The organism is Maritimibacter harenae (assembly GCF_009882975.1).
In the GTDB taxonomy this organism is placed as follows: Bacteria; Pseudomonadota; Alphaproteobacteria; order Rhodobacterales; family Rhodobacteraceae; genus Maritimibacter; species Maritimibacter harenae.
The window spans coordinates 166333-220897 of record NZ_WTUX01000011.1 but is presented as its reverse complement, the minus strand read 5'-3'; the positions used below and the strand labels follow the sequence as shown (position 1 = coordinate 220897).

Sequence of the window (54565 nt, the reverse complement as noted above, 5' to 3'; positions counted from 1 at the left end):
ACTCGGCGAGCTTCTGTGCGACCTTGACCTCGGCCTCGTCCGAAAGCACGGGCGTGCCGGGTTCCACCCCCATATCGGCGGCCTTGCGCAGCACGGAATGGACCCGCGCATTGGCGTACTGGACGTAGAAGACCGGGTTGTCCTTGGACTGCTCCAGCGCCTTGTCGAAGTCGAAGTCGAGCGGCGCGTCGTTCTTGCGGGTGAGCATGATGAAACGGGTCACGCCCGGCCCCACCTCGTCCACCACGTCGCGCAGGGTCACGAAGGTGCCCGCGCGCTTGGACATCTTGAAGGGTTCGCCGTTCTTGTAGAGCTTGACGAGCTGCGTGAGCTTGATGTCGAGCGGCACGCGGTTCTCGGACAGCGCCGCGACGGCCGCCTTCATGCGCTTCACGTAGCCGCCGTGGTCGGCGCCGAAGACGTCGATCAACTGGTCGAAGCCGCGCGTCACCTTGTCGTAGTGGTAGGCGATGTCGGGCGCGAAATAGGTCCAGGCGCCGTCCGACTTCATGATCGGCCGGTCCACGTCATCGCCGTAGTCGGTCGACTTGAACAGGGTCTGCTCGCGCGGTTCCCAGTCCTCCGGCAGCTTGCCCTTGGGCGGCTCGAGCGTGCCCTTGTAGATCAGGCCCTTGCCGCGCAGATCCTCGATCGCGGCCTCGATCCGGCCGGTGCCGTAGAGGCTCTTTTCCGAGAAGAAGACGTCCATCTCGACGCCGAGCGCCTTCAGATCGTCGCGGATCAGGTCCATCATCTTCTCGGTGGCGAAGTCGCGCACCTGTTCCAGCCACTCGGACTCGGGCTTGCCGACGTAGGCATCGCCCACCTCGGCCTTGAGCGCCTCGCCCACCCCGATCAGGTAATCGCCGGGATAGGTGCCGTCCTCGAAGGCAACCTCCTGCCCGTGCGCTTCGAGATACCGCAGGTAGACCGAGCGGGCGAGCACGTCGACCTGCGCGCCGCCGTCGTTGATATAGTATTCACGCGTCACGTCGTGGCCGGAGAATTCCAGGAGGCTCGCCAGCGCGTCGCCGAAGACCGCGCCCCGGGTGTGGCCCACGTGGAGCGGGCCGGTGGGGTTGGCCGAGACGTACTCGACGTTGACCTTGGCCCCCTGCCCCATGTCCGACCGGCCATAGGCGTTGTCGCCAAGGATGCCCTCGACCAGCCCGGCCCAGACGCCCGGCTCCAGCCGAAGGTTGAGAAAGCCCGGCCCGGCCACCTCGGCCGACGCGATCCGGTCGTCGGCCGCGAGCTTGACCGAGAGCGCGTCCGCGATGTCGCGCGGCTTCATGCCGGCGGGCTTGGCCAGCACCATCGCCGCGTTGGTCGCCATGTCCCCGTGGGCCGGGTCGCGCGGCGGCTCCACGGCGACGTTCGCACGGTCGAGCCCCTCGGGCAGGACGCCCTCGCTCACCAGCGCGTCGAGCGACGCGAGCACAAGTCCACGGATGTCGGCAAAGAGGTTCATGTCACACCTTCTCGAGAAATCTTGCGCGGTCTACCACGCCGGAGGCGAAGGTCAACGCCCGCCCTACTTGGCAAAGAGCCGCGGGCGCGTGTCGGTCCCGCCGATGAAGCGGCCGTGCGTCTCGATCGCGAAACGGTCGGTCATGCCCGCGATGTAGTCGGCCACGATCCGCGCTAGCGCCCGCTCGTCCCCGGCCCGCGCCAGGTCATCGCGCCATTCGGCCGGGAGGTAGTCGGGGTTCTCCATGAAGAGCGGGAAAAGCTCGTTCACGATGGTCGTGACCTCTTCGCGCATCTTCACCACCGACGGCGCGCGGTAGACCTTGCGGAACAGGAACCCGCGCAGCTGGTTCATCTCTTCCCAGATCTCGTCCGAGAACCGCACGATCTGGCGGCCCGCGTGGCGCACGTCGGTGGCGCTGTGCGGGTCCACCTCGGCGATCGCCGCGCGCGAGGCGGTAAGCACGTCCTCGACCATCACGCCGAACACCCGGCGAAGCGCCTCGTGCCGCCGGCGCTTCATGTCGAGCGAGGGATAGGACTGGTCGACCGCCGCGTAGGAGCGTTCGATCATCGGCACCGCCGCGATCTCTTCCTCGGTGATGAGCCTGGCCCGGATCGCGTCGTGCAGGTCGTGGTTGTTGTAGGCGATATCGTCGGAGAGCGCCGCCACCTGCGCCTCCGCGCTCGCATGCGTGTCGAGCTCCAAGTCGTGCAGCGCGTTGTACTCCGCCAGCGCCACCGGCAGCTCGCCCGTGACCGGGCCGTTGTGCTTGGCGATCCCCTCGAGCGTCTCCCAGGTCAGGTTCAGCCCGTCGAATTCGGCATAATGCCGCTCCAGCGACGTGACGATCCTGAGCGCCTGCGCGTTATGGTCGAACCCGCCGTAAGGCTGCATCAGCGCGTCGAGCGCATCTTCGCCGGTGTGGCCGAAGGGCGTGTGGCCCAGGTCGTGGGCCAGCGCCACCGCCTCGGTCAATTGCTCGTTCAGCCCCAGGACGCCCGAAATCGTGCGCGCCACCTGCGCCACCTCGATCGAATGGGTCAGGCGCGTGCGGTAGTAATCGCCCTCGTGTTCGAGGAAGACCTGCGTCTTGTGTTTGAGCCGGCGGAAGGCCGACGAATGGATGATCCGGTCCCGGTCGCGCTGGAACGGCGAGCGAAACAGGCTCTCTTCTTCCGGATACAAGCGCCCCCGGCTTTCCTCGGGGTTACACGCGAATGTGGCTGCCATGCCGTCCTCGGTCTCTTGCTGCCCTGTCCCGTCGCCCATATATTCCAGTTCTCAAGGACTTGAAACATCGGGTGACCCATGGACCTCAACCTGCCACCGAAAGTGACCGACCGCGCCTTCGCCCGGCTGGGCGAAATCGGCGCTGGCAAAGACGGCAAAGCTCTGCGCGTCGCCGTCGAGGGCGGCGGCTGCTCGGGCTTCCAATACGACATCGCGCTGGATGAACCCGGCGACGGCGACCTCGTGCTCGAGGGTTCCGGCGAACGCGTCGTGATCGACGAGGTGTCGCTGCCGTTCCTGACCGGCGCCGTGATCGACTTCACCGAGGAACTGATCGGCGCGCGCTTCGTGATCGACAATCCGAACGCGACCAGCTCCTGCGGCTGCGGCACGTCCTTCGCGATGTGACTCGCGCGCCCGGAAATGCGTTTCCGGACAATGGCTTGCAGGCCGAAGCTGAACCTCCACTTCAAGCCGGCGCGTGGGGCGACCGGCCTCTGCGGGCACGCGTGGGCCGCAAACCATTGGCGCCGACCAGCCTGCCCGGCCAGACGCGCGATGCCGCATCCACGACGCGACAGGTCGCTACCCGTCTTGTAGTGGCGCCGCCCACGGGTACAAACACGGGGACAACAGGAGCGCGTCATGGCACAAGATCCCCTCGTCATCTTCACCCCGTCGGGCAAGCGCGGCCGCGTACCGGCCGGAACGCCGGTGCTCGATGCCGCCCGTCAGTTGGGCGTGGACCTCGACTCGGTCTGCGGCGGGCGCGGGAAATGCTCCAAGTGCCAGGTGGCGCCGGGCTACGGCCAATTCTCCAAGCACGGCGTCACCGTCGCCCCCGACGCGCTGTCAGCCTGGAACGAGGTCGAGGCGCGCTACGACCGGATTCGCGGGCTGAAGGAGGGCCGGCGGCTGGGCTGCCAGGCGCAGATTCTAAAGGACGTGGTCATCGACGTGCCGGCCGAAAGCCAGGTTCACAAGCAGGTGGTGCGCAAACGCGCGGAGGTCCGCGACATCGTCCTCTCCCCCACCCTGAGCCTCGCCTATGTCGAAGTGGCCGAGCCCGACATGCACCACCCGTCGAGCGATCTCGACCGCCTGCTGGGCGCGCTCAAGGCGCAGCTCGACCTCGAGACGCTGGAGATCGACCGCCACCTCCTGCCCGGCCTGCAGAAGGTTCTGCGCAAGGGGAACTGGGCGGTGACGGCCGCGATCCATGACGATGACACGCCCACCATCGTCGCGCTCTGGCCCGACTTCTTCGAGGGTCCGCTCTACGGCGTGGCCGTCGATCTGGGCTCCACCACCATCGCCGGCCACCTCGTGAACCTCGTCACCGGCGAGGTGCTCGCTTCCTCCGGCCTCATGAACCCGCAAATCCGCTTCGGCGAGGACCTGATGAGCCGCGTGTCCTATGCCATGATGAACGAGGGCGGCGCGGACGAGATGACCCGCGTCGTGCGCGAAGGCGTGGACCGCTTGATCGGCGAACTCGTGGCCGAGGCCGGGATCGACGGCGACAGCCTGCTCGACCTCAGCTTCGTCATGAACCCGGTGATGCATCACCTCTTCCTGGGTCTCGACCCCTACGAGCTGGGCCAGGCGCCCTTCGCGTTGGCCGTGGGCTCGGCGCAGCGGATGATGGCGCGCGAGCTCGCCCTCTCCGTCGCCCCCGGCGCGCGCGCCTATGTTCTGCCGCTCATCGCCGGGCACGTGGGCGCGGATGCCGCCGCCGTCGCCCTGTCAGAGGCCCCGCACCGCTCCGACGACCTCGTGCTCGTCGTGGACGTGGGCACCAACGCGGAGATCCTGCTGGGCGACACGCAGGGCGTGATGGCCTGCTCCTCGCCCACCGGCCCCGCCTTCGAAGGGGCGCAGATCTCCTCCGGCCAGCGCGCGGCCCCCGGGGCGATCGAACGCGTGGAGATCGACCCGGAAACCAAGGAGCCCCGCTTCAAGGTCATCGGCTGCGACCTCTGGTCGACCGAGGAGGGCTTCACCGAGGCCGTCGCGCAGACCGGCATCACCGGTATCTGCGGCTCCGGCATCATCGAGGTCGTCGCCGAGATGCGCATGGCGGGTATCGTCGACGCGGGCGGTCTGATCGGCTCGGCGGAGGCGGTGGGCACGCCGCGGTGCATCCCCGAGGGGCGTACACATTCCTACCTGCTGTGGGAGGATCCGGACGGCCGCAAGATCACCGTCACCAACGGCGACGTGCGCGCGATCCAGATGGCCAAGGCCGCGCTCTACGCCGGCGCACGGCTCCTCATGGACAAGCGCGGGGTCGACACGGTGGACCGCGTGGTGCTTGCGGGCGCCTTCGGCGCGCATATCTCGCCCAAGCACGCGATGGTGCTGGGCATGATCCCCGACTGCCCGCTGGAGAAGGTGACGAGCGCTGGCAACGCGGCCGGCACCGGCGCGCGCATCGCGCTCTTGAACCGCGAGGCCCGGCGCGAGGTCGAGGGGCTGGTGCGCGGCATCGAGAAGATCGAAACCGCCGTCGAGCCGCGCTTCCAGGAGCATTTCGTCGCCGCCACGGCCATGCCCAACGCCGCCGACCCCTTCCCTCTCCTGCGCGCCGTCGTGCCGCTCCCGGACGTGGAATTCAACGCGGGCACCCCCGAGGGCGGCCGCCGCCGACGCCGGCGCGGCTGACCCCCGCGAACGCACTTGACGCGACGCGGCGCGGGTCGTATCTGACACTCCGTTGCGGGTGTAGCTCAATGGTAGAGCAGCAGCTTCCCAAGCTGACGACGAGGGTTCGATTCCCTTCACCCGCTCCAGTTCCGCACTTCCAGACACCAAGGCACAGGCCGCGGCCTCGCGTTTGCGACGCATGGGATATGCGGCTCGGGCGGCTGACCGGCCGGCGGCCTAGACCCACGCTTCCAGCAGGCTGCGGATCGGGACACGCGCGCGCAGGCGGGCGGCCAGGCTGTAGATGCCGCCCAGTTTGCGCTGGATGAACAGCACCTGCATCGGGACCTGCGGCGGGGCGAGCCCGTCTTCGGCAAGCGCCATGCCCTCGGCCTGAAGACGCTGCGGCAGGGACGGGTCGGCACATTCGTACATGTCGGTCTCGCGCACGGACCGCATGACCTCTTCGATCATCGACAAGAGCTTCGCGCGGTGCCGCTCGGCCATGTCTGGCGAGAGAAGACCAAGCCCCGATGCGGCCGCTTCGAGCGCGTCGCTGTCATCGCGCAACCCGGCGCGCAGGAGCCGACGGTAGAGTGCCGTGATCTCCGGGGCGATGTCCATCGTGGCCCCGAAGTCGAGCAGGACGATCCGCCCTGTCTCTGGCTGGTAGCGGTAGTTGGCGTAGTTCGGATCCGTCTGCATCACGCCGAACTCGAAAAGCTCGCGCAGCGTCAGGGACACGAGCCGGCGCGCGATGCGGTCGCGTTCCTCCTGCGGGGCCGTCTGCGCGTCTTCGACCGGCACCGAGTCCATGAAGCTCATCGCGAGGATCGAGGGGCCGGACCATTCCGCCGCCAGCTCCGGCACGGCGAAGGCGCTCTCCCCGTCCAATAGCTGCGCGAACCGGACGAGCGCCCGCGCCTCCCGGTCGTAGTCCGTCTCATCGCGCAATTGGGCGCGCGCTTCCTCGAGATAGGGGGCCAGATCGAACGACTTGGGCAGAAGCCCCGAGGCCCGGACGAGAAGGCCCAGGTTGGCCACGTCGCTCTCGATGCTGTCGGCGACGCCCGGGTACTGGACCTTCACCGCAAGATCGCGCCCTTCACGGGTGCGCACCCTGTGCACCTGGCCGATCGAGGCGGCCGCGATGGGGCGGGTATCGAACGGCTCGAACTGCTGGATCCACCCCTTCGGCCAGTTCGCGTCGAGCACCTTCTTCAGCTGCGCCGGCGGCATGAAATGCGCGTCCGCGCGCAAGCGCGCGAAGACATCGGCCAGCTCCTTCGGCATCACGTCGCCCGCGTCCATCGAAATCAGCTGACCCAGCTTCATCGCAGCGCCCCGCATGTGGGCCAGTTCATCCGCGACGCGGCGCATGTTGCCCGGGGTCATCAGGAGGTCGTTGAAACGCGGCCGCCGCCCGCGCGACAGCTCGGCCGCGCCGTTCCACGCGATGTTGCCGAGCAGGCCACCCGCAAGGCCGCCGATCCGGCGCGCGCGGCTCAGGCGGCGCGCCGGGACGGCGAGCGGGCGGACCGGGGGCGGATCATCCGTCATGCGGTGCCCTGCCCCCGTGGCCTGCCTCGCTGTTCATGGGCTTGGCCCCCAGCAGGCGCGCGAGACGCGACAGGAGCGGCCTGACGGGCAGGAAGGCGCGGTAGGCCAGCTCGAGAACCGGCATGACGCCCGGAAGGCGCGCGAGGTGGGCCGCCCAGCGCCAGCTCGGCAGCGCCTCCCATACCGCGACGAACCCGGCCGCGCCGGCGCGCAGCGTGCCGTCCCCGGTGCGCACGTGGAACCGTTTCATTGCCGCCTCGCGCGACACGTCCCCGGCCAAGGCCACATCCGGGTCGGATACGTCGACGAACGCCACGTCGGTCCCGGACGCGGCCTTCTCGTACTGGCCGATCTCCCACGAACACAGCGCGCAGGATCCGTCGAAGTAGATGGTCGTCTCCGCCGCGCCCGCATCGTGCCGCGCGTCGCCGGTGCGCGCGGAGGGGGCGACAGCAGTTTGGGGTTTCGCATGCGTCATGATGGTCATCATACGCATCCGGGCTTCGCGTGGATCTGGCACGGGCCGAACCGCTCCCCCTCGGGCGCCCCGGGGGCAGACGCCGCGGCCCGGAGCAGTATGCTGGGGCCGACATGAACAGATTCGCAAGCAGGACAGGGCCGATCCGGCTGGGCATGATCGGCGGCGGCCAGGGCGCCATGATCGGCGGGGTGCACCGCGTGGCCGCGCGGCTCGATGGTCATTTCGAACTCGTCGCGGGCGCGCTTTCCTCGACCGAGGAGAAGGCCCGCGCCTCGGCCGCCGAGGTGGGGATCGCGCCCGACCGGACCTATGCCGACTACGCCGAGATGGCCGCGCGCGAGGCGGCACGCACCGACGGGATCGAGGCCGTCGCGGTCGTGGTGCCCAACCACATGCACCTGCCGGTGGCCCGCGCCTTCCTCGCGCAAGGCATCCACGTGATCTGCGACAAGCCACTGACGGGCACGCTGGCGGATGCGCAGGCGTTGAAGGCGGCGGCGGAGGCCTCCGAAGCGCTGTTCATCCTCACCCACAATTATTCCGGCTACCCGATGGTGCGCGAGGCGCAGGCCCGCGTCGCGCGCGGCGACCTGGGCGACATCCGCGTGGTGCAGGTGCAATACGCGCAGGACTGGCTGGCCGAGGACCCCGGCGACGGCAACAAGCAGGCCGCCTGGCGCACCGATCCGGCGCGCTCCGGCGCGGGCGGGGCCACGGGCGACATCGGCACCCATGCCTGGCAACTGATGCGCTTCGTCACCGGGCTCTCGCCTACGGCGCTCGCGGCGGACCTGCAGGCCTTCGTGCCGGGGCGGACGCTCGACGACAATGCCCACGTGATGATGCGCTTCGATGGCGGCGCGCGCGGCATGCTGTGGTGCAGCCAGGTCGCGGCGGGCGAGGAGAACGCGCTGTCGCTGCGGGTCTACGGCACGAAAGCCGGGATCGAGTGGCGGCAGGAAGAGCCGAACGTGCTGCGCGTCACGCCCTTGGGGGGCACGCGCCAGTTCGTCACCCGTGCCTCGCGTGCCACCACGGAGGGCTCGCGCCGCCTCACACGCATTCCGCCGGGCCATCCCGAGGGCTTTCTCGAAGCCTTCGCGAACATCTACGGCGAAGCTGCACAGGCGATCCGGGCCGCCCGCACGGGCGCACCGTGGCCCGAGGGCGTCACCTTCCCGACCGTCGCGGACGGGGTCGAGGGCGTCGCGTTCGTGGAGGCCTGCGTGCGCTCCTCCCGAGGCGATGCGGCCTGGGTGGCCCTCTAACGCGCTGCGCTCACAGGAGCGCCATCAGCCGTGCCTTGTCGCCCGCGTCGTCGGGCCTGGACAACGCCTGCGCGAGGGCCGCGAGCGAGGCGATGTTATGGCCCGCCCGGAAACTGTCGACATGGGGCAACATGGCGCGGATGCCCGCGGCCTTGGGCGCGAAGCCTTCCCAGCGCAGGAGCGGGTTGAGCCAGATCACCCGACGCGCAGAGAGGTGCAGCCGCTCCATCTCGCGCGCGAGCCGGTCGGGGTCGTCCCGGTCGAGCCCGTCGGTGATGATCAGGACCACCGCCCCCTGCCCCATCACCCGGCGCGACCAGTCGCGATTGAAGGCGTGGAGGCATTCGCCGATCCGTGTGCCGCCCTCCCAATCCTGCGCCTCGGCCCCGGCGGCGGCGAGCGCCGCGTCCACGTCGCGCGTGGCGAGGTGGCGCGTGATGTTGGTCAGCCGCGTGCCAAAGGTGAAACCATGCACCTTCGCCCAGCCCGCGCCCTTCTGGTTGGCCACGGAATGAAGGAAATGCAGCACCATCCGGCTGTAGGAGGACATGGACCCCGAGATATCGCAGAGCACCACGAGGTTGGGCCAGCGCAGGCGGCGCTCGCGCGTGGCGAGGTCGCGGATCTCGCCACCCTGGCGCATCGCGTCGCGCATAGTGCGCCGCCAGTCCGGCATGGCGCCGTGGCGCGCGCTGCGGGTGCGGCGGGACCGGAGCGGGCGCACGGGCAATTCGAGGCGCGCGATCATGCGCTTGGCTTCGGCCACCTCGGCCGTCGACATCTGCTCGAAGTCGAGCGTGCGCAGGCGCTCCTCGCCCGACATCGTGAGGGACGCGTCGACCTCGATCTCGGTGTCACGTTCGTCCTCGCCGTCGCCGCCCTCGGGCAACTCCGGCTCGATCCCGTCGAGAAGCGCCTCGGCCGCGCGCTTCTCGGCCGCGGCCGCCGCGCGTTCTTCCTGCACCCCGCGCACCGCCGGGAGCATCATGGACATCATGTGCTCGAGATAACGCGGATCGCGCCAGTAGAGGCGAAAGACCTGGTGGAAGACCCGCCGCTCCTCGGGGCGGGTGACGAAGACGGCATGCAGCGTCCAGTAGAAATCGGTCTTCGAGGTGAAACCCGTCGCCGCCACGGCGCGCGCGGCCTCGATCACGGTGCCCGGCCCCGCCTTCAGCCCGGCCTTGCGCAGCGCGCGGGCGAAATGGGTGAGGTTCGCGACCAGCTTCGGGTCGTCGGGCAGGTCGAGATCCGGAAGGCCCTCCATCTCAGCCCTCGAACGGCGCTGGCGCGCTGTCCGACCCGTGCGAGGGGCTCTGCCCCTCGCGCTCCCCGAAGTATTTGAGGAACGATGAAGGGGTCATGCGGTTTCGAGCGCCTGGCGGCTTTCCTCGAGGAGGCGCGCGGCCCCGGAGCCCGCGAGGCGCTGGATGTCGTCCTGGTATTTCAGGATCGCGCCCAGCGTGTCGGCGATCACCTCCGGCGAGAGGTCGATCACGTCGAGGGCGAGCAGGCACTTGGCCCAGTCGATCGTCTCGGCCACCCCGGGTTTCTTGAACAGGTCCTCGGTGCGCAGCCGCTGCACGAAGGCGATGATCTCGCGGCTGAGCTTTTCCGAGGCTTCGGGGGCGCGGGCCGAGAGGATTTCCATCTCCCGGTCGAAGGACGGGTAGTCGACCCAATGGTAGAGGCAGCGGCGCTTGAGCGCGTCGTGCACCTCCCGCGTGCGGTTCGAGGTGAGGATCACGATCGGGGGCTCCGGCGCGCGGATGGTGCCGAGTTCGGGGATCGTCACCTGGAAGTCGCTCAGTGCCTCGAGCAGGAACGCCTCGAAGGGTTCGTCGGTGCGGTCGAGTTCGTCGATCAGGAGCACCGGCGCGCCGCCGGCCTGGGGCGACATCGCCTCGAGCAGCGGGCGGCGGATCAGGTAGCGGTCCGAGAAAAGCTCGTCCGTCAGCGCCTCCCGGTCGGTGCCCTCGGTGACCTCGGCGGTGCGGATCGCGACCATCTGGGCGGGAAAGTTCCATTCGTAGACGGCGGAGGCCGCATCCAGCCCCTCGTAGCATTGCAGTCGGATGAGCCGGCGGCCCAGCGCGGCGGCGAGCGCCTTGGCGAGCTCGGTCTTGCCCACGCCCGCCTCGCCTTCGAGAAAGAGCGGCCGGCCCAGCTTGAGCGCCAGGAAGCTCACCGTGGCGAGCGCCCGGCCCACCACGTAATCCTGCGATGCGAGCAGCCGCTCGACCCCGTCGATGTCCTCGGGAATGTCGGTCATGCACCCTCCTCCTGTCACGGGCATGGGACATGTGTGACATGAAAGGGTCAAGCGCGGCATGCCTCACGCCCTCGTCAATTGGTCGTAAGCGGAGCGCGTTCCCGGGAAAACGTTGACGTTTTTCCGCCGGCCCGCGCATAGTGTGTCCACCATCACGCGAGAGACCGGGCGCACCCGGCGACGGCGAGCAGGCACGGACATGACACGCATTCTCCATATCCCGGCGACGGTGCGCTGATGCGCATCACCGCGGTCACCTGCGTGAAGAACGAGGGGCCGTTCCTTGTGGAATGGGTCGCTTTCAACCGGCTGATCGGTGTCACGGACTTCCTGGTCTACTCGAACGATTGCGACGACGGGACCGATGCGCTGCTCGACGCGCTGGCCGCAAGGGACCTGGTCACGCACCTGCCGAACCCGGCCCTGGGGCGCAACTACCAGATGGAGGCGCTGAAGGACGCGACGCGCCAGCCGGTCGTGCGTGATGCAGACTGGGTCTGGGTCGCGGACGTGGACGAGTTTCTGAACATCCACGTGGGCGACGGCACGCTCCCCGCGCTCATCGCGGCCTGCGGTGATCCGCAGGCGATCTCGGTCACGTTCCAGTTCATGGCGAACGGCGGGATCGAGCGGTTCGAGGATCGCCCGGTGATCGAGCAATTCCCCCGCACCCACAATCCCGACATCTGGTGCGACCAGCTGGACCAGGAGGTCAAGACGCTGACGCGGCGGGATTTTCCGCTCCGGTATTTCGGCGCCCACCGCCCCTTCATCAAGGGCGGCGCCGAAGCCGCCGGGGCGCCGCGCTGGACCGACGGGTCGGGGCGCGAGGTGCCGTGGAAGTTCCGCGTGGCCGCCAGCAAGGACCGCAAGCGCAAGTTCCCGGCCAAGGGGGCACGTGCCTTCGCGACGCTGAACCATTACGCGCTGCGCTCGCTCGACAGTTACCTCGTGAAGAACGAGCGGGGCGACGTGAACCGCGAACACCGCGCCTTCGACGATACCTACTGGCGCGAGCGCAACGACGGGGCGTGGGAAGACCGGTCGATCGAGCGCCACCTGCCGCGGTTGCGCGAGGACATGGCGGCGCTCCTGGCCGACCCGGACATCGGCGCGCTTCACGCCGCCGCCTGCGACGCCCACCGCGCCAAGCGCGACGCGCTGATGGAACAGCCGGCCCTGCGCGACCTGCGCGCGCGCCTTTTGGCCTGCCCCGGCGTGAGCCCTGCCGAAGCCGCGCTGATGGAGCTGATCGAATGAGCGTGCCCAAGATCATCAACCTCGGGCTGCCGAAGTCGGGCACCACGACGCTCGCCACCGCCTTCATCGCGGCCGGGCTCAGGGTGGCCGACTGGATGGCGCGCGACCCGGAGGGACGGAAGCTGGGCTTCGTCGGGCGACAGTTCTACCTCGGCTATTTCGAGACCGGGGACCCGCTGTCCACGCTTCCCGATTTCGACGCCTATACCGAGATCTCGGTCGTGCGCCGCGGCCGCAACTTCTGGCCCCAGACCGACTGGGCCCTGATCGACGCGATCCGCCGCCATCATCCGGGGGCCCGGTTCCTGCTGTCCGCGCGTGACCCGGTCAAACACGCCGACAGCATCCGCCGCTGGTCGAACCTCGGCCGCACGCGGCTGCCGGAAAACCACGTTCCGGGTCTGCCGCAATGGCACGGCGGCAAGCCCGGCGAGATCGAGCGCTGGATCGAGGGCCATATCACCTTCTGCCGCCATGTCTTCGCGGGCGCCGACGATTTCCTCGAATTCGACATCGCCGACCCGGACGCCCCGGCCCGGATCTCGGCCTTCACAGGGGTCGATCTGCCCTGGTGGGGCAAGGCCAACGTGAACGAAAACCGCCCGGCGGACGGGGGCGACGGGTGAGGATCGTCCTCCACATCGGGCTGCCCCGGTGCGGGGCCGAGCGGCTCCAGGCCGTGATGGACGAGACCCGCGGCGCGTTGGCGAAGGCGGGCGTGATCTATTCCGGGCTCGGGCGACAGGCCCACACGCGGCTCTACATGGCGGTGAGCGATCCGGGCCACGTCGACCCGTTGCGCCACGCCCGCGGTTTCGCCCCGGCCCGCGCGCAGGCCGCGCTGCACCGGCGCGTGGCCCAGGACCTGGCGGCCGAGGTCGCGCACGCGGCACCGCAGGTCCTCGTGCTCTCCGCGGCGCAGCTGGCCACCCTGCCCAACGCGACGGAGCTCAAGCGCCTGCACGCCCTGCTCGCCCCGCTGTCCGAGGACATCGAGGTGGTCGCCCACGTGGACGAGCCCGCGCGCCTGCTGGCGCGCCACTATGACGCGGCCGTGCGCGCGGGGCGCCGCGCGCCCCTGTCGCGGGAGCTCGCGATGGCCGGGGCCGACAACTGGCGCAAGGCCGCGCTCGCCGATTGGAACCGCATCGACCCGCAGCGCATGGAGTTTCCCGAAATCCAGGGCGTGCCCCACTGGATCGACCTGCCCACGCTGGTCGCCCGCTGGGCACGCGTGTTCGGGGCCGACCGCGTGCGACTGCGCCCCTACGACCCGGCGCGCTTCGCCTCTGCGGAAGTCACCGCGGAGATCGCCGCGATGGTGGGCCGCGACCTGTCACTCGGCACGGTCGACGCGGTGTCCCTGCCCGCGCGCCCCTCGGCAGAGACGCTCGCCCGCGGCCGCGCATTGAACATGGTCTTCGGCAAGCTCATGGAGACCGGGCGCATCGTCCCCCGCGCGCTCCAGGGCCGCTTCATGGAGGCGGTCGAAATCGCCGGCGACCCCGTCGCCCCCGGCACGCTCGCCGCGCTGTCGGACCGCTTCGCGCCGGATCTCGCGCCGCTCGTGGCCGATCACCCGGCCATCGCCGAGGCGCTGCGCCCCGACGCGCCCCTGCCCGCCTGGCAGGAGGCCGGGACCACCCACGGCTTTCGCGCCACGCAATACGCCGCCGCGGCCCTGCCGCAGATCGAGGCGGCCACGGACGAGGTTCGCCGCCGCGCGGCGCAGGCCCGGACCGGTGACACGCCCGACGCCCGCCTCGGCCCCGTGGCCGAGAAGCTCCTCTCCCCGCGGGCGAAGGAGAATTTCGACCACCTGCGCCGCGGCCGCTTCGCCCCGCACAACCGGCTGGGCTTCGCGGACGAGGATGTGGCCGGCGTGCCCTTTACCGAGGTCCGCCCGCGCACCCCGCCCCCCGGGCAGAGCGGCAACGTGATCGTGGGCTGCATGAAGAACGAGGCCCCCTACATCCTCGAATGGATCGCCTACCACCGGATGATCGGCGTCGACGGCTTCCTGATCTACACCAACGACTGCACCGACGGGACCGACGCGCTTCTCGACCGGCTGGCCGAGCTGGGGCTCGTCCAGCACCGCGACAATTCCGATTGGACGGGCAGCTCCCCGCAGCAGCACGCGCTCAACCGGGCGCTCGACGAGCCCATCGTGCGCAATGCCGAATGGGTGATCCACACCGACGTGGACGAGTTCATCAACATCCGCTGCGGCAACGGCCGGCTCGAGGACCTGTTCGCCCGCGTGCCGGAGGCCACCAACATCGCCATGACCTGGCGGCTCTTCGGCCACAACGGGGTGCGGACGCTGTCCGACGACCTGGTGATCGACCTTTTCGACGACGCGGCCCCGAAATACTGCCCCAAACCCCACACGGCCTGGGGCTTCAAGACGATGACCCGCAACATCGGCGCCTACGGCAAGCTGTCGTGCCACCGGCCCAACCAGCTCGACCCTGCGCTGCGCGACCAGGTGCACTGGGTGAACGGTTCCGGCCAGCCGATGACGGAGCGCTACAAGGACAAGGGGTGGCGCTCGGACCTGAAGACGATCGGCTACGACCTCGTGCAACTCAACCACTACGCGCTGCGCTCGGCCGAAAGTTTCCTGGTCAAGCGCCAGCGCGGGCGCGCCCTGCACGTGGACCGGTCGATCGGGATCAACTACTGGGTCCGGATGGACTGGGGCGGCTACCGCGACGTGACGATCAAGCGCAACATCCCGCGCCTGCGCGCCGAGATGGCGCGGCTTTTCGAGGACCCCGAACTGGCCCGGCTCCACGCGGCGGGCCTCGACTGGCACCGCGCCAAGGCGCGGAACCTGCGCGCGACGCCCGAGTTCCGCGCGCTCTACGACCAGGCGCTCGAAGCGCGGCTCACACCGATGGAGCGCGTCGCCTTCGCCCTGTCTCTCGGCATGGAGAGCTAGGTCATGCGCGCCACCGCCGTTCTCACCGTGCGCAACGAGGGCGCCTTTCTCCTGGAATGGGTGGCCCACCACCTCGGGATCGGGTTCACGGACCTCGTGATCCTGTCAAACGATTGCGACGACGGCACCGACAGGATGCTCGACCGGCTGGCCGAGATCGCGCCCGTCCACCACCTGCGCAACGAGGCCCCGCACGAAGACGGCGGCGTCCAGTTCACCGGCCTCAAGCGCGCCGACGCCCACCCGGCGGTACGCGCGGCCGACTGGCTCTGCGCGCTCGACGTGGATGAATTCGTCAACATCCACGCGGGCGACCACACGCTGGACGCGCTCCTCGATGCGCTGCCCGAGGCGGACGCGATCACGCTCACCTGGCGGCTCTTCGGCAACGGCGGCGTGGTGCGCTTCGACGACCTGCCGATCACGGCCCAGTTCACCCGCGCGGCGCCCGAGATCATGTACTGGCCCTGGCGCGCCGCGATGTTCAAGACGCTCTACCGAAACGACGGGGCCTACGCCAGGCTGGGGGTCCATCGGCCCCGCGCCCCCTCGGGAAAGGCCGACACGGCCCGGTGGTTCGACGGGCACGGCCGCGACCTGGGCCCGCGTTTTCGCCGGGGGCCGATCTTCTCGCCCTACGGGCGGCCGAACTACGGGCTTGCGCAGCTCAACCACTACCCGCTCGGCGCGATGGAGAGCTACATCCTCAAACGCGACCGCGGCCGGGCCGTGCACGCGGGCGAGCCGCTCGGGCTCGACTACTGGACCGAGCGCAACTGGGTTGCCGAGGAAGACACCTCGATCCGCCAGTCGGACGCGCTGCGAGACCCGTGGCTCACCCGCCTGATGGGCGACGCACCCCTGGCCGAGCTCCACGCCGAGGCGGTGCTCTGGCGGCGGCAGCGCTTCGACCGGCTGATGCTCGAGGAACCCAACCGCGCGCTCTTCGGCCGCCTCCTCATGAGCCCCCCGGCCCGGCCTCTGCCACCCGAAGCCGCGAAGATGCTCATCGCCTACGGCCAGCGCGCCGCCCGCACCCGGCGCGACCGGACCTGACCCGGCGCCCCTTCTCTGTTTGCGAAATACCTTCGGGGGGAACGCGCGCCAGCGCGTGGGGGGCAGACAGCCCCCCGGCGGCGCCGGGGACCGGGGCGCACCCGCCGCGACCGGGCGCAGCCCGGGCGCAACACCTTCCCGGGTCCGCCCCGGATTTCCCCCTAGCCCTGCGCCGGCCAACGGGCTAATCCCCCTCCCATGACGCAAAGCCTCACGATCCGCCGCCCCGACGACTGGCACCTCCACCTGCGCGACGGCGCGATGATGGAAACGGTGCTGCCCGAAACCGCGCGCCACTTCGGCCGCGCCATCATCATGCCGAACCTGGTGCCACCGGTCGTGACCGGCGCGGACGCGGCGGCCTACCGCGACCGGATCCTGGCCGCGCTGCCCGCGGACATGACGTTCGAGCCGCTTATGACGCTCTACATGACCGAGGAAACGGACCCCGAGGACGTGCGCCGGGCCGCCGCGTCCGGCCTCGTGAAGGCGGTGAAGCTCTACCCGGCCGGCGCGACGACCAACTCCTCTTCCGGCGTGCGCGACTTCGACCGGATTCGCGGGGTGCTCGAGGTGATGGCCGAGATCGGCCTGCCGCTCTGCGTGCATGGCGAGGTGACCGACGCCGAGATCGACATCTTCGACCGTGAGGCCGTGTTCATCGACCGGGTGCTCGACCCGATCCGGCGCAAGACCCCCGGGCTCCGGGTGGTGATGGAGCACATCACCACGGCCCAGGCCGCCGATTACGTGAAGGGCGGCGACGAGAGCCTCGCCGCCACGATCACCGTCCAGCACCTCATGCTGGAGCGCAACGACATGCTCGTGGGCGGCATGCGCCCGCATTACTACTGCCTGCCGATCCTGAAACGGCGCGACCACCGGGACGCGCTCGTGGCGCTGGCCACCTCCGGGTTCGAACGGACCTTCCTGGGCACCGACAGCGCGCCGCACCCGACCCACAGGAAAGAGGCGGAATGCTGCGCGGCCGGTGCCTTCACCGCCCCCATCGCGCTGTCCTGCATCGCCGAGGTGTTCGAGGCGCAGGGCGCGCTCGACAAGTTCGAGGCCTTCGTCTCGCTGAACGGGCCGGCCTTCTACGGCCTTCCCGTATCCGACGAAACGCGCACGCTCACCAAGGGCGACACCGTCGATTTTCCGGCCACGCTCGACGCGGGCGACGACACCGTGACCGTGTTCGATCCCGGCGTCCCGCTGCATTGGCACGTGTCCGCCTGACGCTCACCCGCGCGGCCCGCGCGCCTACGCTTGGAGACCCTGATGATCCCGACATCCTTTCCCGACAAATCCGAAATCGCCCGCCTGTCCGCCCGGATGCTGCTGGAGATCGGCGCGGTGAACTTCCGGCCAGAGGATCCCTTCATCCTCGCCTCCGGCCTGCCGAGCCCGACCTACATCGACTGCCGCAAGCTCATTTCCTTTCCGCGCATCCGGTCGACGCTCATGGATTTCATGGCCGTCACGGTGATGCGCGAGGCGGGCTTCGAGGCGTTCGACAACATCGCGGGCGGCGAGACCGCGGGCATCCCCTTCGCCGCGCTCGTGGCCGAGCGGCTTGCCCTGCCGATGACCTACGTGCGCAAGAAACCCAAGGGCTACGGGCGCAACGCGCGCATCGAGGGCGCCATGAGCGAGGGCGAGCGCGTCCTGCTGGTCGAGGACCTGACCACCGATGGCGGCTCCAAGCTCTCCTTCGTCGACGCGATCCGCGACACCGGCGCGACCTGCGGGCACACGGCGGTGATCTTCTACTACGGCATCTTCCCTGAAACCGAGAAGACGCTGGGCGATCACGGGGTCGCGCTGCATTACCTGTGCACCTGGTGGGACGTTCTGGCCGAGGCGAAAGCTTCGGGCGCGTTCGAGGCCGGGACGCTCGCCCAGGTGGAGGAATTCCTCAACGATCCGCGGGCGTGGCAGGACAAGCACAAGGTCGAGAAATAAACAGTTCACCGGGCCCCGGCCCTGTGCATGGATTGTGGACGACTCGGCGCGTGCCTTGCCGCATCGCTCCAGATGTAGAAATAATCGGAACGCGTGCTACACTATCATGGGGTGAGCGCGCGTCCCGGACATCGCCTGCGTGATTGGCCCACAGGGTTATCCACGATCTTATTGGACTGGCGTGCGCGCGCCCGCCCGTCTATGCCCGCCCAACATCATCGGGGGATGACATGAGCGAAGTGGCACCGTTCCGGCCGGGTGAGACGCCGGACAACAGCGAAGATGCGGCCGATGCGATGCCGCACAACATCGAGGCCGAGCAGCAGCTCCTGGGCGCGATCCTGACCAACAACGAGGTCTACGACCGCGTGGCCCAGATCGTGCGGCCCGAGCATTTCTACGAACCCGTGCACAAGCGGATCTACGAGATCGCCGAGCAGCGCATCTCGAAGAACGCGCTCGCCTCCCCGGTGACGATCAAGGCGTTCATGGAAGAGGACGAGGGGCTCAAGGAACTGGGCGGCCCGCCCTACCTCGCCCGTCTCGCCGGGGCCGCGATCTCGTCCTTCGCCGCGCGCGACTACGCGCAGCTCATCTACGAGATGCACCAGCGGCGCGAGCTGATCCGGCTGGGCGCCGACATCTCCGCGCGCGCGACGCGCTTCGAGAAGGACAACGACCCGTCCGAGCAGATCGTCGCCGCCGAACAATCGCTCTACAAGCTCGCCGAGACCGGTCAGGCCACCACCGGCTTCACGTCCTTCCTGTCCGCCGTCACCGAGGCCGTGCAGGTCGCCAACGCCGCCTACCAGCGCGACGGGGGCCTCGCGGGCGTGTCCACCGGCCTTACCGACATGGACAAGAAGCTCGGCGGTCTGCACCGGTCGGACCTCCTGATCCTCGCCGGGCGTCCGTCGATGGGTAAGACCTCGCTCGCCACCAACATCGCCTTCAACATCGCCAAGGCCTACAAGCGCGGGAAACTCCCCGACGGGTCCGAGGGCGCGGTGAACGGCGGCGTGGTGGGCTTCTACTCGCTCGAAATGAGCGCCGAGCAGCTGGCCGCGCGGATCCTGTCCGAAGCCTCCGAGGTGCCGTCGGAGCAGATCCGGCGCGGCGACATGACCGAGCAGGAGTTCCGCCGTTTCGTCGATGCCGCCAAGGCGCTGGAGAGCTGCCCGCTCTTCATCGACGACACGCCCGCCCTGCCCATCGCGCAGCTCGCCGCCCGTGCCCGCCGGCTCAAGCGCGAACACGGGCTCGACGTGCTCTTCGTCGACTACCTGCAGCTTGTGCGCGGCACGGCGGAGAACCGGGTGAACGAGATCGCCGAGATCTCGATGGGTCTGAAGGCCATCGCCAAGGAACTGAACATCCCCGTCGTGGCGCTGTCGCAGCTGTCGCGGCAGGTCGAAAGCCGCGACGACAAGCGGCCGCAGCTCTCGGACCTGCGGGAATCGGGCTCGATCGAGCAGGACGCCGACGTGGTCATGTTCGTGTTCCGCGAGGAATACTACGTGGAGCGCGAGAAACCGTCCGACGACCGGCTCGAGGAAATGGCCGCCTGGCAGGAGCGCATGGAGCGCCTGCACGGCCGCGCCGAGGTCATCATCGGCAAGCAGCGCCACGGCCCGATCGGCACCGTCGAACTGAGCTTCGAGGGCCGCTTCACCCGCTTCGGCAACATCGTCCAGCCCTGGCAGCAAGGCGGCGGCGGCGACGGGTTCTGATCCGCATATTGCACGCGAACGTCGGCGCGCATTTCATTGCAAGAAAAAGAAAAAAGGCGCGTGGGCAACCCCACGCGCCTTTTCGATTTTCTGACCGCAGGCCGGGATCAGCCGCGGGCGTTGCCCACCAGCTTCCAGGCGGCCGGCAGGATCAGCGCGGCCAGCGCGAGCTTCAGCGCGTCGCCGATCAGGAAGGGCGTCAGGCCCCACTCGAGGATCGGGGCGTCGAGGCCGTGCAGATGCGTGAGCCAGGCGAGGCCCGGGACGTAGATGATCACGTTGCCGATCAGCATCGCGGCGGCCATCCACATGATCGAGCGGTCCCAGCCGCGGCGCGCCAGCACGCCGAGCGCGGCGGTCGCCAGCACGTAGCCCGCGAGGTAGCCGCCGGTGCCGCCCAGCATGTAGGCGATGCCCGAGGCCCCTTCACCGGTGCCGGCGAACACGTTGAAGCCCAGCGCGCCCAGCGCCATGTAGCCCAGGATCGTCACAAGCCCGAGGCGCGGGCCATAGGCGGCGCCGAGGCCCAGCACCGCGAAGGTGCCCATCGTGATCGGCACCGGCCACATCGGCACGCGGATCTTCGCGGCCACTGCCAGGATGGCGATCCCCGCGATCACCAGCGCCGCCTGCTTCACGCGAAGCGCCGTGCCGGAGGTCGGGCCGAAGGCCTCGCTCAGCACCTTGTCGTTCATCATCGTCGCCATGTGGGTTGTCCCCCCTGTAAAGCTGCATTCGTTCCCGCCGTTTTGCCGCACCCGCAGCATTATGGCAAGGGCGCAGGCCCGTGCGCGCTCACGGGGCGAGGCGCATGTATTCGCTGACCATCGTGTAATCCTTGCGCGGCCCCTCGACCGTCCAGACCGCGCGCCAGTCGGGCCACAGCGTGAAATCGTAGGCCACGCGGTAGTCGTCGGGATCGCACCAATGGGCGGCGACGGGCGCCTGGTCGCCGCCGATCAGGTGGAAGAACCGGCCGTCCTCGAAATAGACCTCGATCCCCTCCGCCCCCTGGCGCCAGAGGTAGGTGCGGGTCGCCGCATACGGGGTCTGGCCGTCGAAGGTCAGCTCCCCCGCCTCCCGGCACGTCAGCCCCTGCCCGTCCGGCGCGAAGGTGACGATCCCTTCGAAACGCCCCTGGCTTCCGGCCAGCCGGTCGTCGATCTGGCGCGCGATGCGCCAGCGCCCTTCGAAGTCGTAAAGCGTTGCCATGCTCACCTTGCCCTTGTCCGGGCGCGAGTCTATGACGCCCGCGATCCCGCGACAAACCGAAAGGCCCGGCCTCATGATCCCGCGTTACGCCCGCAAAGAGATGACCGACATCTGGGAACCCGCCACCAAGTTCAAGATCTGGTACGAGATCGAGGCCCATGCCTGCGACGCGCAGGCCGAGCTGGGGGTGATCCCGAAGGAGAACGCCGAAGCCGTCTGGAAGGCCAAGGACGTTGAATTCGACGTCGCCCGGATCGACGAGATCGAGGCCGTGACCAAACACGACGTGATCGCCTTCCTCACCCATCTCGCCGAACACGTGGGCTCGGACGAGGCGCGCTTCGTCCACCAGGGGATGACCAGCTCGGACGTCCTCGACACCTGCCTCAACGTGCAGCTCGTGCGCGCCGCCGACATCCTGATCAAGGACATGGACGGCCTGCTCGCCGCGCTCAAGAAGCGCGCGATGGAGCACAAGATGACCGTGCGCGTGGGGCGCAGCCACGGCATCCATGCCGAGCCGACCACGATGGGCCTGACCTTCGCGCGCTTCTATGCCGAGATGGACCGCAACCTCGCCCGCCTGAAGGCCGCGCGCGAGGAAGTGGCGACCGGCGCGATCTCCGGCGCGGTGGGCACGTTCGCCAACATCGACCCGCATGTCGAGGAACACGTCTGCAAGATGCTGGGCCTCAAGCCCGAGCCGATCTCGACCCAGGTGATCCCGCGCGACCGCCACGCGATGTTCTTCGCCACGCTGGGCGTCATCGCCTCCTCGATCGAGAACGTGGCCATCGAGGTGCGCCACATGCAGCGCACCGAGGTGCTTGAAGGCGCCGAGTTCTTCTCGATGGGCCAGAAGGGGTCGTCGGCGATGCCGCACAAGAAGAACCCGGTCCTGACCGAGAACCTCACGGGCCTCGCACGCCTCATCCGCATGACCGTGATCCCGGCGATGGAGAACGTGGCGCTCTGGCACGAGCGCGACATCTCGCACTCGTCGGTCGAGCGCGGCATCGCGCCGGACGCGACCGTGACGCTCGACTTCGCGCTCAACCGCCTCACCGGCGTGATCGACAAGATGATCATCTACCCGGAGAACATGCTCGAGAACATGAACAAGTTCCCCGGGCTGGTGATGTCCCAGCGCGTGCTCCTGGCGCTCACGCAGGCCGGCGTGTCGCGCGAAGACGCCTACGCGATGGTGCAGCGCAACGCGCTCAGGGTCTGGGAGAACCGCGAGGATTTCCAGGAGCTCCTGCTCAACGACCCCGAGGTCGTGGCGGCGCTTGGCGAGGACGGAATCCGTGCGAAATTCGACATGGATTACCACACCAAGCACGTCGACACGATCTTCAAGCGCGTCTTCGGGGCGTGATCGCGGGCGCGTGAACGACAGGCGGGCGAAATCGTGCTAACCTCTTCTGAGCCAACAGGAGAGTTCCGATGAGAGCAAAGACCCTTTTCGCCGCCGCCTTCATGGCCCTTCTGCCGGTCACCGGCTTCGCCATGTGTTCCGGCCACACCCAGGAAACCGCCGCCACCTGCATGGACGGCTACACCTGGGATGGTGAGTCGGGCACCTGCGTCGAAATCACCACGGGCTGATCCGGTGCCGATGAAAGCGGCCCTCGCGGCCGCCGTGCTTGCCCTCCTGCCCGCGCTCGGCGCGGCGCAGGACTCACGCTCCTGCGAAGAGGCGCATGCCAATTGCGCCGAGGGCACCGTCTACGATGCCGAGACCAAGGCCTGCGTGGTGGTGTCGAGCTGACAGCCCCTGACGGCAACGTGACCCGTCGCCTCCTCCGATCCTGCTAATCTCGTTCATGACGGGATCACCAGGACTGGAGGTTACCATGCGCACATTACTCATCGCCGCCGCAGCCACCCTGCCCGGGATGGCCTTCGCCGTCGGCTCGGGCAGCGACAGCACGCCCACCACCACCGAAACCACGACCGAATGCGAAGAGGGCATGGTCTGGGACGCGGATGCCGGCAAATGCGTGGCGCCCAAGGAAAGCTCGCTTACCGATGACGCGCTCTACGAAGCCGCGCGCGAACTGGCCTATGCCGGGCGCTACGACGACACGCTGCGGGTGCTCGCGGCCATGTCGGACCCGATGGACGACCGGGTGCTGACCTACAAGGGCTTCGTGCATCGCAACTTGGGCGACAAGGCGCTGGCGGAGGAATACTACCGCGCCGCGCTGGAACGGAACCCGGACAACCTGCTCGCCCGCTCCTACATGGGCCAGGGCTACGTCACCGAGGGCCGCGTGGACGAAGCCTATGCCCAGCTTCTCGAGATCCGCGAACGCGGTGGCGAAGGCAGCTGGCCGGAGGTCGCCCTGCGCGACGCGATCATGACGGGCACGACCACCCGCTACTGATCGGGAAACGCATTCTTAACGTCCCGCACGCATGATGCCCCACGGCGGAATCGTGGGACGAGGTGCTTCGTGGAGACGGACTTGGCGCTGGCCGGGCTCGATATGCCGGCCGGCCGCGAACGGACCCTGACGAAACGGCAGAAGGCGGCGGTGATCGTGCGCCTTCTGCTGGCCGAGGGGATTCAGCTCAAGCTGTCGGACCTGCCCGAAGCGCTTCAGACCGAGCTGGCCCACCAGATGTCCACGATGCGCTTCATCGACCGCGAGACATTGAAAACCGTGGTCGACGAATTCGTCGACGAGATCGAAAGCGTGGGCCTGTCCTTCCCCGGCGGGCTGGAGGGCGCGCTCACGGTACTCGACGGCACCATCAGCCCGGCCACGGTCGCGCGCATCCGGAAGGCCAAGGGAATCAACTTCACGGGCGACCCGTGGGAGACGATCGCGGGCATCGACCCTGCCCGCCTGCTGCCGCTGCTCGAGGAGGAGAGCATCGAGGTGGGGGCCGTGGTCCTGTCCAAGCTCAAGGTGTCGACCGCGGCGGAACTCCTGGGCAAGTTGCCGGGGCCGCGCGCGCGCAAGCTCGCCTATGCCATATCGCTCACCGGCGGGATCGAGCCGGAGGTGGTGGAACGCATCGGGCGCGCGGTGGCCGAACAGCTCGACGCGCAGCCCGCGCGCGCCTTCGCCGACGCCCCCGTCGAACGGGTCGGCGCGATCCTCAATTTCTCGCCCGCCGCGACCCGCGACGACGTGCTCGTGGGTCTCGACGAGGAGGACAAGGTCTTTGCCGAGGAAGTGCGCAAGGCGATCTTCACCTTCGCCAACATCCCCGAACGGCTCGACCCGCGCGACGTGCCCAAGGTCACGCGCGACGTGGAGCAGGCGCAGCTTGTCACCGCGCTTGCGGGCGCGACCGGCCCCCTCGCCCCGACGGCCGAGTTCATCCTCGGCGCCATGTCCAAACGCATGGCCGACCAGCTGCGCGAAGAGATGAGCGCGCTGGGACAGGTCAGACCGAAAGACGCGGAAGCCGCGATGAGCGCGGTCGTGCAGGCGATCCGAACGCTCGAGGAATCCGGCGAGGTCGTGCTGCTTGCGGGTGACGACGACTGAGCGCGGTGCGGATCAGGGGCAGCGGTAGCTGTATTCCCACTGCGGCTCGATCACCTCGCGCCCGGTCAGGATATGGCAGCTGCGCCCGGTCGAACGCAGATGGGCCATCGCGGCAGCCCGGTAGGCGGGCTCTTCCGGGTCGAGATCGCCGGAGAGGCCCAGCGTGGCCCCCTCGATCGCGGCCGCGCCCGCGACATCACCAAGGCTCGGCGTGATCATGATGAGCCCCGCGTCGGGTCGGTCGAACACGCGCCAGACCTTGCCGTCCGACACCACGTTGACCGGCGGCACGTCGCGGTAGGTCTCCATCGCGTAGTCGAACCCTTCGCCGCAGCCCGTGAGCGCAAGGCCCGCGGCCAGCGCCACCGCCGTCATTCCCTTGAAATGCATGCCTGATCCTCCCGTCCCGGCCCTGTGTCTGCCAAGCTTCGCCCGCCCTCGGCCTGCGCGCCTTGATGCCGGTCAATGCGCCGGGCGAGAAAATCCAAAGGCCGAATTGCCAATCCGAAGACCCGCTCCTATGGTCGCGCGATGGCCACCGTGACCCCCCCGATCCAAGCGCCCGGCAAGGGCATCCTGCTCTACATGACGGGCATTTTCTGCATGGCGACCATGGACTTGCTGGCCAAGACGCTGGCGCAGGAGGTCCATGTCAGCCAGGCGATCTGGGCGCGCTACGCGGGGCAGACGGTGATCGTCGCGCTGTGGTTCCTGCCCAACCTGCGCACGGTCGCGAAGACACGCTACCCGGGGATGCAGTTCGCGCGGTCCATGTCGCTCCTTCTCGGGACCTCGATGTTCTTCACCTCGCTCACCTTCCTCGGGCTGGCCGAGGCGACCGCGATCATGGACATCAACCCGGTCTTCATCACGCTGGGCGCCGCGCTCTTCCTGGGCGAACGCTTCGGGCCGCGCCGTGCCTTCGGCGTGATCGCCGCGCTGATCGGGGCGCTCATCATCATCCGGCCGGGGAGCGAGGTGTTCTCGCCCTTCGCCTTCCTTCCGATGATCGCGGCCTGCGGGTATGCCACCTTCATCCTGCTCACGCGCAAGGTGGGCCATGACGAGGATCCGCGCACGTCCCTGCTCTACGCCGCCCTCCTGGGCGCCGTCGTGACCAGCGTGATCGTGCCGTTCTTCTGGGTGCCGCCCAGCCCGAAAGCGATGCTCCTGATGGTCGCCATCGGCGGCTTCGGCGCCCTGGGGCAGCTCTTCCTGATCCAGGCGGTGCGCTTCGCCGAAGCCTCGGCCATCGCGCCGTTCTCCTACGTCGGGCTATTGATCGCGGCGTTCTGGGGGGCGGTGGTGTTCGGCGAGTTCCCGGACCTCGCCACCTGGATCGGCGGCGCGATCATCGTCGCCTCCGGCATCTACATCTGGCACCGGGAGCGCGTCACGGCCTAGTCGATCCGGTAGGCCGCGAGCACCCGGCCCGGCCCCGGCTCCTGCAGGATCAGAGCCATCGGCCCGTCACCGCTCACCGGTTGGTCGAGCTCGAGCGTACCGGTGCCGTCCCACTCGGCCAGCCGTTCCCAGGCGGTCACGATGTTGGTGTAGGTGATCGTCTCGCCCGCGTTCTCGCCGTGCTTGATGTCGACCACCTCGCGCGTGTTGAAGCGCACCATGTCCACGTTGATGCGCGACGGCAGGTTGTCGTCATCGTCCGTGACGCAGGTGATCCGGAGCATGCCGTCGACGATCTCGGCCTCGACCTCCACGTCTGGCAGACGCGCCTCGTGGGCCTTCATGTAGTCGGCCACGCGCATCGGCTTGTAGCCCACCACGTGATCGACCCCGCCCACGACCATCTGCGGCGTGTAGATGGTCGAAGCGCCCGCCACGTGGGCATAGGCCTTCTGGCGCGCCGTGTGTTCGGGGCGGGCGAACTTGTCCTCCCAGCCGATGTAGTCCCAGTAATCGACATGCAGCGCCAGGGGCAGCACGTCGTCGCGCGTCGAAAGCTCGGCCAGGAGCGCGTCGGCAGGGGGGCAGGACGAACAGCCTTGAGAGGTGAACAGCTCGATCAGGACGAGGGGTTTCTCGCCGGCCTGTGCCGCCCCGCCCGCCAGCGTTGCGACCGCCACCAGCGCGGCTCTGATCCAAGCGTTCATCGGTTGATCCTCGTCTGTCCGTATCCCGGGTGATAGCCGACCCCCCTCTCACCCGCCAATCAAGGTTTTGAGAGAGTCCTGCAACGTGTCCCCCGTGCCATGAGCGATGTCGGAAGGCGCGATGCAAAAATGTGTGCAATCGTATACCGAAAATGCGCCTCCGCTCTTGAACCGGATCGCGATCCGTTGCATTTGCAGGGCAACCGACCTTTACGTCCAGCAAAGGAGCCAGACATGCCCATCGAAGTCGGCAAGGACACGTCCAAGACCCGCAAGACACTTTCCGCCGGCGGCGCCTCCGTCGCCTATTATTCGATCCCGGCCGCCGAACAGGCCGGCCTGGGCACGTTCTCGAAGCTCCCCGCCTCGCTCAAGGTGGTGCTCGAGAACATGCTGCGCTTCGAGGATGGCGGCCGCACCGTTTCCGTCGACGACATCAAGGCGTTCTCGGAATGGGCCGACAACGGCGGCCAGAACCCGCGCGAAATCGCCTACCGCCCGGCCCGCGTTCTGATGCAGGACTTCACCGGCGTTCCCGCCGTGGTCGACCTCGCCGCCATGCGTGACGGCATCAAGGCGCTCGGCGGCGACGCCAAGAAGATCAACCCGCTCGTGCCCGTCGACCTGGTCATCGACCACTCGGTGATGATCGACGAGTTCGGCAACCCGCGCGCGTTCCAGATGAACGTCGACCGCGAATACGAGCGCAACATGGAGCGCTACCAGTTCCTCAAGTGGGGCCAGACCGCGTTCGAGAACTTCCGCGTGGTCCCGCCGGGCACCGGCATCTGCCACCAGGTGAACCTCGAGTACCTCGGTCAGACCGTCTGGACCGACAAGGACCAGAACGGTGAAGAGGTGGCCTACCCCGACACGCTCGTGGGCACCGACAGCCACACCACCATGATCAACGGCGCGGCCATCCTGGGCTGGGGCGTGGGCGGCATAGAGGCCGAGGCCGCCATGCTGGGTCAGCCGATCTCGATGCTCATCCCCGAAGTCGTGGGCTTCAAGCTCACCGGCAAGATGACGGAAGGCACCACCGGCACCGACCTGGTGCTCAAGGTCGTCGAGATGCTGCGCCAGCACGGCGTGGTCGGCAAGTTCGTCGAGTTCTACGGCGACGGGCTGGACAACCTGCCGCTCGCGCAGCGCGCCACCATCGCCAACATGGCCCCGGAATACGGCGCCACCTGCGGCTTCTTCCCGATCGACGACGAAACCCTGCGCTATCTCGAGCAGACCGGCCGCGACAAGGATCGCATCGCGCTGGTCGAAGCCTATGCCAAGGAGAACGGGTTCTGGCGCGACGCGGATTACGATCCGGTCTACACCTCGACTCTCGAGCTCGACATGTCGACCATCGTCCCGGCCATCTCCGGCCCGAAGCGGCCGCAGGACTACGTGGCCCTCGACCTCGCCGCCCCTGCCTTTGAACGCGTGGTGGACGAATACCGCGGCCATCAGGACGAAAGCGCCGCCTCCGACCGCATGCTCGACGAAGCGCCCGCGCCGGACGTGATCGTGGACAACCGCAAATCCGCCAAGGTCGAGGGCGAAGACTACGAGCTGCGCGACGGCTCGGTGGTGATCGCCTCGATCACCTCCTGCACCAACACCTCGAACCCCTACGTGATGATCGGCGCCGGCCTCGTCGCCCGCAAGGCGCGCGAACTCGGCCTGACCCGCAAGCCCTGGGTCAAGACCTCGCTCGCCCCCGGCTCGCAGGTCGTGACCGAGTATCTCGAAGGCGCGAACCTGCAGGACGATCTCGACGCGATCGGCTTCGACCTCGTCGGCTACGGCTGCACCACCTGCATCGGCAACTCGGGACCGCTTCAGCCGGAAATCTCGAAAGCGATCAACGACAACGACCTGATCGCCGTGTCCGTGCTCTCGGGCAACCGCAACTTCGAGGGCCGGATTTCGCCGGACGTGCGCGCCAACTACCTGGCCTCCCCGCCGCTCGTCGTGGCCTATGCGCTTTCGGGCGACATGAACATCGACATGGCCAACGACCCGATCGCGCAGACGCCGGACGGCAAGGATGTCTACCTCAAGGACATCTGGCCCACCGACGCCGAGATCGCGGAACTGGTCGAGAAGGTCGTCACCCGCGAGGCGTTCCAGTCCAAGTACGCCGACGTCTTCAAGGGCGACGAGAAGTGGCAGGCGGTCGAAGTGTCGGGCGGCGAAACCTACGACTGGCCCCCGCAGTCGACCTACATCCAGAACCCGCCCTACTTCCAGGGCATGTCCAAGGACGCCGGCACGATCAGCGACATAGAGGACGCGGGCATCCTGGCGATCCTGGGCGACATGATCACCACCGACCACATCTCGCCGGCGGGTTCGTTCAAGGCCGACACCCCGGCGGGCAAGTACCTGACCGAGCGCCAGGTCGCGCCGCGTGACTTCAACAGCTACGGCTCGCGCCGCGGCAACCACGAGGTCATGATGCGCGGCACCTTCGCCAACATCCGCATCAAGAACGAGATGCTGGACGGCGTCGAAGGCGGCTACACCAAGGGCCCGGATGGCGAACAGACCTCGATCTACGACGCCTCGATGGCCTACCAGGAGGAAGGCAAGCCGCTCGTCGTCTTCGGCGGCGAACAGTACGGCGCGGGGTCCTCGCGCGACTGGGCGGCGAAAGGCACGAACCTGCTGGGCGTGAAGGCGGTCATCGCCGAAAGCTTCGAGCGTATCCACCGTTCGAACCTGGTCGGCATGGGCGTCATCCCGTTCGAGTTCACCGGCGGCGACACGCGCAAGTCGCTTGGCCTGACCGGCGAAGAGAGCGTCACGATCAAGGGGCTCGCGGACCTGACACCGCTTCAGGACGTGACCGCGCAGATCACCTATGCCGACGGCACGACGAAGGACATCACGCTCAAGTGCCGGATCGATACGGCGGTCGAGATCGACTACGTCAAGAACGGCGGCGTGCTGCACTACGTGCTGCGCAACCTCGCCAAGAGCGCGTAAGCCTCTGACACAAATGAAAAAGCCCCGGGTTCGCGCCCGGGGCTTTTTTCATGTCTGCCGTGCAGCGATCAGGTGATCGCGCGCAGCGCGATATCGTCGGGGGTCAGACCCGCGTCGCCCTCGAGCTCGGCCACCGGCGCGCCGTCGAGCGTCACCTCGGTCACGTCGGCCTCCGCATCGTAGAACACCCCAAGCTCCGGCACGTGCATCTCGCCCGTCTGCGGGTCGACGGTCGCCACGTATTCGATCTCGAGCGCTTCCTGCGTGCGGTCGAAGTCGTCGATCCGGGCCGGATCGGCGGCCGGGTCGGTCACGTCGTAGACGGTGATCTCGGCGGGTTGCGCCATGTCCTCGTCTTCGTCGTCGTGGAAGATGTTCTCATCGTCGTCTTCGTCGAAGAACTCCATCTCGCCTCCAATCGCGTGCTCCGGCTCCGCGGCGGGACGTCCGGCCAGCGCGTCCGCATCGTCATCCCCGGCCTGTGCGCCCTGCTCTTCCTGCGCGCGTTCCGCGTCGCGCAGCGCGATCAGGCTCTCCGACTCGTCTTCGAGGAAATGCGCGAGCGTGGACTGGAACGCGGCGGTCAGGTCCGCGGGCACCTCTTCGGCCTCGGCCGGCACGTGGTGGGCCACCTGCTGGTCCCCCTCGTCGTCTTCGTCGCCTGCACCGAACAAGTTGCCGACATCGAAAAGCCCGGACACGCCGGCCACGAAGGCCGTCCCGAGCGCGTAGAATATGACGTCACCCATTTCCATCGGTTCGTCCCCTGTCTCAACTTCTTACACAATCAGCGACAATCGGGCGATTTTTGTGATGATTCAGGGGTCATTCTCAGCGGAAATCGGGCAATCTTGAGGAAACGCTTTGTTGACGCGGCCCGAAAGCGCATCATCCTGCCTTTCTTGGGGAGGATGGAAATGCACGCATCTGCAAGGAGTTTCGCCGTTCCGGTGTTCGAAAGCCTGCTGTTCATGGCTTTCATACTGGTGCTGGCGGGAAGCTGACGGCCCGCACGCGGCGGGCCGCCGGGATCACTCGATCACGTCGACGTTCGTCATGACATCGGGCTGGCCGGTGACGGCGCCGTTCGGCCCCTCGCCGCGCTTGATGTCCATGACCACGTCCATGCCCTCGATGACGCGCCCCACGACGGTGTAACCGCCGTCGAGATGGGGGGCTTCGTCGAACATGATGAAGAACTGCGAATTGGCGCTGTCGGGATCGGCCGAGCGCGCCATGCCCACCGTGCCGCGCACGAAGGGCTCTTCGGAGAACTCCGCCGGCAGGTCCGGGTAGTCCGACCCGCCGGTGCCCGCCCGGCGCATGTCGCCGCCTTCGAGACCATAGGCCACGTCGCCGGTCTGGGCCATGAAGCCGTCGATCACGCGATGAAAGACCACGCCGTCATAGGCGCCCTCCTCGGCGAGCGTCGTGATACGTTCGACGTGCTGCGGCGCGAGGTTCTCGAACAGCTCGATCACGATCTTGCCCTGCGCCTCGCCATCCACCGTGATCTCGATCTGCGGCCCGCCGGCTTCGCCGGGGGCATCGTTGACCACCTGCGGGGTCGAGCCGGGCACGGTCGCGAAGTAGTACCACGCGACCAGCCCGACACCGGCCAGGAAGATGATCCAGGCCGCGAGGACCGACTTACGCATCGGCGGCGACCTTCACGGTGATCATCTTGTCCGGGTTCGCCGGCGGCTCGCCCCGGGTGATGGCATCGACGTGTTCCATGCCCCCGATCACCTGGCCGTAGACGGTATACTGGCCGTTGAGGAAATCGTTGTCCTTGAAGTTGATGAAGAACTGGCTGTTGGCGCTGTTCGGGTTCATCGAGCGGGCCGCCCCCAGCGTGCCGCGCGCGTGCGGCACCTTCGAGAACTCGGCCGGCAGGTCCGGCAGGTCCGAGCCGCCCGTGCCGGCGCGGCGGATGTTGCCGCCGCCGTCGAGGTTGCCGTGCTCCACGTCGCCGGTCTGGGCCATGAAGCCCTCGATCACGCGGTGGAAGACGACGCCGTCGTACTTGCCGGCGCGCGCCAGCTCCTTCATCCGCTCGACGTGCTTGGGCGCCACGTCGGGCAGCAGCTCGATGGTGACGGTGCCATCCTTGAGTTCCATCAGGATGGTGTTTTCGGGGTCCTTGATCTCGGCCATCGGGCGCTCCTTGTCTGGATTTCATGGGAAATTATGCTTCTCGCGCGGTGGCTGCAAGGCATGAACGCCTACGACCTTGGGCGGTAGTTCTTCATTGAAATCCCTCACGCAAGCGTGTTTGTGGAAGGAACGGACAAGGAGGACCAGATGAGCTGGAAGACACTCGACGACATGGATCTGAACGGCAAAACGGTTCTTGTCCGCGTGGATATCAACGTGCCGCTCGACGACGAGGGCAACGTGACCGACACCACGCGCATCGACCGGATCGTGCCGACGGTGCGCGATATCCTCGACAAGGGCGGCAAACCGGTGCTCATGGCGCACTTCGGCCGCCCCAAGGGCCAGGTGGTCCCCGAGATGTCGCTGAAACCCCTCGTCCCGGCGCTTGAGAAGGCGATCGGCGCGCCGGTGAAGTTCGCCGAGAAATGCATCGGCGGCCCGGCCAAGGTCGCGGTCTCCAAGCTCGAGGCCGGCGAGGTGCTGCTGCTCGAGAACACCCGCTTCCATGCCGAGGAGACGGAAAACGACCAGGGCTTCGCCGCGTCTCTTGCCGCCCTGGGCGAGGTCTACGTGAACGACGCCTTCTCGGCCTCGCACCGCGCGCATGCCTCGACCGAAGGGGTCGCGCGGATCATGGACAATTGCGCGGGCCGGCTGATGGAGGCCGAGCTTACCGCCCTCGAGGCCGCACTCTCCAACCCGGTGCGCCCCGTGGTCGCCGTCGTGGGCGGGGCCAAGGTGTCGACCAAGCTCGACCTGCTGGGCAACCTCGTGGAGAAGGTCGACACGCTGGTGATCGGCGGTGGCATGGCCAACACCTTCCTCGCGGCGCAGGGCAAGGACGTGGGCAAGTCGCTGTGCGAACACGACATGGCCGACACGGCGCGCGAGATCATGGACAAGGCCCGCGAAACCGGGTGCGTCATCCTGCTGCCCACCGACGTCGTGGTGGCGCGCGAGTTCAAGGCGGGCGCGGAGAGCGAAACGGTTTCGGTCGACGCCTGCCCCGCCGACGCAATGATCCTCGACGCCGGACCCGACACGGTCGCGGCGATCTCCAAGGCGTTCGAGGGCGCGGCGACCCTGATCTGGAACGGCCCCCTGGGCGCCTTCGAGATCGAGCCCTTCGACGCCGCCACCAACGCCGCCGCGCAAAAGGCGGGCGAGCTGTCGCGGGCGGGCGCGCTCACATCGGTCGCGGGCGGCGGCGACACCGTCGCGGCGCTGAACAAGGCGGGCGTGGCCGACGACTTCACCTACATCTCGACGGCGGGCGGCGCCTTCCTCGAATGGATGGAAGGCAAGACGCTGCCGGGCGTCGCGGCGCTGGAAAGCTGACGGTTGGCCTGGGCGCTCATCACCGGCGCCTCCTCGGGCCTGGGCATCGAGTTCGCCCGGCTCGCGGCAGCGGACGGCCATGACCTGGTGATTTCGGCGCGCAGCACCGACCGGCTGGACACGCTGGCCGCCGAGATGCCCACTCAGACCGTGGTGATCCCCGCCGACCTGTCGCAACCCGGTGCCGCGGACAGGCTGTGGGAGTCCGCGAACGACGGGCGGCGCATCGAGATCCTCGTCAACAACGCAGGGCTGGGCATCCACGGCAACCTTGGCCGCGCTCCCGAGCTGGAACGCGGCACGCTGTCGGTGAACGTGGTGGCGGCGACCGAGCTCATGCAGCGCGCCCTGGCCGATTTCCGGGATCACGGCACGCGGGGCAGGATTCTCAACGTCGCTTCGCTCGCCGCGTTTATGCCCGCGCCCACGATGGGGCTCTACCACGCCAGCAAATCCTACCTGCTGTCGCTGTCCGAAGCCGTGCATCACGAGGCGAAGGCGGCCGGGATCACGGTCACCGCGCTCTGCCCCGGCCCCACGCGCACCGGGTTCTTCGATGCCGCCGGGCTGGGCAACAGCGGAGTCGCGCGCCTGATGCCGCTCCAGAGCGCCCCGCAGGTCGCCCGTGCCGGCTGGCGCGGGATGATGGCAGGCAAGCGCACCGTGATCCCGGGACTTGCCACCAAGGCGCTGGCCGTGTCGACCCGCGTCGCCCCGCGCGGGGTGATGGCGCGCGTCAACAAGCGTTTCTGGAACAGCTGATCCGTCGCTTCCGTTAGCGCGACCAGAATTGCACCCCGGGCCACGACCTTCTAGCAAGGGGCAAACTCCATTTCCGAACGAGGGACTCCCAGATGGCCGACGCGAAGCAACTGGAACAAATGAAAAGCGGCAAGGGCTTCATCGCCGCGTTGGACCAGTCGGGCGGCTCGACCCCGAAGGCCCTGCGGCTCTACGGGATCGAGGAAGACGCCTACGGGTCCGAGGACGAGATGTTCGACCTGATCCACGAAATGCGCTCGCGCATCGCGACCGCCCCGGCCTTCACCGGTGAAAAGGTGATCGGCGCGATCCTGTTCGAAAAGACGATGGAGCGCGAGATCGAGGGCAAGCCGGCGGCGAAATTCCTGTGGGAAGAGCGCGGCGTGGTCCCCTTCCTCAAGGTCGACAAGGGGCTCGAGTCCGAGCATGACGGCGTGCAGCTCATGAAGCCGATGCCCGACCTCGACGCGCTGCTCGACCGCGCGGTGGAGCACGGCATCTTCGGCACCAAGATGCGCTCGGTCGTCTCGGCGGCGAACGCGGAAGGCATCCAGGCGATCGTCGAGCAGCAGTTCGCGGTGGGTCGCCAGATCCTCGCCAAGGGGCTGGTCCCGATCCTCGAGCCCGAGGTCACGATCTCGATCGACGACAAGGCGCAGGCCGAGGACATGCTTCTGAACGAGATCATCCACCACCTCGACACGCTCGAGGAAGGCCAGGAGGTCATGCTGAAGCTCACCCTGCCCACGCTGGCCAACCTCTATGCCCCGCTCATCGCGCATCCGCGCGTGATCCGGGTGGTGGCGCTGTCGGGCGGCTATTCGCGCGACGAGGCCAACGCCCTGCTCGCCAAGAACGAAGGGATGATCGCATCGTTCTCGCGCGCCCTGACCGAGGGGCTGTCGGCCCAGCAGTCGGACGATGAATTCAACACGACCATCGCCAAGGCGATCGACGACATCTACGCGGCCTCGATCACCTGAGGCCGCGCAGCGCGCGAAGGCGTCATCCCGAAAGGGACGCCTTCAGCTCAAGCCGCCGGCGGTGAAGCACCGGCTCGGTATAGCCCGAGGGTTGCACCCGGCCCTTGAACACCAGGTCACAGGCCGCCTGGAAGGCGATCCCGTCGAAGCCGGGCGCCATCGGGCGGTAGGTCGGGTCGTCCGCGTTCTGGCGGTCGACCACCTCGGCCATCTTGCGCATCGCCGCCATCACCTCGCCCTCGCTCACCACGCCGTGGTGCAGCCAGTTGGCCAGCGCCTGGGAGGAGATGCGGCAGGTTGCGCGGTCCTCCATCAGGCCCACGTCGTGGATGTCGGGCACCTTGGAGCACCCCACGCCCTGGTCGATCCAGCGCACCACGTAGCCCAGGATGCCCTGGGCGTTGTTCTCGATCTCCTCTCGGATCTCCTCGTCCGACCAGTTGGTGCCCTCGGCCACCGGGATGGTCAGCAGATCGTCCAGCGTGCCGCGCGGCCCGCCCTTCGCGATCTCGTCCTGCACGGCGGCCACGCTGACCCTGTGGTAATGCGTGGCATGGAGCGTCGCGGCGGTGGGCGACGGGACCCAGGCGCAGTTGGCACCCGCTTCGGGATGGCCGATCTTGGCTTCGAGCATCGCCTCCATCCGGTCGGGCATGGCCCACATGCCCTTGCCGATCTGCGCCCGGCCCTTGAGCCCGCAGGCCAGCCCGATGTCGACGTTGCGGTCCTCGTAGGCCGCGATCCAGGCGGTGTTCTTCATCTCGCCCTTGCGGATCATCGGGCCGGCTTCCATCGAGGTGTGGATCTCGTCGCCCGTGCGGTCGAGGAAACCGGTATTGATGAACGCCACGCGGTGCTTGGCCGCGCGGATGCATTCCTTGAGGTTCACGGACGTGCGCCGCTCCTCGTCCATGATGCCGAGCTTCACGGTGTATTGCGGCAGGCCCAGCGCGGCCTCGACCCGGGTGAAGAGCTCGTCGGCGAAGGCGACCTCGTCGGGCCCGTGCATCTTGGGTTTCACCACATAGACGCTGCCGGCGGCCGAGTTGGCGCGCCGGTCGCGGTCGTGCATCGCGGCGAGCGTGGTCATCATGGCGTCCATGATGCCTTCGAATATCTCGTCGCCGTTCGCATCGAGGATCGCCGGGTTGGTCATCAGGTGGCCCACGTTGCGCACCAGCATGAGCGCGCGCCCCTTGAGCGTCAGCGTGCCGCCGTTAGGCGTCGTGTAGCGCGCATCGGGGTTCAGAACGCGGGTGAAGGTCTTGCCGCCCTTGGTGACCTCCTCGACCAGCGTGCCGTTCATCAGGCCCAGCCAGTTGTCGTAGGCCAGCGTCTTGTCCTCGGCATCGACGCAGGCGACCGAATCCTCGCAATCCATGATCGCGGACATGGCGCTTTCGAGCCGGACGTCCGAGATGCCGGCCGGGTCCTGCCTGCCCACCTCGGTGTCGGGATCGACGATGATCTCGATATGCAGACCGTTGACCTGCAACACCACGCGCAGCGGGTCCGTCGCATGGCCCACGAACTGCGCCGGATCGGCAAGCCCCGTCTCCCCCATCGGGCCGTCGACCATCAGCACGCCATCCTTGATCGACAGAGCGCTCACATCGGCCCAGGAGCCGCCGGCGAGCGGCGCGACCGCGTCGAGATGCGCCTTGGCCCAGGCGATGACGCGCGCGCCGCGTTCGGGGTCATACCCCTTGGCCGTGGGCGTGTCGCCCAGCGCGTCCGTTCCGTAGAGCGCGTCGTAGAGCGACCCCCAGCGCGCGTTCGCCGCGTTCAGCGCGTAGCGCGCGTTGGTGATCGGCACCACGAGCTGCGGCCCGGCGATCGTCGCGATCTCGGGATCCACGTTCGACGTGTCGATGGTGAAATCCTCGCCCTCGGGGCGCAGGTAGCCCAAGTCCTCGAGGAAGGCGCGGTAGGCGGCGGGATCGAACGGCTTGTCCTTGTGGGACACATGCCAGGCGTCGATCTTGCCCTGGATCGTCTCGCGGGTTTCAAGCAGCGCGCGGTTCTTCGGCGTCAGATCGGCCACGATCGCCGCGAAACCTTTCCAGAAGGCGTCCGCCTCCACGCCGGTGCCGGGCAAGGCCCGCTCTTCCACGAATTGCACGATTTCCGGCGCGATCTTCAGGCCGTAATGTTCCACCCGCCGTGTCATGGCGCCTCCTGCTTGTCTGTTCGGGGTCGGGCCGCGGCCCGGTTTCCACCCATAGGAAAAAAGTTTCCTATAGGCAACAAGCGGCTGGCGCCATGACGGGAAATGTCCCCACCCCGGCGGGGGATGGATGGGGGATGCCGCCGGGACGGGGCCGCCGTCATGCGGCGGACTCGGTGTTATTCGACCGGAAGCCCGGTGGCGTCGGACGGCGCCGCCTCGGGCGCTTCGGGCGTGTCGCTGCGTTCGATCGAGACGTACATGATCGTGGCGCCCATGATCAGCCCGGCGCCCATCGAAAGCCCGATCCCCAGAAGCGAGGGGGCATGGCGACGCTGTTCACGTTCGAGCGATGTGTCGGGGGCACTCATTGGTACTACCTCCTAATCGTTACCTTTCCCACGGAGCCACCGGTTGTGACCCGTTTGTTGGGGGTCTAACGTCACGCGAGACATGCCAGTTCAAATTCTCCCGAAAAGGTGAGCCATGAAAGACGCGAGCCCGCAGCCGATCTACCTGTCCGACTACACGCCGCCCGAATACCTCGTGGACCAGGTGGAGCTGACCTTCCGCCTTGCGCCCTCGGCGACGCGGGTGATCTCGAAAATCCGATTCCGGCCGAACCCCGAGGCCGTATCCAAGCGGTTTTTCCTGCACGGCGAAGGACTTGCGACGATCTCTTCAACCATCGACGGCGCGCCCGTGACGCCCCGCGAGGTCGAGGGCGGGATCGAGGTGGATGCGCCCGACGCCCCGTTCACATGGGAGGCCGAGGTCGAGATCGACCCCAAGGCGAACACCGCGCTCGAAGGGCTCTACATGTCGAACGGCATGTATTGCACCCAGTGCGAGGCCGAAGGTTTCCGCAAGATCACCTGGTATCCCGACCGCCCCGACGTGATGGCGCCCTTCACGGTGCGCATCGAAGGCGACGAGCCGGTGATGCTGTCGAATGGCAACCCGACCGCATCCGGTGACGGCTGGCGCGAATGGACCGATCCCTGGCCCAAGCCCGCCTACCTCTTCGCACTGGTCGCGGGCGACCTGGTCGCGCGCGAGGACAGCTTCACCACCATGTCGGGCAAGCATGTCGACCTGCGGCTCTGGGTGCGCCCCGGCGACGAGGGCAAGACCGCCTTCGGCATGGAGGCGCTCAAGAAGTCGATGAAATGGGACGAAGAGGTCTACGGGCGCGAATACGACCTCGACATCTTCCAGATCGTCGCCGTCTCCGACTTCAACATGGGCGCGATGGAGAACAAGGGGCTGAACATCTTCAACACCTCCGCGGTGCTGTGTTCGCCCGAAACCTCGACCGACGCGAACTTCGAGCGGATCGAGGCGATCATCGCGCACGAGTATTTCCACAACTGGACCGGCAACCGCATCACCTGCCGTGACTGGTTCCAGCTGTCGCTGAAAGAGGGGCTGACGGTGTTCCGCGACCAGCAGTTCTCGGCCGACATGCGCTCGCCCTCCGTGTGCCGCATCTCGGACGTGCTGTCCTTGCGCGGCCGCCAGTTCCGCGAGGACAACGGGCCGCTCGCCCACCAGGTGCAGCCCGACAGCTTCGTCGAGATCAACAACTTCTACACCGCCACGATCTATGAAAAGGGCGCCGAGGTGATCCGGATGCTCAAGACGCTCGTCGGCGATGACGGCTACCGCAAGGCGCTCGACCTCTATTTCGAGCGTCACGACGGGCAGGCCTGCACCATCGACGACTGGCTGAAGGTGTTCGAGGACGCGACGGGGCGCGACCTGTCCCAGTTCCGCCGCTGGTACAAGCAGGCGGGCACCCCGCGCCTCAAGGTCACGGAGACCTGGGACGACGGCACCTACCAGCTGACCTTCACCCAGACGACGCCGCCCACACCGGGACAGGCCGTGAAGGAGCCGCAGGTGATCCCCATCGCCGTGGGCCTTCTGGGCCCCAACGGCGACGAGGTGCGTGAAACGCAGGTGCTCGAGATGACCGAAGGCACCCAGACCTTCACCTTCGAGGGGCTGTCGGCCCGCCCCGTCCCGTCGATCCTGCGCGGTTTCTCCGCCCCCGTGATCGTGGAGCGGGAGACCACCCCGGACGAGCGCGCCTTCCTGCTTGCCCACGACACCGACGAGTTCAACCGGTGGGAGGCCGGGCGCTCGCTCGCCAAGGAAGTGCTCACCGGCATGATCACCGGCGGAGACGCGCCGCAGGCGGCCTATCTCGACGCGCTGGCCACGATGCTGCGCGACGACAGCGCCGACCCGGCCTTCCGCGCGCTCGCGCTCCAGATGCCCGGCGAGGACGACATCGCGCAGACGCTCTTCGATGCCGGCATGACACCGGACCCGGACGCCATCCACGAAGCCTGCGAAACCCTGAAGCAGGCGCGCGCGGAATACTTGCAGGACCTCCTGCCCCGCCTCTCGGCGGACATGACCGTGTCCGAGCCGTTCGAGCCGAACGCCGAACAGGCCGGCAAGCGCGCGCTGGGGCTTCAGCTTCTCAAGCTCGCCACCCGCCTCGACGGCGGCAAGGCGGCGCAGGCGCAGTACGAGGCGGCCGACAACATGACCCATTCGCTGGGGGCGCTGGCCTGTCTCCTGGATGCCGGCAAGGCCGACGCGGCGCTGGCCGAGTTCCGCGAGCGCTGGAAGAACGACGCGCTGGTGATGGACAAGTGGTTCATGCTCCAGGTCAGCCACGCCGCCCCGGCCGAGGCCGCCGCCACGGTCGAGCGCCTGACGAAGGATCCCGCCTTCACCATGAAGAACCCGAACCGCTTCCGCTCGGTCTTCGGGGCCTTCGCGGGCAACCCGGCGGGCTTTCACCAGAAGGACGGCTCGGGCTACGCGCTGCTGGCCGACTGGCTGATCCGGCTCGACCCGATCAACCCGCAGATCACCGCGCGCATGTCGGGGGCCTTCGAGACGTGGAAGCGCTACGACGCCGACCGGCAGGACCTGATCGCCGGAGAACTCGACCGCATCCTCGCCACTCCCGGCCTCAGCCGCGACACGGCTGAGATGGTGGGGCGCATCCGGGGGGCCGAATGAGCGACCCCTTCCGCCACCATCCGGGCCTCAGGGACCAGATCAGGCCGGCGGAAGAGTCGTTCTTTCGGCACATGGACCTGGCCGAGATCGACGCGCACATGGTCGCGAACGGTCATCCGGCCGACTGGCGCACGCCCGACGCGGACCGCGAGGCCACCCGGCACCGCGCGCTCGACGGGCACACGGAGGACGACATCTGGGTCTTCGCCTACGGCTCGCTCATGTGGGACCCGGCGATGATCTTCGAAGAGGTCCGCCGCGCCCATGCCCCGGCCTTCGCCCGCAACTTCTGCATGTGGGACGACGGCGGACGCGGGTCGCGCGAGCGGCCCGGTCTGATGCTCGCCATCGACCACGGTGCGGGCTGCAACGGGCTCGCCTTCCGCATCGCGCGCGACCGGATCGAGGAAGAGACCTTCGTCCTCTTCCGGCGCGAGATGATCGCGGAGGGCTACATCCCCACCTGGGCCATGTTCGCGACGGATCACGGGCCCGTCGAGGCGCTCACCTTCCGCGCCGACCCGGAGGCCGAGTCGATCGTGCGTGACATGCCCATCGACGAACAGGCCGCGATGATCGCCGTGGCCGAGGGAATGCTGGGCACGAATTTCGCCTATCTCGAGGACATGCGCCGCCACCTCGCCCTGCTCGACGTGACCGACCCTTACGTCGACGACCTCTACGACCGCGTGACGGCCCTGCGCGACGGCTGACCGGGCTCAGACCGTCTTCAGGTCGGCGCGCGCGTCCCGGATGATCGACCAGGACGAGTGCAGGAACAGCCCGGCGATCCCGAAGGCCACGATCAGGTCCGGCCAGGCGCTGCCCAGCCATGCCACGAGGCCCGCGGCCACCACCACGGCCGCGTTGCCGATCGCGTCGTTGCGCGAGAAAAGCCACACGGCGCGCATGTTCGCGTCCCCCTTGCGAAACGGCATGAGCGGCAGGACCGCCAACACGTTGACCACGAGCGCGACAAGGCCCAGGAGCCCCATGAGCCCCGCGTCCGGCGGCGCCTGCGTGAACATCCGCCAGAGCGTCGTGGCGAAGACGCCAAGGCCCAGAAGGCCCAGGAAGATGCCCTGGATCAGGGCGGAGCGCGCCCGCCAGGCCAGGCTCCACCCGATGGCCAGGAGCCCGAGGAAGGTGATGAGGCCATCCCCGATGAAATCGAGCGCATCGGCCTTGACCGCCTGCGACCCGGCGATGAAGCCGCCGACCATCTCGACCACCCCGTAGCCCACGTTCAGGAGCACCACGATCCAGAGCGCGCGGCGGTAGGCCGGGTCCTGGTACGCTGCGCCCTGCCCCTCGTCGCCGGCTTCGAACCGCGCGAAGCCGTAGCCCGTCGTCGCCACCGCACGCTCGATGTCCGGCAGCCGCTCTTCCGGCACGGTGAGGGTCATGATGTGCGTCGCGGCCGAGACCTTCACGGCCTCCGGTGCGATCCCGGTCGTCCGTGCCGCGCGCTCGATCTGCGCGGCGTCCTTGGCGCAATCCATGCCGGAGACGCGGTAACGGACGTTTGGGGGCCGTGGGGTCTGAAGCGGTGCCATGAACGAGGTCTAGCGCCGATCGCGCGCGTGGCCAATCCGAACGTGGCCGCATTCGCGGCGCCCATGCAAAAGGGCGCTTCCCCGGCCGGGAAAGCGCCCTTTCTGCTCGATCGTGCCGAAGATCAGCCCTGGCAGTAGCTCTGCTGCTTGGTCCAGGTGATCATGTCCTCGCGCTTCGTGCGGCTGTGGAACGGACCCCAGTCGGCGGCCACGCCGCGCATGTTCTGGCTGACCACCCCGTCGCGTGCCACGGTGCGGTTCATGATCCGCACGGCACAGGACAGGTTCGCGTTGCCGTCCTTGAGCGCTTCGCCCGAGCGTGCGTCGCAGCCATAGGCGCGCGCGGTCGCCGGCGCGATCTGCACCAGCCCGAACCACAGGCCGCCACCGCCCACCGCGGTCTGGCGCCAGGTGCTTTCGTGCTTGGCCAGCGTCGAGATCAGCCCGGTCCAGAACGCCTTGCGCCCGTCGAGATCGGCGGTGCGGTATCCCGGGCACCAGGTGTCGATATCGCCGGGGATGATCGCGGTGAGGTTGCGGCCGTGGCTGTCGAGCGAGGTCATCACGGTCTCGGTCCACGCGGCCCCGTGCGGCGTGTGATCCCAGCGCATCGTCAGGTCCTGCGTCGCGTCGCTCTTCGACGAGAACACCTCGTCGAAATTCACCTCGCCGCAGCCCGAAAGACCAAGCGCCACGAGCCCGCCCAGCACAAGCTGTTTCAGTCCCATGTTCCTACCACTCTTCGTTTCCGTCGCGGCGATGAACGCGATTCCCGCCTTCAAGACAACGTGCGGGGGCCGGCCTTGCACGGATTCGGCCAATTCCCGCCGAAAACCGGCCCTTGCCCCCGTTTTGGCCCTGTCCTAGAAGGCTTTCGACCCGCAGCCCAGAGGACGATCATGCTCGACCATCTTGCCTTCGAAGCCCCGAAACCCAGCCGGATCTCCGGTGCGAAAGAGGACTGGGAGCTGGTCATCGGCATGGAGGTCCATGCCCAGGTCTCCTCGAAGGCCAAGCTCTTCTCCGGCGCCTCGACCCAGTTCGGAGCCGAACCCAACGCCAACGTCGCCTTCGTGGACGCGGCCATGCCGGGCATGCTGCCGGTGATCAACGAGTTCTGCGTCGAGCAGGCCGTGCGCACGGGCCTGGGCCTCAAGGCGGACATCAACCTCTTCTCCGCCTTCGACCGGAAGAACTACTTCTACCCGGACCAGCCGTCGGGCTACCAGATCTCGCAGCTCTACCACCCCATCGTGGGCGAAGGCGAAATCATCGTCGACATGGCGCCCGGTGTCGCGCGCCGCGTGCGGATCGAACGCATCCACCTCGAACAGGACGCGGGCAAGTCGATCCACGACATGGACCCGAACATGTCCTTCGTGGACCTCAACCGCGCCGGCGTCGCACTGATGGAAATCGTCTCGCGCCCCGACATCCGCGGCCCCGAGGAAGCCGCGGCTTACGTCACCAAGCTGCGCCAGATCCTGCGCTACCTCGGCACCTGCGACGGCAACATGCAGAACGGGAACCTGCGCGCCGACGTCAACGTGTCCGTCTGCCGCCCGGGCCAGTACGAGAAATACGTCGAAACCCAGGATTTCAGCCACCTCGGCACGCGCTGCGAGATCAAGAACATGAACTCCATGCGCTTCATCCAGGCGGCGATCGACTTCGAAGCCCGCCGCCAGATCGCCATCCTCGAGGACGGCGGCGAGGTCGAGCAGGAAACCCGCCTCTACGACCCGGACAAGAACGAGACCCGCTCGATGCGCTCCAAGGAAGAGGCGCACGACTACCGCTACTTCCCCTGCCCCGACCTCCTGCCGCTCGAGATCGAGCAGGCCTGGGTCGACGACATCGCGGCCGCGCTCCCGGAACTCCCCGACGAGAAGAAGGCGCGCTTCGTGAAGGACTTCGGCCTGTCCGAATACGACGCGGGCGTGCTGACCGCCGACTGGGTCAACGCCGACTACTTCGAGAAGGTCGCGGAGGGGCGTGACGGCAAGATGGCCGCGAACTGGGTCATCAACGAACTCTTCGGTCGCCTCAAGAAGGACGACCGCGACATCACCGAAAGCCCGGTCTCGCCCGAACAGCTGGGCGCCATCGTTGGCCTGATCCAGAAGGGCGACATTTCCGGCAAGATCGCCAAGGACCTGTTCGAGATCGTCTACACCGAGGGCGGCGACCCGGCGCAGATCGTCGAGGATCGCGGCATGAAGCAGGTCACCGACACCGGCGCCATCGAGGCGGCGGTGGACGAGGTGATCGCGGCCAACCCGGCGCAGGTCGAGAAGGCCCAACAGAACCCCAAGCTCGCGGGCTGGTTCGTGGGCCAGGTGATGAAGGCCACGGGCGGCAAGGCCAACCCGAAGGCGGTGAACGAGATCGTGTCGGCCAAGCTGGGCCTCTGACCCCCGACCCCCTTCTCTGTTTCGAAAATACCTCGGGAGGTCCGGAGGGCAGCGCCCTCCGGACGCGCCACCGGCGCGTGCCCGCCGCCCGTCCGGTTCAGCCGCCGGTCATACCGCCCAACGCGGTGGTGAGCATCTCGCGCAGCCCGATCCCGAACCGCGCGTCGTAGCCCAGCCAGGCCACCGCCACGAGGATGGTCCAGAGCAGGCTGCACAGGGAGCCCACGAGGAAGTATTCCGCGAAGGTCTTGTCGTTGAGTTCCTTGAACCGCGACACGGACTTGAGCGCGATCACCGCGGCCAGCACCTCCCAGCTCTGGATCAGCACGCCCACGGCCAGGATCAGCCGCTCGAGCGAGCCGATGACGCGGCCCGCGCGCGCCGTGTTCTCCCCGTCCTCGGCGACGCCCGCCACCGCCGCCTTGGGCTTCAACCCGGTCGCCCTGAGAAGCCACCGGCAGGCGACGTTGCCGCCGCCGGTCAGCAGGACCAGCGCGACAAGGCTGTAGCCCGCGCCGTGCAGCACATCGGTCATGCGCCGCCCTCCGCGTCGATCCCGGCCAGCGCCGCCTCGACGGCGGCCCATTGCATCGCGTAGGCGTCGTAATCGCCCGCGCTGCGCACCTTGTAGACCGAGTGCCGCGTGACCCCGCGCCGTGCAGCGATCTCGTCCACGCCCTGCCCCTCGATCAGGTCCGCGATGTCCGCACGCTGCCGGTCGGTCCAGCCACGCTCGATCACGGACAGCCCGGCGCCGATCGCGTTCAGCAGCCGCTCGGTCATCGGCGCCTCGAACAGGGTGAAGCGATAGGTCAGGCCGTGGGCCTTCTCCTCCAGCGTCTCGCGCGCCCGCGCAAGCCCCGGGCCCATCATGTTCCAGGCCCGCTCCGGGTTCACCGGGGTATTGAGCGCCGCCTGCCCGATCACGAAACGGCAATCGATCCCCTCGGCCAGAAGCCCGAGGCGCAGTCGGCGCGCCAGCCGCGCGGTGTCCTCCAGCGTGGCGACGAGCCCCTGGAACTCGTCGCCGAGCGTGATGGTCAGGGGCGAGACGATCACGTCCGCATGCCGCCGGTTCTCTTGCGCGACAGCGCGGTTGAAGGCGTCATGCAATGCCTCGGGCGCCGGCGCCCGTTCGCTGCGCACCAGGTCGCCCATCAGAACGCCGTATGTCGTATCGAAGTGACCCGTCATCGGGTGTATTGTTCCATGTAACCGTTTTCGGGTCAATTTCAAAAATGACCCACTTCAGGGTCACATCACCGCTCAGCCCCGCGTCAGCCCCTCGACCGCCGGAAGCGGCGTGGGCTGGGTCACCCGCGCAGGGTCGCGTTTCTCGTAGAAGGCGTTGCCCCCGGCGGAGGCCACGTAGTGCATGTTGTTGTAGCCCGCCCGGTAGTAGAGCGCATGGAAGAAGCGGGCGTTGGCGACGTGGGGATGACGCTCCCCGGCCAGGACCGCGGCCGCGGCCTCGGAGACCCGGGAGCGCGAGCGCCGCTCGCTCATGTCCTTGGACATCACCCCCGGCGCGAACTGCCCGCGCTGGCCCACGACGCCGCAGACCGTGTCGGGAAAATCGTCCGACGCGACCCGGTTCATCACCACGCTGCCCACCGCGACCATGCCGTCCCGGCTCGACCGGTTCGACTCGAAATACATCGCGCGCGCCATGCAGTCGTGATCGGAGGTGCTGAAGGTGGTGGTCCGTGTCCGGCTGCTGCAGCCTGAAAGCCCCGCCACCGAAACGGCCAGAAGCGCCACCATGCCCCAACGCATCACTCGCATCGCTCGTCCCTTTCACTGTCCTGCACCGAGGGTAGCCACAGCGCGCCCGGGCCATCAAGCCCGCCGCTGCACCGTCCGGGGTGCAGGCCCCGCCGTGAGCGGACCTCCTCCTACCCGGAGACCTTCTTCACGAACTGGCTCTTCAGCCCCATCTGCCCGATCCCGGGCACCTTGCAGTCGATGTCGTGGTCGCCTTCGACCAGGCGGATGCCGCGCACCTTCGTGCCCACCTTGACCACGGAGGACGTACCCCGGACCTTCAGGTCCTTGATGACCGTCACGGTGTCGCCGTCGCTCAGGATGTTGCCCACGGCATCGCGCACCCGCGCCTCGGCCTGCGGCGTCCACTCGTGTCCGCATTCGGGGCAGACGAGCAGCGCGTCCATCTCGTAGGTGAAGGTCGAGGCACAGTCGGGGCACGCAGGCAAGGTCCGGGTCATGGCGTGTTCCTTACGCCCGCCGCGCCCCCGGCGCCAGCCGCCCGAACGCCGCACCCCTTCTTCGTTTGAGAAATACCTCGGGAGGTCCGGAGGGCAGCGCCCTCCGGACGCGCCGCAGGCGCGTGCCCGCCGCGACGGCCCGGCGCAGCCGGGGCGGCGCAACACCCGCCCCTTCCCTTGGGCGCCCCCCTCGCCTAGCTTGCGCGAAAACCAGACGGAGGGACGCATGGGAACGCCGCATATCTCGGAGATCAAGACGATCAAGCCGGAGTGGATCGACTACAACGGCCATCTCAACATGGCCTACTACAACGTGCTGTTCGACACGGCGGCGGACGATTTCTACCCGGACATCGGTTTCGGCGCAGAGTACCTGCAGGAGCGCGGCTTCACGACCTACACGGCCGAGTTCCACATCTGCTACCTGCGCGAGCTGCACCTCGACGCGAAGGTCCGGGTGCATTCCTGGCTGCTCGACTACGACGAGAAGCGGTTCCACACCTTCCAGGAGATCCACCACGAGGACGGCTGGATCGCCGCCACCGGCGAGGCGCTGGGGCTGCACGTGGACATGTCCGGCCCCAAGGTCGCGCCCATGCCCGCCGACGTGCAGGCCAAGCTCGCGGCCTTCCACGAGCGTCACAAGCCCGACACCTGGCCAGAGCGTGCCGGACGGCGGATCGGCATCACCCGGCGCTGAGGCACCGGCGCGCGCGACACCGCCGATGGGCGGGGCACCCGCTTGGACTTTGGTGTCGCGAATCTGCTAAGGGCCAACGGTCAGATGGAGAGACCCCATGCAACGGTACGAATACCGGGCGGTTCCCGCCCCCAAGAAGGGCAAGAAGGCCAAGGGCGTGCGCGGCGCCGAAGCCCGGTTCGCCCATGCGCTCACGGACTGCATGAACGACATGGCGGCCGAGGGCTGGGAATACCTGCGCACCGACACGCTGCCGTCCGAGGAACGCACGGGGCTCACCGGGCGCACCACGGTGTTCCAAAACATGCTCGTCTTCCGCCGTGAAGTGACCGGCGACGCGGTCGTGCACCCCTCGAGCCTGGGCGCGCAGGTCGAGGCGCTGACCGAGGAGAGCTTCCCGCGCCTGCCCTCGGCGACCGAGGCGCAGGTCGTGACCGAGTCCGAGGACCGGCCCGCCTTCCCCGACGTGTCCGAGCCGGACGCAACGCACGCCCGCCTGATCGACCGTGTCGAGAGCAAGGTCGAGAGCAGCACCGCCGAGGACACGCCGGAAGAAGCGCCCGAGGCGGAAGAGCCGGCCCCGGAGACGGAGGACCGCGCGGCCGCCGCAGGCACCTCGTCGGAGGATGCGTCCGACGACGAGAGCCAGGGGGAGGACGACGAAGACCGCGACAGCCGGACGACCGTCGCCTGATCAGCCCTGCACGTCGAGCGCGAGCGCGTGGATCTTGCCCATGAGCGCGGGACCCAGCGCGGCGTGCACCGCCCGGTGGCGCGCCACCCGCGACTGGCCGGCGAAGGCGTCTGCCACGATACGCACGCGGAAATGGCTTTCACCGGACCCGTCGTCGCCCGCGTGGCCCGCGTGACGGTGGCTCTCGTTGATCACCTCCAGTTCGCGCGGCGCGAAGGCCGTCTCGAGCGCGGTGCGGATCTCGTCTTCCCGGGCCATCGGGTCTCCTTTCCCCGCCCCGGCGGGGCGGTCACGAAAGTTTTTGGGCGGGGGACCGCCTTTTTCGGGCAGGTCCCTTCTCATGTCGGGAAAATGCACTAAACTCCCTCGTCCGAGTCGAAAAGAGTGGGTTCATGGATAAGAGCAGCGATCCTTTCGGTTTTGACATTTCGGTGTCGGCCTCGAAAAAAAAGCGCACGCGCGGCAAGCGCGGCATGTCTGGTGCGTTCGAAACCTCGACGCGCGTATGCGAGCATCCCGGGTGCGAGGAACAGGGGCAATACCGCGCGCCGCGCAGTCCCGACCACCTCGACGAGTACCTGTGGTTCTGCAAGGAGCACGTGCGCGAGTACAATCTGAAGTGGAATTTCTTCAACGGCGCGACCGAAGAAGAAATGGACGACCAGGCCAACAAGGACAAGGTCTGGGAGCGTGAGACGAAGTCGTTCCGCTCGCGCGAACAGCGTGCCTGGTCGCGCCTGGGCGTCGACGACCCGCACCAGGTTCTGGGCGCCAACGCCACCCAGAACCCCGGCAAGTCCGTGACCGGCACCCGCCGCCTGCCGCCCACCGAGCGGCGCGCGATCGAGATCCTCGACGCCAAGGACCACTGGACCAAGGCCGAGGTGCGCAAGGCCTACAAGGCGCTGATCAAGGTGCTGCACCCGGACATGAACGGCGGCGACCGCAGCCAGGAAGAGCAGCTTCAGCAGGTCGTCTGGGCCTGGGACCAGATCAAGGAAAGCCGGAACTTCAAGTGACGCCCCGCCGCCTGCTGGTCACGGGGGCCACCGGAAACGTCGGGCGCGAAGTGCTGCGCGCGCTCGGCGGCGGTGGCCACGACGTGACCGTGGGGCTGCGCGACCCCGCGCGCTGGCACGGGGCCGAACCGGCGGTCGCCTTGGACCTCGCAACCGGCCGCGGCCCGGACGCCGCCTTCGACGCGATCTTCCTGATGCGTCCGCCCGCGCTTGCCGACCCAGCCCCGTTCCGCAGGTTCCTCTCCACCCATGCACGCGACACCCGGATCGTGTTCCTGTCGGTCGCCGGGGCCGAGACGAAGAGCTACCTGCCCCATGCGAAGATCGAGGCGGTGATCCGGGAGGCGGGCTTCGCCCACTGCTTCGTGCGTCCCGGCTATTTCATGGAGAACCTGACGACCACGCTGGCCGATGAGCTCGCGCGCACGGGCCGTGTCGTCCTGCCCGCGGGCAAGCTCGGCTTCGACTGGATCTCGGCGCGCGACGTGGGCGCGATGGCTGCCTGGGCCATGACGGCCGGGACGGTGCCCGAGGCGCTCCGCGTGACCACCGGGCACGCGATGGACTTCGCTGCCGCCCTCGACGCGGTGAACGGCGCCGCGGGGACCGGCTTTCGCTACGCGCCGAAATCGGTCGCGGGCTTCGTGGCCCACGCCCGGCGGCAGGGGCAGCCGTGGTCCTACATCGCGGTGATGCTGCTTCTGCACACCCTGCCCCGCCTTCGGCCCGAGGCACCCCGGCCGGGCGATGTCGAGCGTATCCTCGGGCGTGCCCCGGAAACCCTGTCGGACTGGGCCGCGCGCAATGCCGACGCATTGCGCGCCCTCATGGCGGACGCGGCCCCCACCTGAGCCGTGGTTCAGACCAGGCCCTCGGTCTCGATCTTCACCGTGGCCCCGCAATGCTTGCAGTGCACCGCGTCGGGGTCGTGCAGCAACAGCCCGCAGTTTTCACATTCGTGGCGCACCTTCGGGGGCCGGAACAGCGCCGTGGCCAGGCGCAGGAACAGCGTGATCCCCACGATCATGACGGCCACCGACAGCATCTTGCCCGCCGTGCCCTGAAGCGTGATGTCGCCGAAGCCGGTGGTGGTGAGCGTGGTCACGGTGAAGTAGAGCGCGTCGGCGTAGTTGCCGATCTCGGGGTTCTGTTCGGCCTGCGTCGCGTAGATGAGGCCGGTCATCACGAAAAGGAACACCACGAGGTTCACGGTCGCCAGCAGCACGTGTTCGTTCTGGCGGAAGAACTTGAAATCCTTCCTGAGCCGCGCGGCGAGCTGGTAGGTGTGCAGGAGCCGGAGCGTGCGCAGGATGCGCAGGAAGCCGAAGCCCTCGCCCGCGATCGGGGCCAGGAAGCTGACCATCGCGATCAGGTCCGCCCACGTCGACAGCTTCATGAAATGGCGCGCCTTGGCGCGGGTGACGTAGAGATGCGCCGCGAAATCGGCGAGGATCACGGCCCCGATCACCATGTCGATCGTCTCGACAACCGGGCCATGCTCGAAGAACGACGTGCCGATCACGAAGGCGATCGTGGTCAGGTCGAAGGTCAGGAGCGCGTAGCGGAACCGATGCGCGCGGTCGGTATGGCCTTCGTAGAGTTCGCGGAGCGTTTTCTTCATGCCCGCAGTTGAGCAGAGTTCCCGTCCACTCACAATGCGCGGGACCAGGAGGCGAAAGTGCGGCGGACCGGGGGACGGGACAGACAAATCGGCCCGCCGCTGGGACCACGCCGGACTGGGCCGGCACGGACCGTTCGTTGGGGCGTCAGGCGGACGCCGGGGTGAACGTCAGGCTGACGCCGTTGATGCAGTGGCGCTTGCCGGTGGGCTCGGGGCCGTCATCGAAGATGTGGCCCAGGTGCGAGCCGCAGCGCGAACAGTGGCATTTGGTGCGCACGCTGAAGAGCAGTTTGCGGTCCTTCTTGGTGCCGATCGCGCCGGGGATGTTGTCGTAGAAGGACGGCCAGCCGGTGCCGCTCTTGAACTTGGTCTCGGAGGCATAGAGCGCCTGGTCGCAGCCCTTGCAATGGAACGTGCCCTTCCGGGTCTCGTCGTTCAGCGGCAAGGTGAAGGCGGGCTCGGTCCCCTCTTCGCGCATCACCGCGAATTCGGCGTCCGTGAGCATGGCGCGCCACTCCGCCTCGCTGCGGGTCACCTCGTAGGTGACGCCTTCCTTGCCCGCGAAGGCGGGGGTGGCGAGTGCGGCGACGCTTGTCGCGAGGAACGTGCGGCGTTTCATGGGGGCCTCCTTTCCTGTGACGTGGCGGCGGGGGCGCGGCTGTGGTCCGCGCCCCCGCCTCTGCTCGACCTCGAGCCTATTACATCGCGGGGAGCAGGACCTCGTCGATGACATGGATCACGCCGTTCGACTGCTTCACGTCGGCGATCGTGACTTCGGCGGTGCGCCCGCGCTCGTCCTCGATCATGATCGTGTCGCCGTCGTAGGTCGCCTGCAGCGTGCAGCCGCCCACGGTCTCGACCGGGTGGGTGCCGCCGTCATCGTCGATCATGCCCTTGATGGCCATCGACATGGCATCGGCCGCGACCACGTGGCAGGTGAGCACCTTCACGAGCTGGTCCTTGTTCTCCGGCTCGAGCAGGCTTTCGACCGTACCGGCGGCCAGGTGATCGAACGCCGCGTTGGTCGGCGCGAACACGGTGAACGGGCCTTCGCCGCTCAGCGTCTCCACGAGCCCGGCGGCCTTCACGGCGGCGACGAGCGTGGTGTGGTCTTCGGAATTCACCGCGTTCTCGACGATCGTCTTGTCGGCGAACATCGGCGCGCCGCCCACCATCGGGTTGCCGGTTTCCGAGTGGCTGCCGGCAAAGGCGGCGCCCGCGGTCATGGCGATGGCTGTGGTGGCGGTCAGGATTTTCGTGCGAAGCATGTTTGTCTCCCTTTTGGTCTTTGTCCGTCCCGAACCGTCCTGGCCGGGATCACTGGAAGCCACGGGCGGTGGCCGGAGGGAGTTTCAGGGGATGCGAGATTTTTCGCGGAAAAATTCCAACCCCCTGAATTTCAAAGACAAATTATGTGAAATTTCCGCCGGCACCGGTGAAACATCCCGGCGTGCGGCGGATCAGAGCGTTTCGACAGCGCCCGTCGCGATCACCGGACCCGTGGGTGCGCCGGTGGGCGAGCCGCCGACGGGCTCCACCGACACGGCGAGCGTGCCACCGGCAAGCTGGTCGGCCAGCGTCGGGTCGACCGACAGGCGGGCCGGCGCGTCCGCGGGCAGCACGCCCATCGACACCGGCGCGTTGTTGCCCGCGATGAGCCAGAGCTCGTGATCCGTGCCCGGCTCCGGCGCGCGACGCGGTTCCACGTAGAGCTCGCCGGTCTCGGCGTCATAGCCCGCGGCCAGGATCAGCTCGCCGCCTTCCGAGGCCAGGTCGGCATGGTACACGGGGTCGGACGGCGGCCGCACGCCGCCGTCGGGCAACGGCACGAGAAGCAGCACCAGCGCGAGCGCGGCGGCCAGCACGCCCGGAATCCCCGCCAGCAGCCAGCGCGGCCCGCGCGTGCCCGCGAAGAGGCGGCGGTCGAGCTTGCGCCACACGCGCGACGGCGGGGCGACCTCGTCGACCTCGTCCGTGAGCTGGGCGAAATCCTCCTGCCAGGCGACGACGAGCGCGGCCAGCGCCTGTTCACGGCGCATGCGGGCGGCGAAGGCCGCCGCCTCGTCCTGCGACATCAACCCCAGCACGTATTCGCCGGCAAGGGCACGGTCGTCTTCTGGCAGTTCCGTCTCGCTCATGGCTCGAGACATTCCTTCAGTTTGATCAGGCTGCGACGCAGCCACGTACGCATCGTATTCAACGGCACTTCGAAGTGCCGGGCGAGATCGGCATAGGTTTCGCCATCAAGATAGGCACGGCGAACCGCCTGTGCCCGGTCGGGTTCGAGCGTGTCGAAACATTCCTCGACCCGGCGCGCCTCGGAGGCGGCCACGGCGCGTGCTTCGGGCCCCGGGGCCCGGTCGGGCATGGCCGCGATGGCATCGTCGCCCTCCGTGTCCCTGCGCGCGCGCAGGCGGTCGATCGCGTGGTTTCGCGCGATCGTGATAAGCCACGTCATCGGGCTCGCCCCGCCCGACGAGTAGCGTTTGGCATTGCGCCAAACCTTCACATAGATGTCCTGCAATGCATCCTCGGCCTCGCTTCTGTCCTTCAAGACACGCAGCGTGACGCCGAAAAGTTTCGCCGATGTGTGATCATAGAGGCTTTGGAACGCACCGCGATCGCCGAGGGCACATCGGGCTATCCAGCCATCAATCTCTTCGCGCGTTGCCATGCCACCTCGTGAACCTCACGTCACTGTAGGCAAAATGCGCCGCTGCGCAATGCGTGTGACGCGCGCCCCCCTTTTCCTCGGCCACCATTGCTATATGGTGCCGCGACAGACCCAGATTGCGGACAAAGGACCACCGATGGCTGACGGAACGAGCGACATCACCGCGAAACCGACCGAAGACGTTTCGGTGCGCGAGGTGTTCGGAATCGACACGGACATGATGGTGAAGGGCTTCGCGGAAGCTTCGGACCGCGTGCCGGAACTCGACACGACCTACAAATTCGATCCCGACACGACGATGGCGATCCTCGCCGGCTTTTCCCACAATCGCCGCGTGATGATCCAGGGCTACCACGGCACCGGCAAGTCGACGCATATCGAACAGGTCGCCGCCCGGCTGAACTGGCCGACGGTGCGCGTGAACCTCGACAGCCACATCAGCCGGATCGACCTGATCGGCAAGGACGCGATCAAGCTGCGCGACGGCAAGCAGGTGACCGAATTCCACGAGGGCATCCTGCCCTGGGCGCTGCGCAACCCCGTCGCCATCGTGTTCGACGAATACGACGCGGGCCGCGCCGACGTGATGTTCGTCATCCAGCGCGTGCTGGAACATGACGGCAAGCTCACGCTTCTGGACCAGAACGAGATCATCACGCCGAACAAGTACTTCCGCCTGTTCGCGACCTCGAACACGGTGGGCCTGGGCGACACGACCGGCCTCTACCACGGCACGCAGCAGATCAACCAGGCGCAGATGGACCGCTGGTCGCTCGTCGCGACCCTGAACTACCTGCGCCATGACGCGGAGGCCGCGATCGTGCTGGCCAAGGCGCCGCACTACAACACCGAGAAGGGCCGCAAGCAGGTGAACCAGATGGTCACCGTGGCCGACCTGACGCGGACCGCCTTCATGAACGGCGACCTGTCGACGGTGATGTCGCCCCGGACCGTTATCAACTGGGCCCAGAACGCTGAGATCTTCCGCGATATCGGCTATGCCTTCCGCCTGACGTTCCTCAACAAGTGCGACGAGCTCGAGCGCCAGACGGTCGCCGAGTTCTACCAGCGCTGCTTCGACGAGGAGCTTCCGGAAAGCGCGGCGAACGTGGCGGTCGTGTAACCGCACCACCCCGGACCTGTTCACACGGCCGGCCCCTCGGGGCCGGTCGTTGCGTTTCGGGGAACGCGATTCGCGGGTGCGGGGAAAATCGGGGCCCGTCCCCTCGTTGCGACGCTGCCACGGGGGCCTTCATCGCGCTTTTTCGCGGGATTTGAATATTGCCTAGAAGTTTCAGCGCCTTACGCTGAGAAGCGCATGTTTCCCCGCCCATTTCGGCGCGCGCGATTCACGAAAAGTTTTCATTTTGCATGCCTGTTCGGCGGAAATTTCGTGAGAAGCTCAAGGAATGAGCAGTTTGAAAACATTCGTCGGGGCCTGGGCTCTGTGCCTGCTCGCCCCCGCCGCACTCACCGCCGCGCCGGGTGATCTCACGCGGCAATT

General features: G+C 67.9%; 56 protein-coding genes and 1 tRNA gene (2 of these 57 running past the window's edge). 30 read left to right on the top strand and 27 right to left on the bottom strand.

Going from position 1 to position 54565, the window contains the following annotated elements:
- Both argS and GQE99_RS07750 read right to left on the bottom strand, forming a co-directional pair.
- A protein-coding gene (gene argS / locus GQE99_RS07755; protein WP_161351029.1) for an arginine--tRNA ligase crosses the window boundary here: on the bottom strand, positions 1-1471 show its 5' portion. The gene continues 248 nt to the left of window position 1, outside the view; only the first 1471 of its 1719 coding nucleotides appear in the window; it begins with the start codon at positions 1469-1471; the stop codon falls past the left edge of the window.
- A 63-nt stretch (positions 1472-1534) separates the two neighbouring features.
- A complete protein-coding gene (locus GQE99_RS07750) occupies positions 1535-2704 on the bottom strand; it encodes a deoxyguanosinetriphosphate triphosphohydrolase (protein ID WP_161351028.1) in 1170 nt (389 codons plus the stop codon).
- 78 nt (positions 2705-2782) lie between these two features.
- Between GQE99_RS07750 and GQE99_RS07745 the strand changes: the two genes are divergently transcribed.
- From GQE99_RS07745 to GQE99_RS07735, 3 genes are all read left to right on the top strand, one after another.
- Positions 2783-3112 carry a HesB/IscA family protein gene (locus GQE99_RS07745; protein ID WP_161351027.1) on the top strand — a complete coding sequence of 110 codons (330 nt, stop codon included), beginning with the start codon at positions 2783-2785 and terminating at the stop codon, positions 3110-3112.
- Between the two features lie 237 nt (positions 3113-3349).
- The gene (locus GQE99_RS07740; protein WP_161351026.1) at positions 3350-5368 is read left to right on the top strand and encodes an ASKHA domain-containing protein; all 2019 of its coding nucleotides are present in this window, start codon (positions 3350-3352) and stop codon (positions 5366-5368) included.
- 54 nt (positions 5369-5422) lie between these two features.
- A tRNA-Gly gene (locus GQE99_RS07735) sits at positions 5423-5496 on the top strand.
- A gap of 91 nt (positions 5497-5587) precedes the next feature.
- Here the strand turns inward: GQE99_RS07735 and GQE99_RS07730 are convergent.
- Positions 5588-6910, bottom strand: a complete 1323-nt coding sequence (locus GQE99_RS07730) for an ABC1 kinase family protein (protein WP_161351025.1) — start codon at positions 6908-6910, stop codon at positions 5588-5590.
- A complete protein-coding gene (locus tag GQE99_RS07725) occupies positions 6900-7397 on the bottom strand; it encodes a thiol-disulfide oxidoreductase DCC family protein (protein WP_202530617.1) in 498 nt (165 codons plus the stop codon). Before GQE99_RS07725 ends, GQE99_RS07730 begins: the two co-directional genes overlap by 11 nt.
- A gap of 104 nt (positions 7398-7501) precedes the next feature.
- Here GQE99_RS07725 and GQE99_RS07720 point away from each other — a divergent pair, with 104 nt between their 5' ends.
- Positions 7502-8659 carry a Gfo/Idh/MocA family protein gene (locus tag GQE99_RS07720; RefSeq protein ID WP_161351024.1) on the top strand — a complete coding sequence of 386 codons (1158 nt, stop codon included), beginning with the start codon at positions 7502-7504 and terminating at the stop codon, positions 8657-8659.
- Between the two features lie 10 nt (positions 8660-8669).
- Here GQE99_RS07720 and GQE99_RS07715 read toward each other — a convergent pair whose 3' ends face one another.
- The gene (locus GQE99_RS07715) at positions 8670-9926 is read right to left on the bottom strand and encodes a vWA domain-containing protein (protein ID WP_161351023.1); all 1257 of its coding nucleotides are present in this window, start codon (positions 9924-9926) and stop codon (positions 8670-8672) included.
- A gap of 93 nt (positions 9927-10019) precedes the next feature.
- Positions 10020-10931 carry an AAA family ATPase gene (locus tag GQE99_RS07710; RefSeq protein WP_161351022.1) on the bottom strand — a complete coding sequence of 304 codons (912 nt, stop codon included), beginning with the start codon at positions 10929-10931 and terminating at the stop codon, positions 10020-10022.
- Positions 10932-11168: 237 nt separating this feature from the next.
- Here GQE99_RS07710 and GQE99_RS07705 point away from each other — a divergent pair, with 237 nt between their 5' ends.
- The 7 genes from GQE99_RS07705 (at position 11169) to GQE99_RS07675 (ending at position 19889) form a co-directional block, all read left to right on the top strand.
- Positions 11169-12191 carry a glycosyltransferase family 2 protein gene (locus tag GQE99_RS07705; protein ID WP_161351021.1) on the top strand — a complete coding sequence of 341 codons (1023 nt, stop codon included), beginning with the start codon at positions 11169-11171 and terminating at the stop codon, positions 12189-12191.
- Complete coding sequence (locus GQE99_RS07700) at positions 12188-12817, top strand: sulfotransferase family protein (RefSeq protein ID WP_161351020.1); 630 nt, start codon at positions 12188-12190, stop codon at positions 12815-12817. Before GQE99_RS07705 ends, GQE99_RS07700 begins: the two co-directional genes overlap by 4 nt.
- A complete protein-coding gene (locus GQE99_RS07695; RefSeq protein WP_161351019.1) occupies positions 12814-15138 on the top strand; it encodes a glycosyltransferase family 2 protein in 2325 nt (774 codons plus the stop codon). Before GQE99_RS07700 ends, GQE99_RS07695 begins: the two co-directional genes overlap by 4 nt.
- A 3-nt stretch (positions 15139-15141) precedes the next feature.
- Complete coding sequence (locus tag GQE99_RS07690; protein WP_161351018.1) at positions 15142-16194, top strand: glycosyltransferase family 2 protein; 1053 nt, start codon at positions 15142-15144, stop codon at positions 16192-16194.
- 198 nt (positions 16195-16392) lie between these two features.
- The gene (gene pyrC / locus GQE99_RS07685) at positions 16393-17433 is read left to right on the top strand and encodes a dihydroorotase (protein ID WP_161351017.1); all 1041 of its coding nucleotides are present in this window, start codon (positions 16393-16395) and stop codon (positions 17431-17433) included.
- A gap of 42 nt (positions 17434-17475) precedes the next feature.
- On the top strand, positions 17476-18159 hold the full coding sequence (locus GQE99_RS07680; protein ID WP_161351016.1) for an orotate phosphoribosyltransferase: 684 nt from the start codon (positions 17476-17478) through the stop codon (positions 18157-18159).
- A 230-nt stretch (positions 18160-18389) separates the two neighbouring features.
- Entirely contained in the window at positions 18390-19889 is a 1500-nt protein-coding gene (locus GQE99_RS07675) for a replicative DNA helicase (RefSeq protein ID WP_161351015.1), read from the top strand.
- Positions 19890-19996: 107 nt separating this feature from the next.
- Here the strand turns inward: GQE99_RS07675 and GQE99_RS07670 are convergent, their stop codons facing one another.
- Together GQE99_RS07670 and GQE99_RS07665 are read right to left on the bottom strand one after the other, a co-directional pair.
- The gene (locus tag GQE99_RS07670) at positions 19997-20596 is read right to left on the bottom strand and encodes a biotin transporter BioY (RefSeq protein ID WP_161351014.1); all 600 of its coding nucleotides are present in this window, start codon (positions 20594-20596) and stop codon (positions 19997-19999) included.
- 88 nt (positions 20597-20684) lie between these two features.
- Complete coding sequence (locus GQE99_RS07665; RefSeq protein WP_235917157.1) at positions 20685-21176, bottom strand: DUF6314 family protein; 492 nt, start codon at positions 21174-21176, stop codon at positions 20685-20687.
- Here GQE99_RS07665 and purB point away from each other — a divergent pair.
- The 5 genes from purB (at position 21175) to GQE99_RS07640 (ending at position 24607) form a co-directional block, all read left to right on the top strand.
- Positions 21175-22479: an adenylosuccinate lyase gene (gene purB, locus GQE99_RS07660; RefSeq protein ID WP_161351013.1), complete on the top strand. Its 1305-nt coding sequence runs from the start codon at positions 21175-21177 to the stop codon at positions 22477-22479. The two genes, GQE99_RS07665 and purB, sit on opposite strands and share 2 nt — an antisense overlap.
- Positions 22480-22547: 68 nt before the next feature.
- Positions 22548-22709 (top strand): adenylosuccinate lyase, encoded by a 162-nt coding sequence (locus tag GQE99_RS07655; RefSeq protein WP_161351012.1) that lies wholly within the window; start codon positions 22548-22550, stop codon positions 22707-22709.
- A 10-nt stretch (positions 22710-22719) separates the two neighbouring features.
- Positions 22720-22872 carry a hypothetical protein gene (locus GQE99_RS07650; protein WP_161351011.1) on the top strand — a complete coding sequence of 51 codons (153 nt, stop codon included), beginning with the start codon at positions 22720-22722 and terminating at the stop codon, positions 22870-22872.
- An 85-nt stretch (positions 22873-22957) separates the two neighbouring features.
- A complete protein-coding gene (locus tag GQE99_RS07645; RefSeq protein ID WP_161351010.1) occupies positions 22958-23491 on the top strand; it encodes a tetratricopeptide repeat protein in 534 nt (177 codons plus the stop codon).
- A 102-nt stretch (positions 23492-23593) separates the two neighbouring features.
- Complete coding sequence (locus GQE99_RS07640; protein WP_161351501.1) at positions 23594-24607, top strand: flagellar motor switch protein FliG; 1014 nt, start codon at positions 23594-23596, stop codon at positions 24605-24607.
- Positions 24608-24619: 12 nt separating this feature from the next.
- On the opposite strand, the gene GQE99_RS07635 is transcribed toward GQE99_RS07640, so the two are convergent.
- Positions 24620-24997, bottom strand: coding sequence for a hypothetical protein (locus GQE99_RS07635; RefSeq protein WP_161351009.1), 378 nt, complete (start codon positions 24995-24997; stop codon positions 24620-24622).
- Between the two features lie 141 nt (positions 24998-25138).
- Between GQE99_RS07635 and GQE99_RS07630 the strand changes: the two genes are divergently transcribed.
- Complete coding sequence (locus GQE99_RS07630; RefSeq protein WP_161351008.1) at positions 25139-26011, top strand: DMT family transporter; 873 nt, start codon at positions 25139-25141, stop codon at positions 26009-26011.
- Here the strand turns inward: GQE99_RS07630 and GQE99_RS07625 are convergent.
- A complete protein-coding gene (locus GQE99_RS07625) occupies positions 26008-26718 on the bottom strand; it encodes a DUF1223 domain-containing protein (RefSeq protein ID WP_161351007.1) in 711 nt (236 codons plus the stop codon). The two genes, GQE99_RS07630 and GQE99_RS07625, sit on opposite strands and share 4 nt — an antisense overlap.
- Positions 26719-26952: 234 nt before the next feature.
- Between GQE99_RS07625 and acnA the strand changes: the two genes are divergently transcribed.
- Entirely contained in the window at positions 26953-29706 is a 2754-nt protein-coding gene (acnA, locus tag GQE99_RS07620; RefSeq protein ID WP_161351006.1) for an aconitate hydratase AcnA, read from the top strand.
- Between the two features lie 68 nt (positions 29707-29774).
- On the opposite strand, the gene GQE99_RS07615 is transcribed toward acnA, so the two are convergent.
- The 3 genes from GQE99_RS07615 to GQE99_RS07605 form a co-directional block, all read right to left on the bottom strand.
- Positions 29775-30461 carry a hypothetical protein gene (locus GQE99_RS07615; protein ID WP_161351005.1) on the bottom strand — a complete coding sequence of 229 codons (687 nt, stop codon included), beginning with the start codon at positions 30459-30461 and terminating at the stop codon, positions 29775-29777.
- A 276-nt stretch (positions 30462-30737) separates the two neighbouring features.
- Entirely contained in the window at positions 30738-31364 is a 627-nt protein-coding gene (locus GQE99_RS07610) for a peptidylprolyl isomerase (protein ID WP_161351004.1), read from the bottom strand.
- Complete coding sequence (locus tag GQE99_RS07605) at positions 31357-31863, bottom strand: peptidylprolyl isomerase (protein WP_161351003.1); 507 nt, start codon at positions 31861-31863, stop codon at positions 31357-31359. The genes GQE99_RS07610 and GQE99_RS07605 overlap by 8 nt, the downstream gene beginning before the upstream one ends.
- Positions 31864-32010: 147 nt before the next feature.
- On the opposite strand from GQE99_RS07605, the gene GQE99_RS07600 reads away from it, so the two are divergent.
- The 3 genes from GQE99_RS07600 to GQE99_RS07590 all read left to right on the top strand — a co-directional run bounded on the left by GQE99_RS07600 (position 32011) and on the right by GQE99_RS07590 (position 34949).
- The gene (locus tag GQE99_RS07600; RefSeq protein WP_161351002.1) at positions 32011-33204 is read left to right on the top strand and encodes a phosphoglycerate kinase; all 1194 of its coding nucleotides are present in this window, start codon (positions 32011-32013) and stop codon (positions 33202-33204) included.
- A 3-nt stretch (positions 33205-33207) separates the two neighbouring features.
- Entirely contained in the window at positions 33208-33966 is a 759-nt protein-coding gene (locus GQE99_RS07595) for an SDR family NAD(P)-dependent oxidoreductase (protein ID WP_161351001.1), read from the top strand.
- A 92-nt stretch (positions 33967-34058) separates the two neighbouring features.
- Positions 34059-34949 carry a fructose bisphosphate aldolase gene (locus GQE99_RS07590; RefSeq protein WP_161351000.1) on the top strand — a complete coding sequence of 297 codons (891 nt, stop codon included), beginning with the start codon at positions 34059-34061 and terminating at the stop codon, positions 34947-34949.
- A gap of 22 nt (positions 34950-34971) precedes the next feature.
- On the opposite strand, the gene GQE99_RS07585 is transcribed toward GQE99_RS07590, so the two are convergent.
- Positions 34972-37119, bottom strand: coding sequence for a malate synthase G (locus GQE99_RS07585; RefSeq protein WP_161350999.1), 2148 nt, complete (start codon positions 37117-37119; stop codon positions 34972-34974).
- Positions 37120-37295: 176 nt separating this feature from the next.
- The gene (locus GQE99_RS07580) at positions 37296-37487 is read right to left on the bottom strand and encodes a hypothetical protein (RefSeq protein WP_161350998.1); all 192 of its coding nucleotides are present in this window, start codon (positions 37485-37487) and stop codon (positions 37296-37298) included.
- Between the two features lie 115 nt (positions 37488-37602).
- On the opposite strand from GQE99_RS07580, the gene pepN reads away from it, so the two are divergent.
- Positions 37603-40158, top strand: coding sequence for an aminopeptidase N (pepN, locus tag GQE99_RS07575; protein ID WP_161350997.1), 2556 nt, complete (start codon positions 37603-37605; stop codon positions 40156-40158).
- Positions 40155-40871, top strand: coding sequence for a gamma-glutamylcyclotransferase (locus tag GQE99_RS07570; RefSeq protein ID WP_161350996.1), 717 nt, complete (start codon positions 40155-40157; stop codon positions 40869-40871). The genes pepN and GQE99_RS07570 overlap by 4 nt, the downstream gene beginning before the upstream one ends.
- A 6-nt stretch (positions 40872-40877) precedes the next feature.
- Here the strand turns inward: GQE99_RS07570 and GQE99_RS07565 are convergent, their stop codons facing one another.
- Both GQE99_RS07565 and GQE99_RS07560 read right to left on the bottom strand, forming a co-directional pair.
- Positions 40878-41714, bottom strand: a complete 837-nt coding sequence (locus GQE99_RS07565) for a cation transporter (RefSeq protein ID WP_161350995.1) — start codon at positions 41712-41714, stop codon at positions 40878-40880.
- Positions 41715-41836: 122 nt separating this feature from the next.
- Positions 41837-42442, bottom strand: a complete 606-nt coding sequence (locus tag GQE99_RS07560) for a transglycosylase SLT domain-containing protein (RefSeq protein WP_161350994.1) — start codon at positions 42440-42442, stop codon at positions 41837-41839.
- A 171-nt stretch (positions 42443-42613) separates the two neighbouring features.
- On the opposite strand from GQE99_RS07560, the gene gatB reads away from it, so the two are divergent.
- Positions 42614-44128, top strand: coding sequence for an Asp-tRNA(Asn)/Glu-tRNA(Gln) amidotransferase subunit GatB (gene gatB / locus GQE99_RS07555; RefSeq protein ID WP_161350993.1), 1515 nt, complete (start codon positions 42614-42616; stop codon positions 44126-44128).
- Positions 44129-44225: 97 nt separating this feature from the next.
- On the opposite strand, the gene GQE99_RS07550 is transcribed toward gatB, so the two are convergent.
- From GQE99_RS07550 to GQE99_RS07535, 4 genes are all read right to left on the bottom strand, one after another.
- Positions 44226-44663 carry a hypothetical protein gene (locus GQE99_RS07550; RefSeq protein ID WP_161350992.1) on the bottom strand — a complete coding sequence of 146 codons (438 nt, stop codon included), beginning with the start codon at positions 44661-44663 and terminating at the stop codon, positions 44226-44228.
- Positions 44660-45322 carry a SatD family protein gene (locus GQE99_RS07545; RefSeq protein WP_202530614.1) on the bottom strand — a complete coding sequence of 221 codons (663 nt, stop codon included), beginning with the start codon at positions 45320-45322 and terminating at the stop codon, positions 44660-44662. The genes GQE99_RS07550 and GQE99_RS07545 overlap by 4 nt, the downstream gene beginning before the upstream one ends.
- A gap of 72 nt (positions 45323-45394) precedes the next feature.
- Positions 45395-45913, bottom strand: a complete 519-nt coding sequence (locus tag GQE99_RS07540) for a cell wall hydrolase (protein ID WP_161350991.1) — start codon at positions 45911-45913, stop codon at positions 45395-45397.
- A gap of 110 nt (positions 45914-46023) precedes the next feature.
- Positions 46024-46353, bottom strand: coding sequence for a zinc ribbon domain-containing protein YjdM (locus GQE99_RS07535; RefSeq protein WP_161350990.1), 330 nt, complete (start codon positions 46351-46353; stop codon positions 46024-46026).
- A gap of 226 nt (positions 46354-46579) precedes the next feature.
- Between GQE99_RS07535 and GQE99_RS07530 the strand changes: the two genes are divergently transcribed.
- Together GQE99_RS07530 and GQE99_RS21515 are read left to right on the top strand one after the other, a co-directional pair.
- Positions 46580-47053 (top strand): thioesterase family protein, encoded by a 474-nt coding sequence (locus GQE99_RS07530; protein ID WP_161350989.1) that lies wholly within the window; start codon positions 46580-46582, stop codon positions 47051-47053.
- 97 nt (positions 47054-47150) lie between these two features.
- Entirely contained in the window at positions 47151-47747 is a 597-nt protein-coding gene (locus GQE99_RS21515) for a DUF4177 domain-containing protein (protein ID WP_235917156.1), read from the top strand.
- On the opposite strand, the gene GQE99_RS07520 is transcribed toward GQE99_RS21515, so the two are convergent.
- Positions 47748-48005: a BolA family protein gene (locus GQE99_RS07520; protein ID WP_161350988.1), complete on the bottom strand. Its 258-nt coding sequence runs from the start codon at positions 48003-48005 to the stop codon at positions 47748-47750.
- A 134-nt stretch (positions 48006-48139) separates the two neighbouring features.
- Between GQE99_RS07520 and GQE99_RS07515 the strand changes: the two genes are divergently transcribed.
- Positions 48140-48766: a J domain-containing protein gene (locus tag GQE99_RS07515; protein ID WP_161350987.1), complete on the top strand. Its 627-nt coding sequence runs from the start codon at positions 48140-48142 to the stop codon at positions 48764-48766.
- Positions 48763-49617 (top strand): SDR family oxidoreductase, encoded by an 855-nt coding sequence (locus GQE99_RS07510; RefSeq protein WP_161350986.1) that lies wholly within the window; start codon positions 48763-48765, stop codon positions 49615-49617. The genes GQE99_RS07515 and GQE99_RS07510 overlap by 4 nt, the downstream gene beginning before the upstream one ends.
- 8 nt (positions 49618-49625) lie before the next feature.
- On the opposite strand, the gene GQE99_RS07505 is transcribed toward GQE99_RS07510, so the two are convergent.
- The 5 genes from GQE99_RS07505 to GQE99_RS07485 all read right to left on the bottom strand — a co-directional run bounded on the left by GQE99_RS07505 (position 49626) and on the right by GQE99_RS07485 (position 53061).
- Positions 49626-50387, bottom strand: a complete 762-nt coding sequence (locus GQE99_RS07505) for an ion channel (protein WP_161350985.1) — start codon at positions 50385-50387, stop codon at positions 49626-49628.
- A gap of 145 nt (positions 50388-50532) precedes the next feature.
- Positions 50533-51006: a peptide-methionine (R)-S-oxide reductase MsrB gene (gene msrB / locus GQE99_RS07500; protein ID WP_161350984.1), complete on the bottom strand. Its 474-nt coding sequence runs from the start codon at positions 51004-51006 to the stop codon at positions 50533-50535.
- A gap of 79 nt (positions 51007-51085) precedes the next feature.
- Positions 51086-51655, bottom strand: coding sequence for a fasciclin domain-containing protein (locus GQE99_RS07495; RefSeq protein ID WP_161350983.1), 570 nt, complete (start codon positions 51653-51655; stop codon positions 51086-51088).
- Positions 51656-51847: 192 nt separating this feature from the next.
- Entirely contained in the window at positions 51848-52525 is a 678-nt protein-coding gene (locus tag GQE99_RS07490; protein WP_161350982.1) for an anti-sigma factor, read from the bottom strand.
- The gene (locus tag GQE99_RS07485; protein ID WP_161350981.1) at positions 52522-53061 is read right to left on the bottom strand and encodes a sigma-70 family RNA polymerase sigma factor; all 540 of its coding nucleotides are present in this window, start codon (positions 53059-53061) and stop codon (positions 52522-52524) included. Before GQE99_RS07485 ends, GQE99_RS07490 begins: the two co-directional genes overlap by 4 nt.
- A gap of 136 nt (positions 53062-53197) precedes the next feature.
- On the opposite strand from GQE99_RS07485, the gene cobS reads away from it, so the two are divergent.
- Together cobS and GQE99_RS07475 are read left to right on the top strand one after the other, a co-directional pair.
- A complete protein-coding gene (gene cobS / locus GQE99_RS07480; RefSeq protein ID WP_161350980.1) occupies positions 53198-54184 on the top strand; it encodes a cobaltochelatase subunit CobS in 987 nt (328 codons plus the stop codon).
- Between the two features lie 286 nt (positions 54185-54470).
- On the top strand, positions 54471-54565 hold the beginning of the coding sequence (locus tag GQE99_RS07475; RefSeq protein ID WP_161350979.1) for a hypothetical protein. It continues 289 nt past the right edge of the window; 95 of the gene's 384 nt are visible here — the first part of the coding sequence; the start codon lies at positions 54471-54473; its stop codon lies off the right edge, out of view.

Excerpts from the sequence above, each read along its gene's own strand:
- GQE99_RS07605 (WP_161351003.1), bottom strand. The coding sequence starts at position 31,863 with ATGGCCGAGATCAAGGACCCCGAAAACACCATCCTGATGGAACTCAAG.
- acnA (WP_161351006.1), top strand. The coding sequence starts at position 26,953 with ATGCCCATCGAAGTCGGCAAGGACACGTCCAAGACCCGCAAGACACTT.
- GQE99_RS07505 (WP_161350985.1), bottom strand. The coding sequence starts at position 50,387 with ATGAAGAAAACGCTCCGCGAACTCTACGAAGGCCATACCGACCGCGCG.
- GQE99_RS07615 (WP_161351005.1), bottom strand. The coding sequence starts at position 30,461 with ATGGAAATGGGTGACGTCATATTCTACGCGCTCGGGACGGCCTTCGTG.
- msrB (WP_161350984.1), bottom strand. The coding sequence starts at position 51,006 with ATGAAACGCCGCACGTTCCTCGCGACAAGCGTCGCCGCACTCGCCACC.
- GQE99_RS07550 (WP_161350992.1), bottom strand. The coding sequence starts at position 44,663 with ATGACCGATGTGCTGCACGGCGCGGGCTACAGCCTTGTCGCGCTGGTC.
- GQE99_RS07490 (WP_161350982.1), bottom strand. The coding sequence starts at position 52,525 with ATGAGCGAGACGGAACTGCCAGAAGACGACCGTGCCCTTGCCGGCGAA.
- cobS (WP_161350980.1), top strand. The coding sequence starts at position 53,198 with ATGGCTGACGGAACGAGCGACATCACCGCGAAACCGACCGAAGACGTT.
- GQE99_RS07655 (WP_161351012.1), top strand. The coding sequence starts at position 22,548 with ATGAGAGCAAAGACCCTTTTCGCCGCCGCCTTCATGGCCCTTCTGCCG.
- GQE99_RS07590 (WP_161351000.1), top strand. The coding sequence starts at position 34,059 with ATGGCCGACGCGAAGCAACTGGAACAAATGAAAAGCGGCAAGGGCTTC.
- GQE99_RS07495 (WP_161350983.1), bottom strand. The coding sequence starts at position 51,655 with ATGCTTCGCACGAAAATCCTGACCGCCACCACAGCCATCGCCATGACC.
- GQE99_RS07635 (WP_161351009.1), bottom strand. The coding sequence starts at position 24,997 with ATGCATTTCAAGGGAATGACGGCGGTGGCGCTGGCCGCGGGCCTTGCG.
- GQE99_RS07485 (WP_161350981.1), bottom strand. The coding sequence starts at position 53,061 with ATGGCAACGCGCGAAGAGATTGATGGCTGGATAGCCCGATGTGCCCTC.
- GQE99_RS07545 (WP_202530614.1), bottom strand. The coding sequence starts at position 45,322 with ATGACGGGTCACTTCGATACGACATACGGCGTTCTGATGGGCGACCTG.
- GQE99_RS07565 (WP_161350995.1), bottom strand. The coding sequence starts at position 41,714 with ATGGCACCGCTTCAGACCCCACGGCCCCCAAACGTCCGTTACCGCGTC.
- GQE99_RS07640 (WP_161351501.1), top strand. The coding sequence starts at position 23,594 with ATGCCGGCCGGCCGCGAACGGACCCTGACGAAACGGCAGAAGGCGGCG.
- GQE99_RS07670 (WP_161351014.1), bottom strand. The coding sequence starts at position 20,596 with ATGGCGACGATGATGAACGACAAGGTGCTGAGCGAGGCCTTCGGCCCG.
- GQE99_RS07600 (WP_161351002.1), top strand. The coding sequence starts at position 32,011 with ATGAGCTGGAAGACACTCGACGACATGGATCTGAACGGCAAAACGGTT.
- GQE99_RS07625 (WP_161351007.1), bottom strand. The coding sequence starts at position 26,718 with ATGAACGCTTGGATCAGAGCCGCGCTGGTGGCGGTCGCAACGCTGGCG.
- GQE99_RS07630 (WP_161351008.1), top strand. The coding sequence starts at position 25,139 with ATGGCCACCGTGACCCCCCCGATCCAAGCGCCCGGCAAGGGCATCCTG.
- GQE99_RS07690 (WP_161351018.1), top strand. The coding sequence starts at position 15,142 with ATGCGCGCCACCGCCGTTCTCACCGTGCGCAACGAGGGCGCCTTTCTC.
- GQE99_RS07535 (WP_161350990.1), bottom strand. The coding sequence starts at position 46,353 with ATGACCCGGACCTTGCCTGCGTGCCCCGACTGTGCCTCGACCTTCACC.
- GQE99_RS07580 (WP_161350998.1), bottom strand. The coding sequence starts at position 37,487 with ATGAGTGCCCCCGACACATCGCTCGAACGTGAACAGCGTCGCCATGCC.
- GQE99_RS07680 (WP_161351016.1), top strand. The coding sequence starts at position 17,476 with ATGATCCCGACATCCTTTCCCGACAAATCCGAAATCGCCCGCCTGTCC.
- GQE99_RS07515 (WP_161350987.1), top strand. The coding sequence starts at position 48,140 with ATGGATAAGAGCAGCGATCCTTTCGGTTTTGACATTTCGGTGTCGGCC.
- GQE99_RS07745 (WP_161351027.1), top strand. The coding sequence starts at position 2,783 with ATGGACCTCAACCTGCCACCGAAAGTGACCGACCGCGCCTTCGCCCGG.
- GQE99_RS07645 (WP_161351010.1), top strand. The coding sequence starts at position 22,958 with ATGCGCACATTACTCATCGCCGCCGCAGCCACCCTGCCCGGGATGGCC.
- GQE99_RS07610 (WP_161351004.1), bottom strand. The coding sequence starts at position 31,364 with ATGCGTAAGTCGGTCCTCGCGGCCTGGATCATCTTCCTGGCCGGTGTC.
- GQE99_RS07730 (WP_161351025.1), bottom strand. The coding sequence starts at position 6,910 with ATGACGGATGATCCGCCCCCGGTCCGCCCGCTCGCCGTCCCGGCGCGC.
- GQE99_RS07570 (WP_161350996.1), top strand. The coding sequence starts at position 40,155 with ATGAGCGACCCCTTCCGCCACCATCCGGGCCTCAGGGACCAGATCAGG.
- GQE99_RS07715 (WP_161351023.1), bottom strand. The coding sequence starts at position 9,926 with ATGGAGGGCCTTCCGGATCTCGACCTGCCCGACGACCCGAAGCTGGTC.
- gatB (WP_161350993.1), top strand. The coding sequence starts at position 42,614 with ATGCTCGACCATCTTGCCTTCGAAGCCCCGAAACCCAGCCGGATCTCC.
- GQE99_RS07700 (WP_161351020.1), top strand. The coding sequence starts at position 12,188 with ATGAGCGTGCCCAAGATCATCAACCTCGGGCTGCCGAAGTCGGGCACC.
- GQE99_RS07740 (WP_161351026.1), top strand. The coding sequence starts at position 3,350 with ATGGCACAAGATCCCCTCGTCATCTTCACCCCGTCGGGCAAGCGCGGC.
- GQE99_RS07750 (WP_161351028.1), bottom strand. The coding sequence starts at position 2,704 with ATGGCAGCCACATTCGCGTGTAACCCCGAGGAAAGCCGGGGGCGCTTG.
- purB (WP_161351013.1), top strand. The coding sequence starts at position 21,175 with ATGATCCCGCGTTACGCCCGCAAAGAGATGACCGACATCTGGGAACCC.
- GQE99_RS07675 (WP_161351015.1), top strand. The coding sequence starts at position 18,390 with ATGAGCGAAGTGGCACCGTTCCGGCCGGGTGAGACGCCGGACAACAGC.
- pepN (WP_161350997.1), top strand. The coding sequence starts at position 37,603 with ATGAAAGACGCGAGCCCGCAGCCGATCTACCTGTCCGACTACACGCCG.
- GQE99_RS07585 (WP_161350999.1), bottom strand. The coding sequence starts at position 37,119 with ATGACACGGCGGGTGGAACATTACGGCCTGAAGATCGCGCCGGAAATC.
- GQE99_RS07720 (WP_161351024.1), top strand. The coding sequence starts at position 7,502 with ATGAACAGATTCGCAAGCAGGACAGGGCCGATCCGGCTGGGCATGATC.
- GQE99_RS07725 (WP_202530617.1), bottom strand. The coding sequence starts at position 7,397 with ATGACCATCATGACGCATGCGAAACCCCAAACTGCTGTCGCCCCCTCC.
- GQE99_RS07540 (WP_161350991.1), bottom strand. The coding sequence starts at position 45,913 with ATGCGAGTGATGCGTTGGGGCATGGTGGCGCTTCTGGCCGTTTCGGTG.
- GQE99_RS21515 (WP_235917156.1), top strand. The coding sequence starts at position 47,151 with ATGCAACGGTACGAATACCGGGCGGTTCCCGCCCCCAAGAAGGGCAAG.
- GQE99_RS07650 (WP_161351011.1), top strand. The coding sequence starts at position 22,720 with ATGAAAGCGGCCCTCGCGGCCGCCGTGCTTGCCCTCCTGCCCGCGCTC.
- pyrC (WP_161351017.1), top strand. The coding sequence starts at position 16,393 with ATGACGCAAAGCCTCACGATCCGCCGCCCCGACGACTGGCACCTCCAC.
- GQE99_RS07705 (WP_161351021.1), top strand. The coding sequence starts at position 11,169 with ATGCGCATCACCGCGGTCACCTGCGTGAAGAACGAGGGGCCGTTCCTT.
- GQE99_RS07665 (WP_235917157.1), bottom strand. The coding sequence starts at position 21,176 with ATGAGGCCGGGCCTTTCGGTTTGTCGCGGGATCGCGGGCGTCATAGAC.
- GQE99_RS07530 (WP_161350989.1), top strand. The coding sequence starts at position 46,580 with ATGGGAACGCCGCATATCTCGGAGATCAAGACGATCAAGCCGGAGTGG.
- GQE99_RS07560 (WP_161350994.1), bottom strand. The coding sequence starts at position 42,442 with ATGGGACTGAAACAGCTTGTGCTGGGCGGGCTCGTGGCGCTTGGTCTT.
- GQE99_RS07520 (WP_161350988.1), bottom strand. The coding sequence starts at position 48,005 with ATGGCCCGGGAAGACGAGATCCGCACCGCGCTCGAGACGGCCTTCGCG.
- GQE99_RS07710 (WP_161351022.1), bottom strand. The coding sequence starts at position 10,931 with ATGACCGACATTCCCGAGGACATCGACGGGGTCGAGCGGCTGCTCGCA.